Below are 47,489 nucleotides of genomic sequence, written 5' to 3' on the forward strand. Positions count from 1 at the left end.
GAGAGGACTTGAACCTCCACATCCGTAAGGATACTAGCACCTGAAGCTAGCGCGTCTACCAATTCCGCCACCTGGGCGTATCATGCCGGCCTGTATTCGCGTGGTGCCCAGGAGAGGACTTGAACCTCCACGTCCATAAGGACACTAGCACCTGAAGCTAGCGCGTCTACCAATTCCGCCACCTGGGCGAATACACAGCCATCGATCGGGGTACTGCAAATCAGGGACTTTCACCCCGACATCGCCTCAACAAGCAAGGCTTCGTCGTTTTGGTGCCCAGGAGAGGACTTGAACCTCCACATCCGTAAGGATACTAGCACCTGAAGCTAGCGCGTCTACCAATTCCGCCACCTGGGCAAGTGGCCACGAATCATACCGATTCCGTGCCCGAATGCAAGAGGCGAAAAGCGGATTTGCAAGGCGGCGTAGCGGCAATGGTTGGGTCGCATCCCGCGCGGCGCTATACTGCGCGCATGACATTATACGCACTCGTCTTTTCTCGCTTGCCGCGCTCGCTGCCGCCCGAACAATTCAATTCAAGGAAGCTCCACGTATGAATCACTGGACGTTAAGCGACGATCCTCAAGCGGCGCGGGAAGCCGACAAATACGACAAGCCGGTTCCCAGCCGCGAATATCTGCTCGCCCGACTCGAGGAGTATGGCAAGCCGATCACCGACGAAAACATGAGCCGCATGCTGGGCCTCGAGGATGACAACCAGCAGGAGGCGGTGCGCCGGCGGCTGGCCGCCATGGAGCGCGATGGTCAGATCCTGCGCAATCGTCGCGGCGCCTATGCGCTGATCGACAAGCTCGACCTGATCAAGGGCAAGGTGCTGGGTCATCGCGACGGCATCGGTTTTCTGCTCCGTGACGATGGCAAGAAGCCCGACCTGGTGATTCCGCCGCGTCAGATGCGCCGGGTATTCCATGGCGATCACGTGCTGGTGCGGGTCAGCGGCCGCGACCGCCGCGGGCGCGACGAGGCGACCATCGTCGAGGTGCTGGCGCGCAATACCCAGACGCTGGTCGGCGTCTATCGCGCGCGGTCCAACGAATTCGGCGTGCTGATCCCCGAGAACACCCGTATCGCCCAGGAGGTGATCATCCCCAATAGCGTCACCGGCGGCGCCCAGGACGGCCAGGTGGTGTCGGTACGCATCACCCAGCAGCCCGAGACGCGCATCCAGCCGGTCGGCGAAATCGTCGAGGTGCTCGGCGAGCGCATGGATCCGGGGATGGAGATCGACATCGCCATCCGCAGCTACGAGATCCCTGCCGAGTTCCCGCCCGACGTTCAGGACGAGATCGCCAGCATGTCCGCCGAAGTCGCCGAGGAGGACAAGCACCACCGCATCGACCTGCGCGACGTACCCTTGGTCACCATCGACGACGAGTCCGCCAAGGATTTCGACGACGCCGTGTGCGCCTGGAAGACCAAGTCGGGCAGTTGGAAGCTGCTGGTGGCGATCGCCGACGTCTCGCATTACGTGCGTCCCGGCAGTGCGCTGGACCAGGAGGCGATCTCGCGGGGCAACTCGGTGTATTTCCCGGGGCAGGTGGTGCCCATGCTGCCCGAGCTGCTGTCCAACGGGTTGTGCTCGCTGAACCCCGACGTCGACCGGCTGGCGCTGGTCTGCGAGATGAACATCTCGCAGAGCGGGGCGATCAGCCGCTATCGCTTCTACGAAGGGGTATTCCGTTCGCATGCGCGGCTGACCTACAACAAGGTCGCGGCGATTCTCGATGGCGAGGATGCCGAGGCCGACGCGCTGCGCGAGCAGTACAGCCAACTGGTGCCGTCGCTGAAGAACCTGCATGCGCTCTACACGCTGCTGCGCGAGGCGCGGGTGGAGCGGGGCGCGATCGACTTCGAAACCACCGAGACGGCGATCCTGTTCAACGACGAGCGCAAGATCGAGTCGATCGTGCCGCGTTCGCGCAACGACGCCCACAAGATCATCGAGGAGTGCATGCTGGCCGCCAACGTCGCCACGGCGCGCTTTCTCGACAAGCACGACCTGCCGGCGCTGTACCGCATTCACGAGAAGCCTTCACCGGAGCGCCTCGACAAGCTGCGGCTGTTTCTCAACGAGCTGGGGCTATCGCTGGGCGGGGGCGACGACCCCACTCCGCAGGATTACCGCGACCTGGCCGAGGTGATCAAGGGCCGTCCCGATACCGACGTCATCCAGACGGTGATGCTGCGTTCGATGAGTCGCGCGGTCTACTCGCCGCAGAACGATGGCCACTTCGGTCTGGCCTATCCGGCCTACGCCCATTTCACCTCGCCGATTCGCCGCTACCCGGACCTGCTGGTGCACCGCGCCATCCGCTCGGTGATCCGCGGTCCGCGCCAGACCAATACCGTGTTGCGAGCCGAGGGGGCGCCGGTCGAGCCGCCGAGCAAGTGGGCACCCTACACCTTCGAGCAGATGCTGGAGCTCGGCGAGCACTGCTCGATGACCGAGCGGCGCGCCGACGACGCCACCCGCGACGTCACCGACTGGCTCAAGTGCGAGTTCATGTCCGACAAGATCGGCGAGGTGTTCGACGGTACCATCGCCTCGGTGACCCAGTTCGGCATCTTCGTGCGCCTCGACGCGGTGTATGTCGAGGGGCTGGTGCACGTCACCTCGCTGCCGTCCGACTACTACCACTACGAGGCGGAAAAGCACCGTCTCAAGGGCGAGCGTAGCGGCATGGCCTACCGTCTCGGCGATGGCGTTACCGTGCAGGTGGCGCGGGTCGACCTCGACGATCGCAAGATCGATTTCGAACTGGTCGACGACAAGCCGCGACGCCAGCGTCCGCCGCGCAAGCCGGGAACCAGTTCCGCCGGTGGCGGCGGCGAGGGTGACAAGCCGGCCCGCAAGAAGTCGCGGCGGCGTAAGCCGCGCCCCGGCAAGCAGGAGCGCGGTGGTGGCTCGGGAGGCGGCGGCACCGACAAGCCCGCCCGGGAGCGTTCATGAGTCGTAGCGGTGGGCCGCGCAACAAACCCTCGCGCGCGCGTTATCCGCAACAGGCTAATGCGCAGCAGAAAGGCGCCGGGCGTGGGCGCGGCGCCCTGCCCACGCCCCCCGCGGGGCTGGACAGCGTGTTCGGCGTGCATGCGGTGGCCGCGTTGACCGAACGCGGCGAGGCGCCCCGCGAGCTGTGGTTTCAGGCCGGCGCCGCCGAGCAGCGCTTGAACGACTTGCTCGCCGCCGCCCGGCAGGCCGGGACGCGCCTGGTCGAGCAGCCGCGCGAAGTGCTCGACGAGCTCGCCCAGGGCGGCAGCCATCAGGGCGTGATCGCCTTCTGCCCGCCACTGGCGGCGCACAGTGAAGAGGAGCTGTGGCACCGTCTGGGCGGCTGGCCCCATGCCGAGCCGCCCCTGTTGCTGATTCTCGACGGCGTCACCGACGTGCACAACTTCGGCGCCTGCCTGCGCAGTGCCGATGCCGCCGGTGCCCACGGCATCGTCGTCGCCAAGGACAAGGCCGCGCCGCTCAACGCCACCGTGCGCAAGGTCGCCTGCGGAGCGGCTGAAGCCGTGCCGGTCTATCGCGTCACCAACCTGGCGCGCGCCATGGCCAAGCTGAAGGAGTCGGGTGTGTGGATCACCGGCACCGCCGGCGAGGCCGGCTCGAGCCTGTACGACATCGATCTTACCGGACCCTGCGCGCTGGTCATGGGCGCCGAGGGCAAGGGCCTGCGGCGTCTGACCCGCGAAGCCTGCGACGGCCTGGTCACGCTGCCCATGGCCGGTAGCGTATCGAGCCTCAACGTCTCGGTGGCCACCGGCATCTGCCTCTACGAGGCGGTTCGCCAGCGCCGGCGGACAGCGGCCGGCTGAAAGCCGGCCGCTATTGCATGCAGCGGGCGTCATCACTACAATAATGCGGTTCTTCGAACACCCACCCAGTTAATCACACTGACTCCTTGCTTCCTCATGGCCAGCGTCGTCTGTCGCCACTGGGAAGCTGTCAAACCGTAAGGAGATACCATGCGTCATTACGAAATCGTGTTCATGGTCCATCCGGACCAGAGCGAGCAGGTTCCGGCCATGGTCGAGCGCTACACCAGCCTCGTCACCGAAAATGGCGGTACCGTGCATCGTCTCGAGGATTGGGGCCGCCGTCACCTGGCCTACCCGATCAACAAGATCCACAAGGCTCACTACGTGCTGATGAACATCGAATGCCGCGGCGAGACGCTCGACGAGATCGAGAACATCTTCCGCTTCAACGATGCCATCATCCGTAGCCTGGTTGTGCGCTGCAAGGAAGCCGTTACGGAAGCCTCACCGATGATGAAATCGGCCGAGGACAAGGGTCGCCGTCGTGAAGAGAAGTCCGACAGGCCCCGCGCCGAGCGTTCCGAAACCGCTGAAGAAGCCAACTGATTCGCCCATCCAGGAGGAGTTGACCCATGGCACGCTTTTTCCGTCGCCGTAAGTTTTGCCGCTTCACCGCCGAAGGCGTGAAGTACATCGATTACAAAGATATCGATACCCTCAAGGCCTACATCACCGAAACCGGCAAGATCGTCCCCAGCCGCATCACTGGCACGCGGGCACGCTATCAGCGTCAGCTGTCCACGGCGATCAAGCGCGCACGCTACCTGGCCCTGCTGCCGTACACCGACAGCCACCAGTAAGCGATAGCAAGTGATGTTGCCCCTGGCCCGCTGGGTAATGCGTGGCACGCCGCATGCCGCTGGTGCCGCGGCGCTTGCCGCCCTGGTGCCTTGGCTGTTCTGGTTCAGTGCCGCCGTCGCCGCTCTGGTGACGCTGCGTCGCGGTCTGGCGCCGGCATTGCCGGTGATCGCCGCCGCCGCGCTGCCCACCGGTTGGTGGTGGGTGCAGGGCGATACCATCCCGCTGGCCAGCCTGTTGCTGGTGACGCTGATGGCCGTCGTGCTGCGCGCGCGAATGCGCTGGAGCGAGGCGCTGATCGTCGGCACGCTGGTGGCCGCCGTGCTGGTTCAGCTCGGGGTCTTCCTGCCGCCGGGCGGTGCCGGCCCGCTGCTCGAGCAGCTGCGCCAGAGCTCGACCGAGATTCGCGGCATGCTCGACCAACTGAGCGCCCAGGGCGTGGCCACCGAGCAGCTCGCGATACTGCTGATCGGCGGTATCACCGGGCTGATCGTCACGTTGGCCGCGGTGGTCTGCCTGGCGCTGGCGCGTAGCTGGCAGGCGGGGTTGTACAACCCCGGCGGCTTTCGCGCCGAGTTCCATGCCCTGCGGCTGCAGGGCCGCGAGCTACTGCTATTGATCGCCCTGGCGGTGATCGGCGCGCTGCTCGCGGTACCGGCGTTGCCGATGCTCGGCTGGATACCGCTGTTGGTCAGCGGTGTGGCGCTGGTACACGGCCTGGTGGGTCTCAAGGGGATGAACGGGTTATGGCTGGTGGCGTTCTACATATTGTTGCTGACCACCTGGCCCATGATTCTGATTGTGCTGCTGTTGGGTTGTCTGGATACGTTCGCGGACTTCCGCGCACGCCTGGCCCGCAGCCAATGACAAGAGGTTAACGAGATGGAAGTCATTCTGCTCGACAATATCGGTAAGCTGGGTGCTCTGGGTGATAAGGTCACCGTCAAGCCCGGCTACGGTCGTAACTACCTGGTGCCCTACGGCCTGGCCGTGCCGGCTACCAAGGACAACGTCGAAGCCTTCGAAACGCAGCGTGCGGAACTGGAAGCCCAGGCCGTCGAGCGTAAGCGTGAGGCCGAGGCGCGTGCCGAACAGCTCAACGACATCGAGCTGTCGCTGGTCGCCAAGGCCGGCGACGAAGGCAAGCTGTTCGGTTCGATCGGTCCGCGCGACCTGGCCGATGCCCTGGCCCAGGCCGGCATCGACGTCGCCAAGAGCGAAGTGCGCATGCCCGAAGGCCCGCTGCGTGCCACCGGCGAGTACGACATCCAACTGCACCTGCATGCGGAAGTCGACGCCACCGTGCGTATCGTGGTCGTCGCCGAGTAAGTCGCGGCCCCAAGGTCGCTGTGCCGGACCTTGTTGATCGAGCGCGGCAGCTTCGGCTGCCGCGCTTTTATTTTGTGGGGTCGACAGACGTACTGCACCGGGCATGTTCGGTCCTGCGATTGCTGGACCCCTGGGTTAGAATGGCCTCGTTCGGGCATTGCCCCGCCGCGCTCCTCCACTGTTGGAAGTCTCGTCCATGAGTGACGCCCTGGAACTCGATCAGGAAACCGCCGCCCTCAAGGTGCCGCCGCATTCGCTGGAAGCCGAGCAGTCGGTACTCGGTGGGCTGATGCTCGACAACTCGGCTTGGGATACCGTGTCCGAGTTGCTGGTCGCCGACGATTTCTACCGCTACGAACACCGTCTGGTGTTCAACGCCATGATCCCGCTTGCCGAGGGTGGCCATCCGCTCGACGTGGTGACGCTCTCCGAAGCCCTGGAGTCCCGCGACCAGCTCGATACCGTGGGCGGCCTGGGCTATCTCGCCGACCTGGCGCGCAACACGCCCTCGGCCAGCAACATTCGCGCCTATGCCAACATCGTTCGCGAGCGGGCCACTCTGCGCAAGCTGATCCAGGCTGCCAATCAGATCGCCGAAAGTTCGTTCGCGCCGCAGGGCCGCCCCTCCGACGAGCTGGTCAACGAAGCCGAGCGACTGGTGTTCCAGATCAGCGAGTCGCGGCCCAAGATGGGCGGCCCGATCGGCATGAGCGAGCTGCTCTCCAAGGCCGTCGACCGCATCGACGAACTGTTCAACATGCAGGGCCAGATGACCGGGTTGTCGTCGGGCTTTCGCGACCTCGATGACATGACCTCGGGCTTTCAGCCCTCGGACCTGGTGATCGTGGCCGGGCGCCCGTCGATGGGAAAGACCACCTTCGCAATGAACATCGTCGAGCATGCAGTGATCTCCAGCGACAAGCCGGTGATGGTGTTCTCGATGGAGATGCCCGCCGAGTCGCTGATGCTGCGCATGCTGTCGTCGCTGGGGCGCATCGACCAGACCCGCGTGCGGACCGGCCAGCTCGAGGACGAGGACTGGCCGCGACTGACCTCGGCGGTCAATCTGCTCAAGGACAAGAAGCTATTCATCGACGATACGGCGGCGCTGTCGCCCAACGAGATGCGCTCGCGCATCCGTCGCGTGGTCCGCGAGCACGGCAACCTGGGCATGATCATGATCGACTATCTGCAGCTGATGCAGATCCCCGGGTTCTCCGAGAACCGTACCGGCGAGATCTCGGAGATCTCGCGCTCGCTCAAGGGGCTGGCCAAGGAGTTCGACTGCCCGGTGGTGGCGCTGTCGCAGCTCAACCGCTCGCTGGAGCAACGTCCCAACAAGCGTCCGGTGATGTCGGATCTGCGTGAATCGGGGGCCATCGAGCAGGACGCCGACGTGATTACCTTCGTCTACCGCGATGAGGTCTACAATCAGGACAATCCCGATAACAAGGGGCTGGCCGAGGTGATCATCGGCAAGCAGCGTAACGGGCCGATCGGCACCGTGCATTTGGCCTTCATCGGCAAGTACACGCGCTTCGAGGACCTGGCACCCGATAGCTACGGCCAGCACTTCGGCGAATGATGCCGGCCGGCCAGCACGGTTGAGCCGCGCGTCGGGAGCCGTATAATGCCGCCCCCGTGGCAGTAGCGGTCAGGCAGTAACGGTTTCCATCCAATAGAGTCGACAAGGAGATACGCATGGCGGGTGGATTTCGTCGTGGCAATCGTAACCGGACCCCTAAGCTTGAGGCGCGTGGAACGCTTGAGAGCGTGTCGCGCGAGGGGCCGTTCAAGGAATGGCTGGGCATGCCGGACCTTTACCGCTACGCGCTGGTGGTCGACGGGGTGACCTATAGCTACCAGACCGAGGACGCCGAGTTGCCGGTCGGCGAGGGCGACTACGTGGTGTTCCGCTACAAGGAGACCAAGGCCGGCAACTGGGTGGATCGCAATTCGCTGGGCATCGCCATCGATCCCGCGACCTTCCAGCGCGACTGAACCGACGACCCGGGACAATCGTGCTCGGCGCGAGCTTCCGCGCCTTCTACCAGGCCTGACCACGCCCCCGCGTTGTCGGGTCTGGTGTTTTGCGCCCATTAAAGCGCTGAACTTCCCTCCCGATCGATGGTCTGACCGATCGATCAACTCGATGCGATGCGATGTCTTGCCTTCGTTGCCATGCGTGTCTAAAGCCCGGGCGCTCATAGCCTTTGCGCAACGAGACATCTTCATGACGCGGCATCGACAAAGGCGCGTCAGGCGCAACATCGCTGTCATCTGCTCCGGTTAGCTTGGCAGGAAGCCAACGCCCCGTACGTGCATTACTACAAAGGAGGGAGCATGGATATTCATTCGCTCGAAGAGTACGTCCGCAATCATGTCAATTTCGAAGTACGCGTCATCAGCCACGCCGGTAGTCGCTGCTATCAGGTCGAGATCGAGGATATCGAAGGCGAAAGGCACCTGCTGACCCGGCGTGGCAAGCCGATGCTGTTTCGTGCCCTGGATGACGTCTATCTGGAGCTCAAGCGGGCCGGAATTCATCGCGCCTATCTGGTGCAGTTCGTCGCCCACGATGAGGTGGTCGGGCGCGAGGCCCACTATCAGGAGCCGTTGGCGTCACGCATGCCGCTGGTCTTCTGAGGCTTTTCGGCGATTGTTGGTTACCAGACCTGGCTCAGCGCAGCGGAGGCAGCCAGCGTCCCAGCGCAAAGCGATGCCGGGCCACTGTCAGGTAGAGCCGGTCGAGCAATGGCTTGAGTCCCGGCAGGTGCGATAGCCAGACCAGCCGCCGGTAGCCGAGCAGGGCGAGCATCGCGCGTACCGCATCCATCCCCGCGAACCATTTTCCCCCGCCGTCCTGGGCAAACATCCGGCCCAGCAACTCCTCGCAGTTACGCCCCCAGGCGTTCGCGGAAAAATTCCTGGCGCGTATGTCCACGCAGCGCACCCGCTCGCGATGAGGGTGGCGCTGGATCCAGGCGACCTGACGCTGGCAGATCGGGCAGGCGCCGTCATAGAGCAGTGTCAGCGGCGCACGGGCGTGCGCCGGCGAGTTGGGTATCGTCATCGATGATCGATCTCACTTCAGTCGGTGAGGCACGCACCAGTGCGTAGAATCGGGCGAGGCTCGGCATTCCAACATCATGCACCCGTTCTGGCAGCATAGTCACAGGCGGCTGGTTATTTATACAAACCTTTTACAAATGTCGCCGATAGCATCAGTTAATTCCCGTAGCGGCCGGCCTCATTGATACAATTCCCGAATCGCACCCGCAAGGAGACCGTCATGCCCAACGCCCGTTTCGGTGTATTACTGGCCAACCTCGGCACCCCGGATGCACCGACTCCCGAGGCGGTGCGGCGTTACCTGGGGGAGTTCCTGTGGGACGAACGGGTGATCGATGTCTCGCGGCCGCTATGGTGGCTGATCTTGCATGGAGTGATCCTGCGCATCCGGCCGCGCAAGGTCGCCAAGGGTTACGCGGCGATCTGGGGGGAGGACGGGTCGCCGTTGCTGGCGATCGGCCGGCGCCAGCAGCGTGCCCTGGCCAAGCGTCTCGCCGAGCGGTTCGACGAGACGATTCCGGTCGAGCTGGCCATGACCTATGGCCAGCCGAGCATGGAGGCGGCGGGCAAGGCGCTGCGCGATGCCGGGGCCGAGCGCATTCTGGTGCTGCCGCTGTACCCGCAGTTTTCGCGCTCGACGACCGCGGCGGTGTTCGACCGTCTGGCGCGCGCCCTCAAACCCTGCCCGCACCTGCCTGAGCTGCGCTTCGTCCGCGACTACCACGATCATCCGGCGTACATCGGCGCGCTGGCGGCAAGCGTGCGCGAGCACTGGCGCAAGCACGATGGCGAGCGCGGGCGGCTGATGGTCTCCTATCACGGCATCCCCAAGCGCTATGCCGAGTCCGGCGATCCCTATCCGCAGCATTGCCAGGCCACCAGCCGCTTGCTGGCCGCCGAGCTGGGGCTCGCCGACGACGAGTGGCTGATGAGCTATCAGTCGCGCTTCGGTCGCGAGGAGTGGCTCAAGCCGTATACCGACATGACGCTCAAGGCCTGGGGCCAAGAGGGCGTCGAGCACGTCGACATCATCAGCCCGGCGTTCGCCGCGGACTGCCTGGAAACGCTCGAGGAGCTCGAGGTGGAGAACCGCGACAACTTCGCCGCGGCCGGCGGCAAGATCTATCGCTACATAGCGGCACTCAACGATCGTCGCGATCATATCGACCTGCTGGCGCAGCTCGTCGAGCAGCACAGCCGCGGCTGGTAGCTCCGGTCGATAGAGTCCCGGCTGATGGCTCGGGTGCTAGCGCTGCCGGCCCCTGCGGGCGGGGTCAGGGCTGGCGACCCGGGCTCTCGGGCTGGTCATCCTCGCCTTGCTCCCTGAGTTCGGCGATATCGTCTTTCGTATGCTCGAAACGGGCGAGCTTCTGATGCAGGGCGCTCTTGGCCAGTAGGTGTGCCGACACCGGCGCGGTAATGAACAGGAAGACGGTGATCAGCAGCTCCTGATAGCTCAGGCCCTCCTTGACCAGGCTGAAGTAGCACATCGAGGCGATCAGCACGCAGCCCACGCCCAGCGTGGTGGTCTTGGTCGGGCCGTGCAGGCGCATGTAGAAATCGCGCAGGTGGGTCAGGCCCAGCGCGCCGATGAAGGCAAAGATGCCGCCGGCCACCATAAAGAAGGCGATCACGCCCTCCATCACGGTATAGAAACCGATCATTTCTCAGCCCTCCTCATTCGATGATGTCGCCGCGTAGCAGGTACTTGCAGACCGCCACGGTGCTGATGAAGCCCAGCATGGCGATCAGCAACGCAGCCTCGAAATAGGTCTTGTCGTTGAGCCAGACGCCGAACAGCACGATCAGCGCGATGGAATTCACGTACATGGTGTCCAGCGCCAGGATGCGATCGGGCAGATCGGGGCCGATTGCCGCGCGATACAGCGTCAACAGCGTCGCCGCGGTGAACAGTGCCAGGCTGATCCAGAGCGCGATGTCTAGCATTCGAAGATCTCCTTGAGCGGGCGCTCGTAGCGACGGTGGATCTTGTCGATGGTGGCTTGCACATCCTCGGCGTCGAGCGCGTGGATCACCAGCGTGCGCCGGTCGCGACGCAGGTTGGCCGAGACCGTGCCCGGGGTCAGCGTGATCGTGCTGGCGAGGATGGTGATGGTGAAGGCCTCCTTGAGTTCCAGTGGGTACTCGATGAACACCGGATTCATGCGGCTGCGCGGGTTGAGGATCAGCTTGGAGACCTCGTAGTTGGCGACGATGATGTCGCCGAGTACGCGCAGCAGGTAGCGCAGCAACAGCCACGGACGCTTGACGGTGGGCTGGCTCTCCCAGAAGGGCTGGATGATCAGCGGAATGCCCAGCGCCAGGAAACCGCCGAGCAGCAACTGACCCACTGATACGCTCTGCTGCAGCATCAGCCACAAGGCGAGCAACAGCACCGAGAGCAGCGGCATCGGCAACCAGGGTCGTACCGGAATCATGGCTCGCCTCCTGTGGTATCGCTGGGCGTTTCGCGCTCGACGATCGAGCGTATGTACGCTTCCTGGTCGGCCAGTTGGTCGGCCGCGGCGCTGGTGAAGGCGGTCAGCGGCCCGGCGAAGATCACCAGCAAGGGCGAGGCGCCGAGCAGCAGCAGGATGCCGGCCGTGCGCATCGCCCCGGCTCGGCGCTGGCCGCGTTCGCTGTCCTTGTCGCGCTCGTGCTCCTTGTCGCGTTCACCGCTCTCGTGGCGTTCGCGGCGGCGCTCGCTCCCCGAGGTCCGCCAGAATAGCGTCGAGCCGGTGCGCGACAGGGCGACGATCGCCGCCAGGCTGCTGATTAGCAATATCGGCCACAGCCATACCTGTTGGGCGGTGGTGGCCGCCTTGAGGATCAGCGCCTTGCCGACCGCGCCGGAAAACGGCGGAACCCCGGCCACCGACAGCGCGCCGATGAAGAACAGCGTGCCCAGCAGCGCCACCTGATTGACGGCCCGGCCGCGGACGATGCGTGCGCCGGCCTTGCCGCGCTGGTGGGCGATGATATCGACCAGCAGGAACAGCCCGCCGGTCACCAGCGTGGTATGCACCATGTAGTAGAGCAGGGCGGCGTTGGCGTCGATGCTGTTCATGCCGATCCCGGCCAGCAGGGTGCCCACCGAGATGATGATCAGATAGGCGACCTGGGTGCGCAGGTCGCGTGACGAGAGCACACCCACCCCGCCCAGTGCCAGGGTCGCCAGCGACAGCCACCAGACCCAGGGCTGGGCCAGATAGGCCAGCGCCCCGGCCTGGGCGCCGAATATCAGCGTGAAGACCCGCAGGATGGCGTAGATGCCGACCTTGGTGAGGATCGCGAACAGCGCGGCGACCGGGGCCGGGGCCGAGGCATAGGCGCGCGGCAGCCAGAAGTACAGCGGCAGGATGGCCGACTTCAGGCCGAACACCACCAACAGCAGCATGGCGCCGGCCTTGGCGAGCACCAGCCGGCTGCTGTCGAGGCCCGGCACCTTCGCCGCCATGTCGGCCATGTTGAGTGTGCCGATGGTGCCGTAGAGCACCCCCAGACCGATCAGGAACAGGGCCGAGCCGGCCAGATTGAGCACCACGTAATGAAATCCCGAGTGGATGCGCGCCTTGCCGCCGCCGTGCATCAGCAGCGAATAGGAGGCGATCAGCAGCACCTCGAAGAACACGAACAGATTGAACAGGTCACCGGTCAGGAAGGCGCCATTGATACCCATCAGCTGTAGTTGGAACAGCCCATGGAAGTTGGAGCCCTCTTCGTCGCTGCCGGCGCTGGCGTAGAGCAGACTGCCGAGTGCCAGCAGCGCGGTCAGCGTGACCATCAGCGCCGACAGCCGGTCGACGACCAGGATGATGCCGAACGGTGGCTGCCAGTCGCCCAGCGCGTAATAGCGAATCGTGCCATCGGCGCTCTGGACCAGGAGTAGTGCGCAGACCACGAGCAACAGTGACGTGGCGGCGAGACCAACGATGCGCCGAGGTGTAGCCGGTCCTTCGCGATTGAGCAGCAGCCCCAGCCCGGCGATCAGTGGCAGCAGAACGGGCAGGGCGATCAAGTGATCCATCAACTGCTCTCCTCCCGCGGCTCGTCGAGACGATTGCCGTTGACGTGGTCACTGCCCAGGTCGCCCCGTGCACGCATCGCCAGGATCACCGAGAAAGCGGTCATGGCGAAGCCGATGACGATCGCCGTGAGCACCAGCGCCTGGGGCAGCGGGTCGGCGTAGTCGCTGCCATGCCCTTCGATCACCACGGCGCCGTCGGTGGTCAGGCCGCCCATCGAGAACAGGAACAGGTTGACGGCATAGGAGAGCAGCGTCAGGCCCACCACCACCGGGAAGGTCCGGCCACGCAGCGCCAGGAACAGCCCGCAGGCGGCGAGCACACCGGTGGTCATCGAGAACAGCGCTTCCATCAGGCCTTCTCCTTATCCTTTTGCTTGCTGGGACGATGCGCGGTGGTCAGCTTGCCGAGATTGGCAAGGATCATTAGCGTGGCACCGACCACGGTGAGGTAGACGCCGAGATCGAAGAGTAGCGCGGTGGCCAGCTCGATATCGCCGATCAGCGGGACGTGGAAATGGCCGAACGTCGAGGTCAGGAAGGGGTAGCCGAATGCCCAACTGCCCAGGCCGGTCAGTGCCGCCACGCCGACGCCAGCGACGGCGAGCGGCTGGTACTGGAACGACATGCGCTGCTGGCACCAGTCGACGCCATGGGCGATGTACAGCAGAATCAACGCCACCGCGGTGACCAGGCCGGCGATGAAGCCGCCGCCCGGGGCGTTGTGACCGCGCAGGAAGATGAAGATCGACACCAGCAGGGCCAGCGGCAGGATGGTCTGCGACACGCTGATCAGGATCAGCGGATGGCGATCGCGCGACCATGGGCGACCCTCGGCATCGCTCGACGGCATGAACAGCCGCAGCCGGTTGAGCAGCTTGTAGATGCCCACCGCGGCGATGCACAGCACGGTGATCTCGCCCAGGGTATCGAAACCGCGGAAGTCGACCAGGATCACGTTGACCACGTTGTGCCCGCCGCCGCCCGGCACGCTCTGGGCGATGAAGAAATGCGAGATCGATTCCAGCGGTCGAGTCAGTACCGCAAAGTTGAGGCTGGCGACGATGCCGCCGAACGCAGAGGCCAGCAGGACGTCGCGCAGGATCCGTGGGGCACTGGATTCCTTGGGAGTCCTCTGGGGCAGGAAGAACAGCGCCAGCATCAGTAGGATCATGGTCACCACCTCGACTGCCAGCTGGGTCAGCGCCAGGTCGGGTGCCGAGAAGCGGGCGAAGGCCAGCGAGGTCATCAGCCCGACGATCGACAGCATCAATAGCGAGATCAGCCGTCGCCGATGCAGTAGCGCCGTGGCCAGGCCGGCGAATATCGTCATGCCGGCACCGGCGATGATCAGCCCGTCGAGCGGCTGCAGCGGTAGCGGGCCACGCAGTTCGGTGGCGCCAAGCAGGGTGCCGCCGACCAGACACAGGATGGTGATCACCAGCCACAGCATGTAACGCTGCAGCGAGCCGTTTTCCAGGGTATCGATGAGTCGTTGGGTGCCGTGCACCAGACTCTGGACCGAGGCCTCGAACAGCCGCCGCGCGTCGCGCGCGCCAAACTGGCGCTGAAAGGCGAATAGATGCCTGCGTTGCCAATACAGCGCCACGCCGCCGATCAGCGCGACAGCGCTCATCAATAGCGGCAGGTTGAGACCATGCCACACCGTCAGGTGCAGTTCGGGCGTCTCGGCTGCCAGCGCCGCATTGCCCGCCGCGGTGAGTAGCGCCGTCACGCTCAGCGCCGGCATGATGCCGATGACCAGGCACAGCGCGGCGAGCAACAGCCCGGGGGCGATCATCAGCTTGGGCGGTGCATGCGCTGTCTTGGGCAACTCTGGCAGGGGCCCGTGGAAGAACACGTTATAGACCAGGCGCACCGCATAGGCCGCCGACAGCAGGCTGCCCAGCGTCGCCAGCGTCGGAATCAGCCATGCCAACCCGCCCAGCAGGTGTGTGTCGAGAGTCTCCTTGAGCAGCATCTCCTTGGACAGGAAGCCGTTGAAGTAGGGCACTCCGGCCATTGCCGCCCCGGCGATGACCGCCACGGCGGCGGTCAGCGGCATCACCCGCCATAGCCCCTGCAACTTGCGGATGTCGCGGGTCCCGGTCTCATGATCGAGAATCCCCGCGGTCATGAACAGCGCCGCCTTGAAGATGGCGTGGTTGAGGATGTGGAACAGCGCGGCGATCGTGGCCATGTCGCTGTCCAGCCCCAGCAACAGCGTGATCAGCCCCAGGTGACTGATCGTCGAGTTGGCCAGCACGCCCTTGAGATCGTATTTGAGCAGCGCGAAATAGGCGCCGTAGAGCAGCGTAACCAGACCGGTCAGACCGACCAGGTAGAGCCATTCGGGGCTGCCGGCCAGGGCCGGATGCATGCGCGCCAGCAGGAACACGCCGGCCTTGACCATGGTCGCCGAATGCAGGAAGGCCGATACCGGCGTCGGTGCGGCCATCGCGTGAGGCAGCCAGAACTGGAAGGGAAACTGTGCCGACTTGGTGAAGGCGCCGGCAAGCACCAGCAGCAGCGCCGGCAGGTAGCGCGGGTCGGCCTGGATCATGTCGCGGCTGTCGAGCACCACCTGCAGGTCGTAGCTGCCGACGATATGACCCAGCAACAGAAAGCCGGCGAGTAGCGCCAACCCGCCCGCCCCGGTCACGGTGAGCGCCATGCGGGCGCCCTTGCGAGCCTCGCTCTGGTGATACCAATAGCCGATCAGCAGGAACGACGACAGGCTGGTGAGCTCCCAGAAGAACCACAGCAGGAGCAGGTTGTCGGCCATGACGATGCCCAGCATCGCCGCCATGAAAAGCAGCAGGAAGGCGTAGAAGCGCGGCGCGTTATCGCTGGCTAACAGGTAGTAGCGGGCATAGACGATGATCAGCAGGCCTATCCCTAAGATCAGCAGCACGAACAGCAACGACAGGCCATCCAGACGCACGGCGAGGCTCAGGTCCAGCGCCGGAATCCAGCTGTAGGCCTGACGGAATACCTCGCCGTCGAGGACCGCGCCGGTATGGTAGAGCGCCACTGCCAGAGCGATGAGTACTGGTGCGGCCGCTAAGGCGGTGCAGGCGCTACGGCGCTCGTTGGAACTCATGATGGGCAGCAGGCTACCCACCAGGGGCAGCAGCACAATCAATAACAGCGGCATGAACGACTCGCTCTCGTCGTTGGCGTTCTGGCGGATTCGGCGCGTGGCGCGCGGTTGCGATTAGGTCACAGTTCAGCCGTTGCGTGAACGACCATCAAGCGAAACCGAGAGGCGGGTCGGTGAGAAACGGAAGGCGTACGGCACGGGGTGCCAACATCCAGGCGGGAGTGCGATCGACCGGACGCGTGATGGTCAGAGTATCGGCACCGGTATGGCGGCGCGCGCGGGCAGGTCCGCGCGGGGGGTGGCCCGTCATGGTGTCTTTCTCCCTCGTGGCTTCCCGGCATGAAAGAAAAAATTCGCTCTGAATCAAGCTAAATCACTGTTTTTATTGGAATAAAACGCCGGTTGGCTGACGCCTTCGTGGAGTCAGTCCTCGACTCTACCATGCCCCCCGACGTCGATCTAGCGCAACCCGGCGAAGGCCGCTGCAGCCGGACGGGATTCATCGGATGTAAGCGCTAGCCGCACGGTCTCACGTGCGAGAAGATAGGCGCGCATTTTCGTACGTCACTCGCTCATTGCCTGACAAGGAAGTTTCATGATTCGTCGCCTACCGGTTTCGCTGCTCCTGACACTGTTGATGCCCCTGGCCGGCTGCCAGGTCAGCGCCAGTACCACCGATATAGCGGGCCGCGATGCCACGCTGGCACCCGAGGCCGGCCAGGCAACGGGCGCCGCGGACCACGAAGCTGGAGAACCCGTTGCGCGTTCGGTACGCCAGGACTTCGCCGCCTGGGTCGCCGACTTTCGTCGCCAGGCGCTGGGCGAGGGCATCAACGCGGTGACGCTGGCAGCGGCGTTCGATGACGTCCGCTACCTGCCGCGTATCATCGAGCTCGACCGCGCCCAGCCGGAATTCACCCGCCAGGTCTGGGACTATCTCGACACCGCGGTTTCGGCGGCCCGGGTCGAGCAGGGCCGTGCGCAACTCGCCGAGCATCAAGCCTCGATCCAGGCCGCCAGCCGGCGTTATGGCGTACCGGCCGAGATCCTGGTGGCGATCTGGGGCATCGAGAGCAATTACGGCAGCAACTTCGGCAACTTCTCGACCATCGACGCGCTGGCCACGCTGGGCTACGACGGTCGCCGTCCCGACTTCGCGCGCAGCGAGCTGCTCGCGGCGCTGCGCATCCTGCAGCGTGGCGACATCGATCGCGAGCACATGCGCGGCTCTTGGGCCGGGGCCATGGGCCACACTCAGTTCCTGCCGTCGAGCTTCGAGGATCACGCCCGCGACGCCGATGGCGATGGCCGGCGTGACATCTGGGGCAGCATCGCCGATGTCATGGCCTCGACCGCCAATTACCTGGCCGACGCCGGCTGGCGCCAGGGCGAGCCGTGGGGCAGCGAGGTGCGACTGCCCGAGGGGTTCGATTACGCCCAGACCGAGCTCGACGTGCGCCGCTCGTCTCAGGCGTGGCTGGAGCAAGGCGTGCGTGGCGTTCGCGGCGCGCAGCTGCCAGCGCTCGATCAGGCCTCGGTCATCGCCCCGGCCGGTGCCCACGGACCGGCCTTCCTGGTGGGGCACAACTTTCGGGTGATCATGCGTTATAACGCCTCGACCAGCTATGCGCTGGCGGTCGCCCTATTGTCCGAGCGGCTGGCCGGCGAGCCGGGACTGGTCGGTGACTGGCCGCGTCAGGAACCGGCGCTGTCGCGCAGCCAGGTCAAGCGCCTCCAGCAACTGCTCAACGCGCATGGCTTCGATGTCGGTGCGCCGGATGGGGTGATCGGGCCGAATACCCGGCGCGGGCTGCGCGAATACCAGCGCAGCCTGGGGCAAACGCCGGACGGCTTCGCCACCGTGGAGTTGCTCGAGCGGCTCGCCGCCGACTGAGGCCGACAATGCGCTAAGCCGCTAAACTCAAGACTCACAAGGAAGGCGTGAGGAGACGAAGATGAAGGGACGCTATCGCTGGCCGCTGGTCATCGTCGTCGTGCTGGTCGTCGGCCTGGTCGCGCTGCGCATGGCCCTGCCCGGGCTGGTGCGCGACTACCTCAACGAGCAACTCGCCGACATGGGTGCCTACCGCGGGCATATCGAGGACGTCGACCTGGCCCTGTGGCGTGGCGCCTATACGATCAACGGCCTGACCATCGTCAAGGCGGAGGAGGAGACGCAGGTGCCGTTCTTCCGCGCCGATGCGCTCGACCTTTCGGTCAGCTGGCGAGCGCTGTGGAAGGGCGCGATCGTCGCCGAGGCGGTGTTCATGAGCCCCGAGCTGAACTTCGTCGATACCCCCGGCGAAGGGGGCGGCCAATCCGGCGAGGGCACCGACTGGCGGATGGCGATGCAGGAGTTGCTGCCGATCGAGCTCAACCTGTTGCGGGTGGTCAACGGCCGGGTTCACTTCCGCAACTTCAGCTCGCAGCCGCCGGTGGACCTGGAGATTTCCGAACTCGACGCCACGGCCACCAACCTGAGCAATGCCGACCGCCGCGAAGGCGCGCAGGTGGCCGACATCGACGCCACGGGGCTGATGCTCAATCAGGCGTCTACCGAATTCCACGCCAGTATCGATCCGCTCGGCGACATGCAGGATTTCACCATGCAATTGCGGGTGACCGGCATCGATCTGACCCGGCTCAACGAGCTGACCGAGGCCTACGGCAACTTCAACTTCGAGTCGGGCTCGGGGGATTTCGTGATGGAACTCGAGGCCAACGATGGCCAGTTGCAGGGCTTCGCCAAGCCACTGCTCGATAACGTCGACATCCTTGATCTCGAGGAGGACGCCGAGGAGGGTGTGCTCAACGCCGCCTGGGAGGCCCTGGTCGGCGGGGTCGGCTGGCTGTTCCGCAATCACCCCGAGGATCGCCTGGCCTCGCAGATAGAGATCCGCGGCAACCTCGACCAGCAGGACATCAGCGCCTGGCAGGCATTCGTCTCGGTACTGCACAACGCCTTCGTCGACGCCTACCAGGCCAACTTCAAGAAGGAATAGCCGTCACCGGTCTTGGCGGACCGGCCCTTTGGCCAGGGGGCAGCGGCACTGCTCAGAAAAGCCGCGCCAGCAAGGCGGTGACCGCCGTCTCGACGCGCAGGATGCGCTCGCCGAGGTGGATGCCCCGGCAGCCCGCGGCGAGCAAACACTCCACCTCGTAGGGAATGAAGCCACCCTCGGGGCCGATCAGCAGCACGCTGGCTTGGTCGATGCCGCGCGGGCAGGGTTCGTCCATTCCCGGGTGGGCGAGCAGCCCCTGCCGGCCGGCCAGCAGCCCGGGCAGCCGGTCCTCGATGAACGGCTTGAAGCGCGGCTCGCAGGTGACCGTCGGCAGAACGGTATCGCGCGCCTGCTCGAGCCCCAGCACCAGATGGTCGTGGATCTTCGTCGGTGCCAGTTCGGGCGACTGCCAATAGCTCTTCTCGACGCGTCGCGTGTGCAGCAGGGTGATCCGCTTGACCCCCAGCGCGGTGACGTGCTCCAGCGTCCGGGCCAGCATGCGCGGGCGCGGCAGGGCCAGCACCAGGTGCACCGGCAGCGGCGGCGGGGGCGGCTGGTCGAGAGCGAGCTCGGCGAACAGCGCCGCATGCGCGTCCAGCGTCGCCAGTCGCGCCGTGCCCCAGCGGCCATCGCGGACACCCACCGTCAGGCTGTCGCCGGGTGTGGCGCGATGCACCTCGCGCAGATGGCGCAGGCGGCGCGGGTCGCTGACGCGAGCCTGGCCGTCGGCGTCCAGGTCGGCGGGGTCGAGCAGGATCAGATTCATGGGCACTCCGGGCACGCGGACGGCCATGATAGCCGAGGGCGCTGCGACTGACAGTGGTTTGCAGCTATGGTTTGCAAGAAAAGGGGTGCGGTGCACAATGCATCGTTACCGACTAACGATGAGGAACAGCGCCGTGCGAGTGATACGTAAATATGCCAATCGCCGACTCTACGATACCCAGCAGAGTCGTTACGTGACGCTCGAGGATCTGCGGCGACTGATTCTCGACGACGAGCCGTTCCGTGTCGAGGACGCCAAGAGCGGCGAGGACCTGACGCGGACCATCCTGCTGTCGATCATCATCGAGCAGGAGCAGGCCGACAGCGACGCCGAGGTGTTCTCCAACGACCTGCTGACCCAGATGATCCGGATCTACGCCATGTCGCAGCCATTGCCGCTGGCGCGTTACCTGGAGCAGGGCACCCAGCTGATGCTCGAGCAGCAGAAGCACTTCAAGGACCAGTGGCAGCAGGCCATGCGCCACACGCCGATGGAATTGATGCGCGAGATGGCCGAGGAGAACATGCGCTTCTGGCAGCAGACGATGAACCGCACCCAGCAAAAGCGCGAAGACGGCGAGGACGACTGAGCCCGTCGCGGCCGGGCAGCGCGTCACGCTTTCTGACATAATGCCGCGGATCGATTCCCCACTCGCGAGCAAGGTTAGTCAATGAAGGTTCTGATCATCGGCGGCGGTGGCCGCGAGCACGCCCTGGCCTGGAAAGCCGCTCAGTCTCCCTACGTGGATTGCGTGTATGTCGCGCCCGGCAACGCCGGCACGGCGCGCGAGCCCAAGCTGACCAACGTGGCGATCGCCGCCGACGATCTGGCCGGGCTCGAAGCCTTCGCCCGCGAGCAGGCGATCGGGCTGACCATCGTCGGCCCCGAGGCGCCGTTGGTCGCCGGCGTGGTCGATCGCTTCCGCGCCGCCGGCCTGGCGATCTTCGGGCCGACCCAGGCGGCGGCCCAGCTCGAAGGCTCCAAGGCGTTCACCAAGGACTTCCTGGCCCGCCACGCGATCCCCAGCGCCGAATACGCGACCTTCACCGCCGTCGAGCCGGCGCTGGCCTACCTGGCCGAGCGCGGCGCGCCGATCGTCATCAAGGCCGACGGCCTGGCCGCCGGCAAGGGCGTGATCGTGGCCATGAGCGACGCCGAGGCCGAGGCGGCGATCCGCGACATGCTCGAGGCCAACGCTTTCGGCGACGCTGGCGCGCGGGTGGTGATCGAGGAGTTCCTCGACGGCGAGGAGGCCAGCTTCATCGTCATGGTCGACGGCGAGCATGTGTTGCCGATGGCCACCAGCCAGGACCACAAGCGCGCCGGCGACGGCGATAGCGGTCCCAACACCGGCGGCATGGGCGCCTACTCGCCGGCGCCGGTGGTGACCGAGGCGGTCTACCAGCGCGTCATCGACGAAGTGATCCTGCCGACGGTGCGTGGCATGGCCGCCGAGGGGCATCCCTACTCAGGCTTTCTGTACGCCGGGCTGATGATCGATGCCCAGGGCGCGCCCAAGGTGATCGAGTACAACTGCCGCTTCGGCGATCCCGAGACCCAGCCGATCCTGATGCGCCTCAAGAGCGACCTGGTCAAGCTGTGCCTGGCCGGCGCCGAAGGCCGGCTTAACGGCGAGACCTGTGAGTGGGACACGCGTGCCGCGGTGGGCGTGGTGATGGCCGCCGGCGGCTATCCGGGCAGCTACCGCAAGGGCGATGCGATCGAGGGGCTGGAAGCCGCCGAAGCCGCCGGCTGCAAGGTCTTCCATGCCGGGACGGCGGAAAACGACCAAGGTCGGATCGTCACCAGCGGTGGCCGCGTGCTATGCGTAACCGCCTTGGGCGAGCGGGTCTCGCGCGCCCGCGATCGCGCCTACGACGGGGTCGCCGCGATCCACTGGGACGAAGCCCTCTATCGTCGCGACATCGCCTATCGGGCGGTGGCCCGGGAGTCCTGACGGCTACCGTCACGCACGCGCCTACTGACAGGGAGTTGACCATGCAACGACTCGACATCGAGTTTCCGCAGGCCCAGTGCCTGCATCGGTACGCCCTGGCGGTGCGCATCAGCGATATCAACTACGGTCGCCACCTCGGCCACGACGCCATCGTCGGCCTGCTGCACGAAGCCCGTGCGCAGGCCTTCGAGGCGCTGGGTCATCACGAATGGGACGTCGCCGGCCATCCCAGCGTGGTCGCCGAGCTGGCCATCCAGTACCGCAGCGAGTCGCGCTGGGGCGACGCGCTGACCGCGGAGACCGCCATCCCGCCGGTCGAGGGCAAGGCGCTGACCGTGTACCAGCGGCTGGTGCGGCCCGCCGATGAGCGCACGGTGGCCGTGGCACGCATCGGGCTGGTGCTGCTCGACCCCGAGCAGGGCCGTCCGGTCGACGTGCCGGCGAGCTTCAACGACGCCCTGGCCGCCGCCCAGCGCGTGGGAGCCCGCTGAGATGTCCCGCGAGTATCCGATCGTCGCGGTGACCGGCTCGTCGGCCGCCGGCACCACCACCGTGCGCCGCACCTTCGAGCGCATGTTCACCCGCGAGGACGTCCACGCCGCCTTCGTCGACGGCGACGCCTTCCATCGCTACACCAAGGAAGAGCTGACGCGAATCTTCCGCGAGGAGCCCGAGCGCACCGACGAACTCTCGCATTTCGCGGTGGGCGCCAACCTGCTCGACCGCCTCGAGGCGCTGTTCAATGAGTACGGCGAACAAGGCTCCGGCACCTACCGGCATTACATTCATGCCGAAGACAAGCGCATGATCGAGGCCGGCTACAAGGTCGGCACCTTCACCGAATGGCAGGACCTGCCGTGCGGGACCGACCTGCTGTTCTACGAGGGATTGCACGGCGGGCTGGTCACCGGCGACTGCGACATCGCCCGGCACGTCGACCTGCTGGTCGGCGTGGCGCCGACCATGAACCTCGAGTGGATCCAGAAGATCGATCGCGACACCAAGCTGCGCGGCTATACCCAGGAGGCGGTGATCGACACCATCCTGGGGCGCATGCACGACTACGTGCGCTACATCCAGCCGCAGTTCTCGCGCACCCACATCAATTTCCAGCGCGTGCCCACGGTGGATACCTCCAACCCCTTCGAGATCCAGGACATCCCCACCGACGCCGAGTCGTTCGTGGTGATCCGCTTCCGCGATCCGTCGACGGTGGACTTCCCCTATCTGCTGGCGATGATCCAGGATGCCTTCATGAGTCGTCCGCACACCCTGGTGGTGCCCGGCGCGCGGCTGTCGCTGGCGATGGAACTGATTCTCGGGCCGCTGGTGCGTCATCTGCTGGCCCAGCGCCGCTTTCGTTGACGACTGTTATCACTGGCGAGGAGAGAGCCATGGATTGCCTGTTCTGCAAGATGATCGACCGCGAGATCGAGCCCGACGTGGTCTACGAGGACGACCACGTGCTGGCCTTCAACGACATCAACCCGCAGGCGCCGCGCCACGTGTTGATCGTGCCCAAGAAGCACATCGCCACCTTGAACGACATCGAGGAGGGCGATCTCGCAGTGGTCGGCCGGCTGCAGTTCACCGCCGCCAACCTGGCCCGTGAGTTCGGCTTCGCCGACGACGGTTATCGGGTGGTGATGAACTGCAATGAAGACGGCGGCCAGTCGGTCTATCATATACACATGCACCTGCTGGGCGGCCGCCGCTTTACCTGGCCGGCTGGGTAGCCGGCGATCGGCGCACGAGTCGCGATCCCCCAGAGCGCGCGTCTCCAACGGGGCATACCGGGCCGTTCACGACCGTCGTCGCGCGCGGCCCGTCTCGTTAGACGCTGCATTGACGCACGCTGCCTCACATAGCCTTATCGATCGAGGAAACCGCCATGCTTCGCAAGCTGACTCGCAGCGATCAGCTGATCCACCAGTTCGATACCATCCTGCGGACCCTGGTGCCGCACGCCGCGCAGCCATCGCGGCCGTCGCCCGCCGGCGCTACCCGTGACGAGTCGCTCGATGAGCTCGAGCGGCGCCACGCCATCGGGCTCATGCGCATCAACCATACCGGCGAGGTATGCGCCCAGGCGCTCTATCAGGGGCAGGGAATGACCGCCAAGCTCGCCGATACCCGTGTGCAGATGGAGCAGGCCGCGCAGGAGGAGATCGACCACCTGGCCTGGTGCGATGCGCGATTGGTCGAACTCAACGGGCGCACCAGCTATCTCAATCCGCTGTTCTACGCCGCCTCGTTCGGCATGGGCGCGCTGGCCGGTGCCGTCGGCGACCGACTCAGCCTGGGCTTCGTCAACGCCACCGAGGAGCAGGTCGGCAAGCATCTCGATGCGCACCTCGAGCAGTTGCCGCGCGGCGACCGGCGCTCGCGCGAAGTGCTCGAGCAGATGCGCGAGGACGAGGCCCATCATGCACGCTGGGCGCTCGAAGCCGGCGGCACGCGTTTCCCGGCGCCGGTCAAGTGGGGCATGTCGTTGATGTCGAAGGTGATGACTCGCAGCGTGTATCGCTTCTGAGCGGCCAGCGATGAGCGAAGCGATCCACACCCGCTTTCTGGCTATCGCCGAGGCGCTCAGCCCAGCGCTTCACGATGCCATGGTTCGTGGCGGCCCGGTCGCGTTGCAAGGCGACGCCGGAGCGCCGCTGGCCGAGCGGCTATGTCGCTCGGTGGCCGGCCAGCAACTCTCGGTCAAGGCGGCGCGCTCGATCTGGACCCGGGTCGAAGTTGCGTGCGGAGAAATGGCGTTGACCGAGTTCTTCCACGACGGCAACTTTGAGGCGATCCGCGCCTGCGGCTTGTCGTCCGCCAAGGTTCGGTCGATCTGCGCCATCGCCGCCGAGGCTCGCGCCGGCGGGCTGGAGGCCGAGACGCTACGCCCGCTCGACCCCGTCGAGCGGGCGAGCCGGCTGACCGCGCTGTGGGGCGTCGGTCAGTGGACGGCGGACATGATCTCGATCTTCTATTTCGGCGACGAGGACGTCTGGCCCGATGGCGACGTCGCCGCCCGCAAGACCCTGACCCGGCTGACCAGCCCGCGGCGCAAGACCGTGCGCACCGCCGCGCGCTTCGCCCCGCACCGCTCTTATCTCGCCCTGTATATGTGGCGCCACGTCGACGCACCTCCGCTCTAGCCGCGCAGCGTTCCCGCCATCACCGCCCCAGTAGCGGACGCCGCACCCTGCGGCTCCCCAGCAGGACGCCGAGCAGCACCGTGGCGCCCACGGCGAGGCCGATTTCGCGACGGTGGGTGGTTGCCCACAGCTGCATGCTTTGGGGGTGGGCTTCATTGTTGAAGCGCCCACGGGCGCCCCGGTCGCCGGTGACCGGCTGCCACAGATTGTCGGCGCGACTCGAATCTTCCGGCTCGCCGGTCTGCTGGCCGCTGACGGCGTTATGAGCCAGATAGCGGTCCATCAGCCCCGGCGCGAGCTTGTTGCCCCAGATGGTCAGCAGCGAAGAGATACCGACGTAGAGCTGGCGACGACGATGATGGGCCGCCCAGTAGATCGCGCGTGCACCGACCTCGGGCTGGTAGACCGGGGCGACAGGCCGCGCGCGTTTGGGCAGATGGCTGCGGCACCAGTCGAACTGCGGCGTATTGAGCCCCGGCATTTCGACGAGCGTGACATGCACGTGGCTGCCCTCGTTCATCAGCTCGCAGCGTAGCCCCTCGGTATAACCCTTGATGGCGTGCTTGGCGCCGCAATAGGCGGTCTGCAGCGGAATCGGCCGGTAGGCGAGCGCCGAGCCGACCTGCACGATGGTTCCGTGGTCGCGTGGACGCATGCGCTTGAGCGCCGCCAGGGTGCCGTTGACGTTGCCCAGGTAGGTGACTTCGGTGACCCGCTTGAATTCCTCGGCGCTCATCTCGTGCAGCGGCGAGAACACCGTGGTCATGGCGCCGTTTATCCAGATGTCGATGGGGCCGAGTTCGGCCTCGATGCGCTCGGCGGCGGCCTCGACCTGCCGGGCGTCGGCGACGTCGGCGCTGACCACGACCGACCGGGCGCCGAGCGCCTCGACCTCGCTGCGCACCGCCTCGAGCCGCCTCGGGTCGCGTCCGATCAATCCGAGATGGGCGCCGTGGCGGGCAAATTCGCGGGCCGTGGCGCGGCCCAGGCCGGCGCTGGCGCCGGTGATCACGACGATTTCATGCCGCTCGCTATGTGCGTTCATTCCACCTCCTTGTTTCCGGAATGATGAATCAGTGTCCATGCTCGTCGTCGGGCATCAGCGCCGACGACTCAGTTTCCACAGCGCCAACCCGGCCGCAGCCATGGCGCCGGCGGTCACCGCGGCGCGCTGGTTGGCGCGCCGCTGGGCATGTCGACGGCGCTCGACGATAGCGGCTTCCGGCGGGTGCTGGCTGACGGGCGCCTGGTCGAGCGCCATCTGCAGCACCTCGGCGATATGCAGCGCCTGGCGTGGCGTGGTCTGGCCTATTTGCTCGCGGCAGCTGAAGCCGTTGGCGATGATCAACGTGTCTTCGTCGGCATCGCGGACCTTGGGCAGCAGCACGCGTTCGCCGGCACCGATCGAGACGTTGTACTTCTCGCGCTCGAAACCGAACGAACCGGACATGCCGCAGCAACCGGAGTCGAGTACTTCGTAGTCGAGCCCCATCTTCTCGAGCAGTTGCTTTTCGGCGTCGAGATGCACGATCGCCTTGTGGTGGCAGTGGCCGTGCACCAGCGCCTTGCGCCTGAGCTGCGGCGGTTCGTAGCCGTCGGTGTGGTGGATCAGGAACTCGCTGAGCATGACGCTGTTTTCCCTGAGCCGGTTGGCGCGGTCATCGTCGGGAAACAGATTGGTGAGCTCGTCGCGGAACACCGACACGCACGACGGCTCAAGACCGATGATCGGCATGTCGTTGTCGATCTGCTCGCTCAGCGTGTCCATGACGTTGTGCAGGTACTCCTTGGCATTGTCGAGCATGCCGAAGTCATAGAACGGGCGTCCGCAGCACATCCCTTCGGGGGGCGGTACCACACGGTAGCCCGCTGCTTCGAGTACCCTGGTCGCCGCCTGTGCGGTATCGGGGTAGAAGTGGTTGTTGAAGGTGTCCGCCCACAGCATCACCGGCGTGCCGTGCTCGTTGACGATCGGGCGCTTGGCGAACCAGGCCTTGAAGGTCTCGGGCGCGTACACCGGAACCTGGCGCTGCTCGGGCATCGACACGACGCGCTTGGCGATGGTGCGCAACACCGGCGCCTGGGTGACGAAGTTGGTCAGTACCGGTAGCTTCGAGGCCAGCCGCGACCAGCGATCGATGAAGCCGAAGGCATAATGCGGAATCGGCCGCAGCCGCCCCTCATAGTAGTGCGAGAGGAATTCGGCCTTGTAGGTCGCCATGTCGACGCTGACCGGACAATCACCCTTGCAGCCTTTGCAGGCTAGGCATAGATCGAGCGACTCCTTGACCTCTTCCGAGCGCCAGCCCTCCTTGATCACGCCGCCATCCATCATTTCGAACAAGAGCCGCGCGCGTCCGCGGGTAGTGTGCTTCTCCTCGCGGGTGACCATGTAGCTGGGACACATGGTGCCGCTTTCGTCGCTGCGGCACTTGCCGACGCCAACGCAACGGATCGCGGCTTCCGAGAAACGCCGCGAGTCGTCGGGGTAGGCGAACTGGGTTTCGGGCTCGTCCGGATGGTAGTTGAGCAGGCGTAGGTTCTCGTCGAGCCGGTAGGCATCGACGACCTTGCCGGGATTCATCTTCCACTGCGGGTCCCAGATGCGCTTGAATTCGCGGAAGGCCTCGACCAGCTCCTTGCCGTACATCCTATCGAGCAACTCGGCGCGCGCCTGGCCGTCGCCGTGCTCGCCGGATAGCGATCCGCCGTAGGAGGTGACCAACTCGGCGGCTTCTTCCATGAAATCGCGAAATTTATCGACGCCTTCCTCGGAGCGCAGGTCGAAGTCGATGCGCGAATGGATGCAGCCCTGACCGAAGTGACCGTACAGCGCGCCGACGTAGCCGTATTTGTCGTAGAGCTTGTGCAAATCGCGCACGTAGTTGCCGACGTCCTTGGGCGCGACAGCGGAATCCTCCCAGCCCGGCCAGTGTGGTTGCTTATCCGGCGGTGGAAAGGCGGTCGCGCCGAGCCCCGCCTCGCGCACGGTCCACAGCTGGGCGGCATGTTCCTTGTCGTCGATGATCTGGTAGCCGGTGGGCGCGCTTTTGGTCTTTTTGAGTTCTTCGATGAGATCCTTGGCCTTCTTGTCGGTCTCCTCGGCGTTGTCGCCGCCGAATTCGACCAGCAGATAGGCGCATCCTTCGGGCAGCTTCTTGAGCACGCCTTCATGCATGTGCTGCTTGATCTCGTCGCTGAACAGGCGATGGTCGATGCCTTCCACCGCGATCGGCTGGGCCTTCATGATCGTGTCGGCGTGGTCGCCGGCGGCAGCGATGTCTTCGAAGCCGATCACCGTCAGCGTGCGGTGCTTGACGTTCCGGGTCAGCTTGAGGGTGGCGTGGAGCACCGTCATGCAGGTGCCTTCGGTGCCGCACATCGCGCTTGCCAGGTTGAAGTTGTTCTCGGGCAACAGATCGTCGAGGTTGTAGCCCGACACGCGCCGCGGCATGTTCTCGATCTGCGGGTAGTACTTGCGAATCTGATCGGCGTACTTGTCGCGCAGAGCCTTGAGCCTGGCGAATATCTCGCCCTTGCGCCCGCCCTCGCTGATGATCGCGTCGATTTCCTCTTCGCTGTAACGATCCTTGAGCGTCATGCGTACGCCGTCGTAGGTCAGGATGTCCAGCGAATGCACGTTGTCGCTCGAACGTGGGCCATGGCCGTAGAACTGCGCCTGCACCGAGTGGATGCCGCAGGAGTTGTTGCCGATGTTGCCGCCCACGGTACACCACTTGTGGGTGGACGGATCGGGGGGGAAGACAAGGTTGTAGGGACCGAGCGCCTGGTTGACCTTGTCGTTGATGGCCCCGGGTTGCACCGTGATCCGCTGCTTGTCGGCATCGATGTCGACGATCTTGTCGAGGTATTTCGAGTGATCCATCACCACCGCATGATTGACCGTCTCCCCTGACAGGCTGGTTCCCGCCCCGCGTGACAGCAGGGGCACGTCGAAGGCGTGACACAAGCGGTGCGTGGCGACGATATCCTCGATGGTTCTGGGGATCACGACGCCGATCGGCGGCTGGCGATAGTTCGAGGCGTCGTTGGCGTAGAGCGCCCGGCTACCGGCATCGAAGCGGACTTCCCCGTCGATGACGGCGCTCAGTTCCTCGGCGAGATCCCGGAAGTCGCCGCGCGAGTCGCTACTCGAGGGTTCGGATAATGGATGGTTCACCGTGGCCTCCTTGCGTCGTGGTGATGGATTGTTCAAACGAGCATGTACCTCAGACCCGGTAGCGCGCGGCCGCCTCCCGGTCGAGACTCAGGCCCAGGCCGGGACGCGCGAGATTGGGCTGCAGATGGCCTTCGACCGGGCCGACATTGCCCTCGAACAGCAAGGCTTCGATGCGCGCGTGGTCGTGAAAGTATTCGAGATGGCGTACCGGCTTGGCGCAGCAGCCCGGATGCAGGTGGATCGCCGGCGCGGTGTGCGACGACAGGGGGATCTTCCACGCATCGCATAGCGCCGCGACATCGAGAAAGCCGGTGATCCCGGCGCAGCGGGTGGCATCGGCCTGCATCACGTCGACCGTCTGGGCTTCGAGCATGCGGCGAAAGTAGGGCAGATCGTAGCCGTACTCGCCGGCGGAGATCTCGACGCCGCCGGGCACTCGGTCGCGCAGCAGGCGCAGCCCCTCGGGATCGTCGGAAGACACCGGCTCCTCGTACCAGCTCACCCCCAGCGCCGGAAACAGCTCGGCCATGGCCAATGCCTGCTTGCGCGCATAGGCGCCGTTGGCGTCGACATAGAGCTCCGCCTCGGGACCGATGGCGTCGCGCGCCAGGCGGATGCGCTGGGGGTCCGCCGCCGGCTCGCGGCCGATCTTCATCTTGACCCGCGGGATGCCGGCCTCGACCCAGCCGGCGAGTTGGCGACACAGTTGATCCTGCGAATAGGCGGTAAAGCCACCGCTGCCGTAGACCGCCACCGACTCGCGCACGGGGCCCAGCAGCGTCGCCAGCGGCACCTCGAACAGGCGCGCCTTGAGATCCCAAAGCGCGATGTCCACCGCGGCAATCGCCATCGAGCAGATTCCCGGCCTGCCGAGATTGCGGATCGCCTCGACCATGGCCAGCCAACACTCGCGGGTCGCCATGGCGTTACGCCCATGGATCACCCCGGCCAGCTTGTCGTCGATCAGCCTGGCACAGGCCGGGTCACCGTAGGTGTAACCCAGCCCGGTGCAGCCGCCGGCGCTGATCTCGACCAGCACCAGCGTGGTCGAATCCCAGGCCAGGGTGCCGTCGGATTCGGGCTGGTCGGTGGGTATGGTATAGACCGAAGTCTCTACCGCTTCGACCGGCACGTGGCTCGTCACCATTTGTCGCGTCTCCCGATTGGCTCAGTGCTTGCGTACCTTGGGCACGATCTCCCGGGCGAACTGCTTGAACGAGGCCTTGATGATGCCCAGCGAATCGGGATCGCCATGGATCAGCGCCGACATGTAGGCCTTGGCCTGTTCGCGCTTGATATGCGGCGGAATCGGCGGCACGTCGGGGTCGGTCTTGACCTCGAGCACCACCGGGCGGTCGGCGTTGAGCGCACGGTCCCAGGCGCCGGCCAGCGCTTCGGGCTCGTCGACCTTGATGCCCTTGAGACCGATCAGCTCGGCGTACTCGGCATAGGGGAAATCGGGCAGATCCTGCGAGCCGGTATACTTGGGGTCGCCCACCTGGACGCGCATCTCCCAGGTCACCTGGTTGAGATCCTGGTTGTTGAGCACCAACACCACCAGCCGCGGATCGCTCCAGCGTTGCCAGTACTTGGCGATGGTCACCAGTTCCGAATTGCCGTTCATCTGCATCGCGCCATCGCCGACCATTGCGATCACGGCGCGCTCGGGATGCGCCAGCTTGGCGGAAATCGCGTAGGGCACCCCGCAGCCCATGGTCGCCAGCCCACCCGATACCGTGGCCTGCATGCCGCGGCGCAACTTGAGATCGCGCGCGAACCAGTTGGCCGACGAGCCGGAGTCGGCGATCAGGATGCTGTTGTCGGGCAGTTTCGGCGAGAGCTCCCAGAACACCCGCTGCGGGTTGACCGGGTTGGCGCTGGCCATGGCACGCTCTTCGAGCATCTCCCACCACTGCGCGACGCTCTTCTCGAGTTCCTCGCGCCAGCTGCGGTCGGTCTTGTACTCCAGGTAGGGAAGCAACGCCCTGAGCGTGGCGGCGCTGTCACCGATCAGGTTGACCTCCATGGGATAACGCATGCTCAACATGCGCCCGTCGATGTCGATCTGCACGCCGCGGGCCTGGCCCTCCTCGGGGAGGAATTCCGAGTAAGGGAACGCCGAGCCGATCATCAGCAGGGTGTCGCAGTTCGACATCATCTCCCAGCTGGGATTGGTGCCTAACAGGCCGATCGAACCGGTCACGTAGGGCAGGTCGTCGGGCAGCGCGGCACGCCCCAGCAGCGCCTTGGCGACCCCCGCGCCCAGCTTGTCGGCGACCTCCATCACCTCGTCGGTGGCGTTAAGCGCGCCGGCACCGACCAGGATGCCGACGCGCTTGCCCTCGTTGAGCACCGCGGCGGCGCGTTTGAGATCGTCCTCGTACGGCTGGGTCAGCGGGCGCGGATAGCCGACTCCGGAATGCACCGTGCCGTGGGCATGAGGAGGGGTCTCGACGGCGGGCTGGGTCTGCAGGTCATTGGGAATGATCAGTGCGGTGACCGTGCGATCGGCGATGGCGATCCGCATGCAACGGTCGATCAGATGGCGCACCTGGGCGGGGGTGGTCGCCATGTGTACGTATTCGTTGGCGACATCCTTGTACAACGCCGCCAGGTCGACTTCCTGCTGATAGTCGCCACCCAGCGAACCGCGTGCCTGCTGGCCGACGATCGCCACCACGGGGCGGTGGTCCTTCTTGGCGTCGTAGAGGCCATTGAGCAGGTGGATCGCCCCCGGGCCGGAAGTGGCCAGGCAGACGCCGACTTCGCCAGTGAACTTGGCGTGACCGCAGGCCATGAAGGCGGCCATCTCTTCGTGACGCGTCTGGATGAAATCGAAGCGGTCACCGGCTCGATCCAGCGCGCCCATGATGTCGTTGATGCCATCACCGGCATAGCCGAAGATGCGCCGGACGTTCCATTCGGATAATCGTTTTAGCAGAAAATCACTGACCGTCTCAGTACTCATGTCGAGCTGCCTCCATGCAAGTCATAACGTTAGCAAAGCCGAGCGATAATCCCGATTATATAATCGGGACGCTAACGGTCGATTTCGTTTATTCAGGCTAGAAGCTAGTCAAAGCGATTGGCAGGTTTCAAGGGATGAAAAAAATTCATTAATAAAACGTTAAGGAAATAGGGAGTTTTATGAATTGTTAAACTCATGAAGTGAAGGCCGATTGCTCGCTTAATGCATTTGCAGCACTGATTATTAAGCGTGAAACACCGCTGCTATGCTGGCATCAAGCAAGGTCAAAGGCCTTGCTTGCCGTGGTGTGTCGCGCGAGAGGAGTATCGGTTGATCTCTGTCGCGGTAACGCTAAGTCGGAAGGCTTTTTAGAGATAAGCGCTTTGGAAACATGCCTGCTATTGATGGCACACTGTAAGCTGGCTTGGTAAATTATCTCGTCGTGTAGAAAAACCAATAATTAAAATTATTAGCATTGCGCCGAAAAGGTCGGGTTTTGAAAGCCGTTTCAGGAAGGAGGCGAAGTAAGCGCGACCGCCAAGTACATGTCGACAATTACATTCGAAGGAGCCTCAGCATGGAAGCTGCAGCTAAACGGATCGAAGATTACGGTTTCATCGGCAACATGCGAACGGCGGCCCTGATCAATCGTGATGCGGTCATCGAATGGCTGTGCCTGCCCCGTTTTGATGCCGATGCCTGCTGCGCCGCCCTGCTTGGCGAACGTGATAACGGTTACTGGCAGCTGATGCCGACCGGCTCGGTCGTCTCGCAGACACGGCGTTACCGAGGGGAAACGCTGGTACTGGAAACGGAATTCGAAACCGACACCGGGCGGGTGGCGGTGATCGACTTCATGCCGCTGTGCCAAAAGGGCGATGCCTCGGTCGATGTGATGCGTATCGTCGAAGGTCGCGCGGGACAGGTTGAAATGCGCAGCGATGCGCTGTTTCGCTTCGGTTATGGTGATGTGACGCCGCTGGTGCGTCATGACAAGGGCGTCATGTCGGCGGTTGCCGGCCCGGATGGGTTGCGGCTGGAAGCCGGGGTGCCGCTGAGCGATGGTGCGAGCCGTACGCAAGCCATCTTTAGCGTGGCAGACGGCGAGCGGGTGCCCTTTGTGCTGACATGGTACCAGTCCTATGGGGAAGTGCCGCCGTCCCGCGATGCGGAGCAGGCCCTTGAATCAGTCGAGCAGTGGTGGCGCGACTGGAGTGCGCGCTGTGACGTCGACGATGAGTTTCGTGAGCCGGTAGTGCGCTCGCTGATCACTCTGAAGGCGCTGACCGATGCCGAAACCGGGGGGATCGTCGGGGCGGCCAGCTGTTCGCTGCCCGAGCGGATCGGCGGTGAGGCGAACTGGGACTATCGCTACACCTGGCTGCGCGACGCCACTTTCACCCTCTATGCGCTGCTCTCCTCGGGTTACCAGCAGGAAGCGTATACCTGGCGTCAGTGGCTGTTGCGAGTGGCTGCCGGCGAGCCCGGCAAGCTGCAGCCGATCTATGGCATCGCCGGGGAGCGTCGACTGTTCGAGCACCAGTTGGACTGGCTGTCCGGCTTCAACGGCTGTCGTCCGGTACGTATCGGCAACGGCGCCTTCCAGCAGGTCCAGCTCGATATCTACGGCGAGGTGATGGATGGACTGCACTTCGGGCGTATTCACGACCTCGAACCCAACGAGGCTCTGTGGAGCATCCAATGCCAACTGGTGGATTATCTTGAAGACCACTGGCATCAGAAAGGCTCCAGCCTATGGGAGCTGCGCGGACCCGAAGAGCATTACACCTATTCCAAGGTGATGGCCTGGGTGGCGATCGATCGTGCCATCAAGGGCGCCGAGAAATTCGCTCTCGAAGGCGATGTCGAGCGCTGGAAGCAACTGCGTCAGCAGATTCATGATGAGGTCTGCGACAAAGGCTTTAATCGAGAGCGCAACAGTTTCGTGCAGTATTATGGCAGCGACGCGCTGGATGCCTCCTTGCTGCTGCTGCCGCTGGTGGGCTTCCTGCCCGCCGATGATCCCCGCATCATCGCCACCATCGAGGCAATTCAGCGCGAGCTGACCCATGACGGTTTTGTCTATCGTTTTGTGACCGAGCCCAAGGAGCAGCACCTGACCGACGGGGAGGGTTCCTTCATGGTCTGCGGCTTCTGGCTGGTGGATGATCTACTGCTGCTGGGGCGCCACGACGAGGCGCGCGCGTTATTCGATCAACTGCTGGGCGTGCGCAACGACCTGGGGCTGCTGTCGGAGGAGTATCACCCGATCGAGCAGTGCTTGCTGGGCAATTTCCCCCAGGCCTTCTCGCATGTCGGCCTAATCAACAGTGCGCATAACCTCAGCCGCAGCCGCCATCAACGAAAGCAGCCGGCGCGATCGCGGCAACAGCACTGATCGTGGCAGCCGCGTGGGTCGCGACCGCCTATCGGGTCCCGGTGGCGAGAATGCCGGACCCGTTCAGGCCTCGACGATCTCGTAGGAGTGGGTCATTTCGACGCCGCCCTGGGCGAGCATGATCGACGCGCTGCAATATTTTTCCGCCGACAGTTCGATGGCACGCTGGACCTGCTTCTCCTTGAGTCCGCTGCCGCTCACCGTGAAGTGCACGTGGATCTTGGTGAACACGCTGGGCACGCCGTCGGCGCGCTCGGCCTCGACCGCCGCGACGCAGTCGCTGACCGGCGCCCGCGACTTCTCGAGGATTTCCAGAACGTCGAACGAGGTGCAGGCGCCGAGCCCCATCAGCAGCATCTCCATGGGCCGCGGGCCGGTGTTGCGACCGCCGTGATCCGGCGGGCCATCGATGACCACGCTGTGCCCACTGCCCGACTCGGCGACGAACTGGCGACCGTCGGTCCACTTGACGCTGGCTTTCATGATTGGCGAATCCTCGCTAACGGATGGCTATGAACGGCTGTGAATAATAAGCGCAATGACGCGCGACGACACAGCATACCAGCAAGCCGGTACGGACTCAGCGATCCGCGTCGGACGGGCGCAGCCAGCGATCCAGCTCGGCCAGCCGCGCCGGGGTGCCGACGTCGACCCAATGGCCGCGATGATGGCTGCCGGCGACACGCCCGGCGGCCATGGCCTCGCGCAGTAGCGGGGCGAGCTTGAAGGCGCCAGGCGGCTGGCCGGCGACCAGCGCGGGGTCGATCAGGGCGATGCCGGCGTAGGTCAGGCGCGGTTCGCCGGTCGCCTGCACGCGGCCGGCGGCGTCGAGGTGAAAGTCGCCGATGGCGTGATGCGCGGGGTTGTCGACCAGCACCAGGCGCGCCAGATCGTCGCCCAGCGGTGCCAGCCAATCGCTTTCCAGTGCGCACCAGACGTCGCCGTTGACCAGCAGGAAGGGCGCCTCGCCGAGCAGCGCCAGCGCCTGGCGAATGCCGCCGCCGGTCTCCAGCGGCTCGGCCTCGTGGCTGAAACGGATCGTCAGGCCGTAGTCGCGACCGTCCCCCAGCGCCTCGACGATCTGCGCGGCGCGATAGCTGACGTTGATCACCACCTCGTCGATGCCCAGCGCCGCGAGGCGCTCGAGATGATGGCCGATCAACGGCTTGCCGGCGACGTCGAGCAGTGGCTTGGGACAATGGTCGGTCAGCGGACGCATGCGCGTGCCGAGCCCGGCGGCGAGGATCATCGCCTTCATCGCGGTAGTTCCCTTCTCTATAGTGCTCTGCGCGCCAGCTCGCGGTTCAGCGCCGGTGCGAAATCGTTGTCCAGCCAGGCGCTCAACTCGCCGAAGGCCGGCCAGGGGGCCAGGCTGTCGCGAAGGTGATCGAGAAACAGCGGCAGACGCTCGAGATAGCCGGATTTGGCGTCGCGCAGGGTCAGCCGACAGAAGATCCCCAGCACCTTGAGCGAGCGTTGCGCCGCCATCAGGTCGGCGTGGTAGCGGAACGTCGTGGTGCCGACGCCCTCGGCGAGCCGCCCGTCGGCGATCGCCTCGCGGCGGAATGCCTCGATGCGCGCGGCGTAGTCGAGCTCGTCGAAACGCCGGTAGCGTCCGCGCAGCAGCGAGACCAGGTCGTAGCTGAGCGGCCCGTCGACGGCATCCTGGAAATCGATCAGCCACAGCCGATCTGCGTGGCGCATCAGGTTCATGGCATCGAAGTCGCGGTGCACGGCGACCCGCGGCTGGTCCAGCGCGCTCTCGATCAGCCGGGCGCGGGTGCTCTGCCAGCAGGGCGGCGGAGCGATGCCCAGCAGCCGCTCGAGGCACCAGTCGGGGAACAGGTCGAGTTCGCGGCCGAGCAGTGCGGCGTCGTAGGCCGGCAGCCCCGCCCGCGGCGCCCGGCGTTGTAGCGTGGCGAGCAGCGTCAGCGCCTCACGATAGGCTTCGTCGCTAGAGGCAGCGTCGACCAGGCATAGATGAAGCGGGGTATCGCCGAGATCCTCGAGTTCGAGAAAGCCGCTGTCGAGATCGGCGTGATGCAGCGCCGGCACCGGCAGGCCGGCCTCGCGCCAGGCCTCGGCGACGGCCACGAACGGCCGGCTGTCCTCCTTGTCGGGCGGCGCGTCCATGACGATCCGCGTGGGCTCGTCGTCCAGCCACAGCCGGTAATAGCGTCGGAAGCTGGCGTCGCCGGCGGCCAGTTCGATTCGCAGCCGTTCGCCATCCGCGGCGTGGCGTGCGCCGGCCCAGCGGCGCAGGGCGGCGAGGCGGTCGGTTTGTCGCGCGTCGGCCATGCGGCCTCCTTGGTTGACGGGGTCGGTTCGCCACCGCATGCTGATCTCCTCCCAGCCTCTCGTTATCGATCCGGCGTTATCGATCCGGCCTCGCCGATCGGGCGCCCTGGCGTCGAAGGAGGACGTGCGGCACCGGGGCTGTATAATACCGATTCCAACCGCCAAGGACAGAGGACCCATGGGCAAGCGATTGTTGTGGACTGCCCTCGCCGGACTGGTCACCAGCGGCGCCCAAGCGGCCCCGCCGCAAACGCTACCGGCCTCGCAACTCGACTGGCAGCCGTGGGGCGACGATGCCCCGGCCGATGCCGTGTGCCGGGGCCGCTATGTCATTCCCGAGTATCGCCTGGCGCCCGGCGACACGCCGCGCGAGGTGCGTTCGGCCTCCGACCAGGCCGAGTACGGCGATCAGGGCGCCACCATCCTGCGCGGTGAGGTGCTGCTGCGTCGCGGTAACAGTCAGCTCGAGGCGCCCCGGGTACGGGTCAACGCGGCCCGCGACACGGCCTTCGCCGAAGGCCCGCTGACCCTGCGTGACCAGGGCCTGCTGGTGCGTGGCGGCGACGGCCAGCTCGCGCTCGACAGCGATGCCGCCCAGGTCGAAGACGCCCATTACGTGTTGCACGATCAGCATCTGCGCGGCGATGCCGTGCAACTGGCGCGCCTCGAGGACGGTCGCTATCGCCTGCGCGAGGCCAGCTTCACCACCTGTGCCCCCGACAGCCGCCTGTGGCGGGTGGTCGGCAACGATGTGATCATCGACCGCGAGGCCGGCTACGGCACCGCCAAGCATGCCCGGCTCGAGATCGGCCGGGTCCCGGTATTCTATTGGCCATGGGTGCGCTTTCCCATCGACGACCGCCGCCAGTCGGGCTTCCTATGGCCGACGATCGGCGTGTCCAGTGACGGGATCGATTATGCCCAACCGTACTACTTCAACCTGGCGCCGAACTACGACGCCACGCTGACGCCGCGCTGGTTGAGCAACCACGGCCTGTTGCTGGGCGGCGAATTCCGCTACCTGTTCGGCGAGGACCAGGGCCAGGTCGAGGGTGCCTACCTGAGCAGCGACCGCGGCGGGGAGAGTGCCAATCCCAATGACGACGACGATGCCTTCGAGGGCGAGGACCGCTGGTACATCGATTACCGTCACCGGGGGCGCTTCGATCCCCGGCTGCGTTACAACCTGCGCTACGGCGCCGCCAGCGACGGTCGCTATTTCGACGACTTCGGACGCAACTTCACCGAGAACGAGACCAGCTACCTGGCGCGCCTCGCCGAGCTCGACTACAGCGGTCAGACCTGGCAGCTCGAGGCCAAGGCCCAGGGCTACCAGAAGCTCGACTACCCGCTGGACGAGGACGACAAGCCGTTCTACCGCCTGCCCAGCCTGACCGCCAATGCCCGCTGGTCGCAGGACAGCGGCTTCTACCAGCAGTGGCGCTCCAACGCCACCTACTTCTGGCGCGACGTCGACGCAGACGAGCAGGGTGTCTGGCTCGATGAAAATGACCGCGCGCGCCGGATCCCCATACGCGAAGCGGCTAACGGCACCCGGGTACACCTGGCGCCGGCGGTCGGCTGGCGTTACGACCCGGGCTGGGGCTACCTCGAGCCGCGCTTCGAGCTGCTGCATACTCAATATCAGCTCGACTACGGCAACCGCGATACCGACCGCGCAGAGAGCCTGTCGCGCACCGTGCCGGTTAGCTCGGTGGACAGCGGGCTGATCTTCGAGCGCGATGTCTCGCTGTTCGACGAGGCCTGGCGCCAGACGCTGGAACCGCGGCTTTATTACGCCTATGCGCCGGCACGCGATCAGAGCGAGTTCCCCGACTTCGATACCAGCGAGCGGTCGTTCTCCTACGGCCAGCTGTGGACGCCGTATCGCTTCTCCGGCAGCGACCGGGTGGGCGACGTCAACAAGATCTCCTATGGCGTGTCGACGCGCTTTCTCGAGGACGACAGCGGTCGCCAGCGGCTGTCGCTGGCAGTGGGTCAGAGTGCCTACCTCGAGAACCGGGTGATCGGCATGGAGGGCGACCTGGCGCTGCCCGATCGCGACCGCAACTACCAGGACTGGTACGATGCCACCCGCGACCGCTCGCCGATCGCCACCCAGCTCGACTGGCAGATCACCGATCGCTGGAGCACGCGCTACGTGTGGCTCTACGACGAGCATCGCGAGATCACCGAGCGTACCGCGACCTACCTGCGTTATCGTCACCCCGAGGGCCACGTGCTCAATCTCGGTTACCGCTGGGAGCTCGAGGGCTTCGATCCCTCCGACGACGCCGAGGACCGGGTGGGCTACAACCGCGAGGAGTTCGACGCCTCGTTCGCCTACAAGGTCGGCGCGCGCTGGGACCTGATCGGCCGCTACACCTACGACAATACCAACGACCGGGCGCTCGACCAGCTTGCCGGCATCCAGTGGAACGATTGCTGCTACGGCGTCCAGCTGGCCTGGCGCGAGTGGATCGAGGACAACGATACCGCCAACACGGTCGAGGACGATTACACCGATCGCGGGCTGTTCCTGCGCTTCGTCTTCAAGGGCCTGGGCGGCGTCGGTCAGGGAACCGACGAAGTCTTCGCCGAGTCTATTCCCGGCTATCAACCGACCCCGTTCTGAAAGAAGAGGTTTTCATGCGCAGACGTCTGTTTGCATCGCTGAGCCTGGCGCTGGTGCTGGCTTTTCCCGCGCTGGCGCCGGCCGCCGAGCAACCGCTCGACCGTATCGTCGCCGTGGTCAACGACGATGCCATCATGGCCAGCGAATTGCGCGACCGGGTCGCTCAGGCCCGTAGCCAGCTGGCCAGCAGCAACATCGCCATGCCCTCCGATCAGGCGCTTCGCCAGCAGGTGCTCGATCGCATGATCGTCGAGCAGATCCAGCTGCAGATGGCCGAGGAGGCCAACCTGACGGTCGACGACACCGAGCTCAACCGGGCGGTGCGTTCGGTGGCCGAGAACAACGGCATGAGCCTCGATCAATTCGCCGACACCCTCGAGAGTCAGGGGCTGTCGCTGGCGGCGGTGCGCGAGCAGATCCGCCGCGAGATGCTGATTCGTCAGCTCCAGCAGCGCCGCGTCGCCAGCCGGGTCAACGTCGCCGACCAGGAGGTCGATCGTTACCTGGCCCAGCAGGGCGGCGCACGAGACGCGCGTTATCAGTTGGGCCATATCCTGGTCGCGTTGCCGCAGTCGCCCTCGCCGGATCAGGTGCGCAGCGCCCAGCAGCGCATCCAGGCCATTCAGCGCCAGCTCCAGAACGGCGCCGATTTCGCCGCTGTGGCGGCCGCCGAATCCGATGGCTCCAACGCCCTCGAGGGTGGCAACCTGGGCTGGCGCAGCGGCGCCGAGCTGCCCACCATCTTTGCCGATGTGGTGCCGCAGCTCAGCGTCGGCGAGGTCAGCGAGCCACTGCGCAGCCCCAGCGGCTTCCATCTGGTCAAGTTGCTGGATCGTCAGGGCGCCGGCCAGTCGCAGCAGGCGGTGGTCGAGGAACAGAAGATCCGCCATATCCTGATCGAGACCACCCCCAACCGCGATGCCGAACAGGCCCGGGCGCTCGCCGAGCGCACCCGTCAGCGCATCGTCGCCGGCGAGGATTTCGCCAGCGTCGCCCAGCAGGTCAGCGACGACCGCGGCAGCGCGCTCAACGGCGGCGACCTGGGCTGGGTGCGTCCCGGTCAGATGGTGCCGTCGTTCGAGGACGCCGCCAACCAGCTGGCGGTGGGCGAGATAAGCCAGCCGGTACAGACCCGTTACGGCTATCACCTGATCAAGGTCGAGGATCGCCGCCAGCGCGATGTGACCGGCGAGGCGCAGCGCAGCCGGATTCGCGACACGCTGTTCCAGCGCAAGGTCAACGAGGAGCTGGAAGCCTGGATGCAGCAGATCCGCGCCGAGGCCTACGTCGACGAGCGGCTGACCCCCTCCGGCGATGAGTGAGCCGCTACTCGCGCTGACCACCGGCGAGCCGGCCGGCATCGGCCCCGATCTGGCGCTGTTGCTGGCGGCCGATGGCCAACTGCCCGCCTGCCGGCTGGTAGCGATCGGTGATCCCGACCTGCTCGCGGCGCGGGCTCGCCAGCTCGGCCTGACGGTCGGGATCGAACCACTCGATCCCCACGCCGGCGTTCCCGCGCCGCGGCCCGGCGTGTTGCCGGTCTGGCCGGTCGCGTTGCGCGCGCCGGTCACGCCCGGCGTGCTGGATCCCGCCAACGGCGCTTACGTACTCGAGCTGCTCGACCGGGCGATCGCCGCCTGCCGCGACGGACGGGCCCAGGCGATGGTCACCGCGCCGCTGCACAAGGGCGTAATCATCGAGGCCGGCCACGGCGGCTTTACCGGGCATACCGAGTACCTGCGCGATGCCTGCGGCGTCGACGAGGTGGTGATGATGCTGGCCACGCAACTGCCCGCGGCGATGGGGGGCCGGGCGTTGCGGGTCGCGCTGGCGACGACCCACCTGCCGCTGCGCGCGGTGGCCGACGCCATTAGCGAATCTGGCCTGCGCCGGGTGCTGGGCATCCTCGATACCGACCTGCGCCGCCACTTCGGCATCGCCAGGCCGCGCATCGCGGTGTGCGGCCTGAACCCGCACGCCGGCGAGGGCGGCCACCTGGGGCGCGAGGAGCTCGAGGTCATCATTCCCACCCTTGAACGCCTGCGTGACGAGGGGCTCGACCTCGAGGGGCCGTGGCCCGCCGATACGCTGTTCACCCCGCATCGGCTCGAGGGTATCGACGCGGTGCTGGCGATGTATCATGACCAGGGCCTGCCGGTGCTCAAGTTCGCCGGCTTCGGTCAGGCCGCCAACATCACCCTGGGGCTGCCGATCGTGCGCACCTCGGTGGACCACGGCACGGCGCTGGATCTGGCCGGCAGCGGTCGCATCGATGCCGGTAGCCTGCACGTGGCGCTGAAAGTCGCCACCGAGATGGCGCTGGCCGATCCGCACCCGCGATGAGAATTGCAACCCAAGGAACTCCCCGCCGCATGTCTTCAGGTACCCGCGATCAGCGTCCAGAGCCGCCGCAACACCGGGCGCGCAAGCGCTTCGGCCAGAACTTCCTGCGCGATCCGGGGGTGATCATGCGCATCGTGCGCAGCATCGCGCCGCGCCCCGGCGAGCGGCTGGTCGAGATCGGTCCGGGCCAGGGCGCGCTGACCGAACCGCTGATCGAGGCCGCCGACGGCGTCCTGGAGGTCGTCGAGCTCGATCGCGACTTGATTCCCGGGCTGCGTGTGCAATTCTTCAATTACCCGGACTTCGTGATTCACGAAGGCGATGCGCTGGCTCTCGATTTCGCCGCCTTGAAGGGCGACGGCGCGCCGCTGAGGGTGGTCGGCAATCTGCCGTACAATATCTCCACGCCGCTGATCTTCCATCTGCTCGGTGCCCGCGAAGCGATCGCCGACATGCATTTCATGCTGCAGAAGGAGGTCGTCGAGCGCCTCGCCGCCGAACCGGGCGGCGCCGATTGGGGGCGGTTGTCGGTAATGGCCCAGTACTACTGTCGCATCGATGCGCTGTTCACGGTACCGCCCGAGGCCTTCGTGCCGCGGCCCAAGGTCGACTCGGCGATCGTTCGCCTGGTGCCGCATGGTGAATTGCCGTCGCCGGCCATCGACGAGTCGCTGTTCGCCGACGTCGTACGCCAGGCCTTCGCCCAGCGCCGCAAGACGCTGCGCAACAATCTCAAGACGCGGCTGTCCGGCGAGGCGCTCGAGGCGCTGGGTATCGATCCGGCGCGGCGCCCGCAGACCCTGAGTGTGGCCGAGCTGGTCACCATCGCCAATCACCTGGCCGGAGAATCGCCTTGATCGACGAACTGAGCGAGGCCATCCGCGTCGACGTCGAGCCCCACTATCGGGTCGAGGAGTCGTCGCCGGCCGAACAGCGTTACGTGTTCAGCTATACCATCACCGTGCACAACCATTCGCCGCAGGCGGTCCAGTTGCTGGCCCGCTACTGGAAGATCACCCAGGGCAGCGGCAAGGTCCAGGAAGTGCGCGGCAAGGGCGTGGTCGGCAAGCAGCCGATGATCGGCCCCGGCCAGAGCTTTCGCTATACCAGCCGCGCGGTGCTCGATGGCCCGGTCGGCGTGATGGAGGGCACCTATACCTGCGTCGAGAGCGCGGCGCAGCGTCCTTTCGAGGTCAACATCGCGCCGTTCCGCCTGGCCGGACCCAACCAGGTGCACTGACGCCGCCTGGTCCGCCCGTCAGACCGACCATCCACTTAGCGTTACCCTGGCCAAACCAGAGTCAGGCAGGAGGCCCATGACTACCTACGCCATCGGAGATCTGCAGGGCTGCCACGCCGAATTCGTGGCGCTGCTCGAGCGCCTGGACTTCGATCCGCGCCGCGACCGCCTGTGGCTCGCCGGCGACCTGGTCAATCGCGGCCCGGGCTCGCTGGCCTGCCTGCGCGAGGTCAAGGCGCTGGGCGACGCCGCGCGGGTGGTGCTGGGCAATCACGACCTGCACCTGCTCGGCGTGGCGCGCGGTGGTGGCTCCTTGAAGCGCTCCGATACCCTCGCGGCGATCCTCGAAGCCCCCGACCGCGAGGCGCTGCTCGACTGGCTGCAGCGCCAGCCGCTGCTGGTCGACGATGGCAGCGCTAGCCCGGCGCGTACGCTGATGGTGCACGCCGGGTTGTTGCCGCAGTGGTCGCTGGACGGGGCCCGCGCGCTCGCCGGCGAGGTCGAGACCTGCCTGGCCGGCGAGCGCGCCGGGGCATTCTTCGAGCGGATGTACGGCAATACGCCGGCGCGCTGGGACGACTCGCTCGAGGGTATCGACCGGCTGCGAGCGATCGTCAACGTGTTCACCCGGATGCGTTTCATCGCCGCCGACGGTACCCTCGACTTCGCCGCCAAGGAGGGCCTGGACAGCGCTCCCGAGGGGGTCGAACCGTGGTTTTGCTACCCTCGCGAGGACGACCCGCGGGTGCTGTTCGGCCACTGGGCCGCGCTCGAAGGCCGCACGCCCGGCGCCGCGTTGCGTGCCGAAGCGCTGGATACCGGCTGCGTGTGGGGCAATAGCCTGACCGCGCTCGATCTCGACAGCGGTCGCCGGGTCAGCGAGCCCTGCCGCCCGCGCGAGTGAGCTACGTTGCCGGTAGATCATCGCGAAGAACCCCAGCGCGAACGCGCCAATCATTGCACCGAGGCCCCAGGAGGGCGCATGAGCCAGACCCCCTTCGATCATCTCGACCACGCCACCCTCGAACGCTGGCTGGATAGCGACCAGCCGCTGACGCTGGTGGATATCCGCGACCCGTTGAGCTTCTCGCGCGGGCACATTCCCGGCAGTCGCCATGTCGACAACGCCACGGTCGGCGACCTGGTCGATCAGGCCCCCGGCGATCAGACCATGGTGGTGGTCTGCTATCACGGCCATTCCAGCCAGCAGGCCGCCGAGTGGCTGGTCGGCCAGGGCTTCACGCGGGTCTACAGCCTGGACGGCGGCTTCGTCGGCTGGGAAGCCAACCACCCGCACCGCGTCGAGCGATGAACGCCGATCGTCATACCGCCGGACTGAACGTGTATCGAGTGGGCGGCGCGGTCCGCGATGCGCGGCTGGGCTGGCCGGTGGTCGATCGGGACTGGGTGGTGGTCGGGACGACCCCCGAAGTCATGCTCGAGCGTGGCTTCAAGCCGGTGGGGCGCGATTTCCCGGTTTTTTTGCATCCCCTGAGTCACGAGGAGTACGCCCTGGCGCGCACCGAGCGCAAGGCCGGGCATGGCTATACCGGGTTCGTCGTCCACGCCAGCCCCGAGGTGACCCTCGAGGAGGATCTCGAGCGGCGCGATTTGACCATCAACGCCATGGCCGAGGCCCCCGATGGCACGCTGGTCGATCCCTTTCACGGCCGGCGCGATCTGGAGGCGCGGCTATTGCGCCACGTCTCGCCGGCCTTCGTCGAGGATCCGCTGCGGGTGCTGCGGACCGCGCGTTTCCTGGCGCGCTATCGCGGCCTGGGGTTTGCCGTCGCCGACGAGACTCGACTACTCATGCGCCGACTGGCCGAGAGCGGCGAGCTGGAGCATCTGGCCGCCGAGCGCATCTGGCAGGAAACCGAGAAGGCGCTCGGCGAACCGCAGCCGCAGGCCTATTTCGGCTGTCTTGAGGATTGCGCGGCGCTGACGCTCCTGATGCCCGAGCTGGCTGCCGACCGGACGGCCCTGCACGAAGCCCTGGAACGCCTGATGGCGGTGCCCGATGCGCCGCCGTGGACGCTGACCCAATGGCGCTGGGCGCGGCTGGTCGAGCACCTCGACGAGGCCACGCGCGAGGCGCTGCACGACCGGCTAAAGGTGCCCAACGCCTACCGCGACCTGGCCCGCCAGGTGGCGCTGAGCCGGACGCTGTGGTTGACCGGCGCGCCGCTCGACGCGACACGCACGCTGGACTGGCTCAACGCCATCGATGGCTGGCGACGCAGCGAGCGGGTACCGGCCCTGCTGGCGCTGTTCGGGGGCGAGGCACCGGCGTTGGCCGAGCGCCTGGAGCGCGCCTGGCGCGCCGCCGCAAGGATCGAACCGCGGAATCTGCTCGACGAGGGCTTTCGCGGTGGCGAACTGGGTGCCGAACTGGCCCGGCGCCGCCAGGCGGCGATCGCCGAAGCGCTTTCTTGAGCGAGATTGCCGTCCTCAATCAGCCCGCGAGATTAGTTGTCCTTGCCAGATGAAATCCACCGGCCATAGGCGTTGCACGCCAAGCTCGAAGGCGGCCCAGAGATCGGCGTAGCGCTGGTTGTTTAGCGGATGGTGGTCGTCGGGCAAGAGCTCGGCGAGCGGCTGCAGGACGAAGGCATTGGCGGTGATCTCGTCGCGTGGCAGGGCGACGCCGTCGATGCATCCGGTCAGCGCGCCGACCGTGAGCAGGTCGATGTCGAGCCGCCGTGGGCTGAACTTGGGGCTGTTGGCGCGCCGCCCGTGGGCGAACTCGAGACGCTTGCACCAGGCCTGCAACTCGCCCACCGAGGCGTGGCTATCGAAGGCGGCGACCAGGTTGTAGAAGTTGCGGCCATCCTCGAAGCCTACCGGCTCGCTCTCGAAGACCCGCGAAACGCGCAGCGCCGTGAAGTCGGCAGCGAGCGCGTCGAGGCAGTGGCGCACATGATGCTCGCGCTCGATGTTGCTGCCGATGCTGACCACCACCCGGGTCATGTGATCTCCCCGCGCTCGATGCGCACGCCGACCGCGTGGGCCTCGGCCACCGCGCCCGGCTTGCGCACGGTCAGGCGCAACCAGGCGATGGCAAACTCCTCGCGCAGCAACGCGGCGAGGCGCTCGGCGAAGGTTTCCACCAGCTCGAAGCGACTGTGGGTGGCGAAGTCGCCGATGCGCGCGCTGATCGCGGCGTAATCCAGCGTATGCGCCAAGTCATCGTCGGCCGCGGCCGGGCGGATATCGGTAGCCAGTTCCAGGTCGAGCACCAGCCGCTGGCGAATGCTGCGCTCCCAGGCGTAGACGCCGATCACCGTCTCCACGGCCAAGCCTTCGATCAACACGCGATCCACGGTCAAAAAGTCCTTCACTGGTAGTCGGGCTTCGATTGTACGACAGCAAAGTGGCAGAATCCCGGGATTGCCGCGAGCGATTTTACGGAAGCCGCCATGCCCCCCATCGATGTCGTCGAACTCGTCATGCTGGTCGTGCTCGGTTACCTGTGCGGCGGCCTGCTGGGCGCGGTCTGGGTGTGTCGCCTGGCTGGGGTGACCGACCCGCGCTGGCGGGGTTCGCGCAACCCCGGTTTCTCCAACGTGTTGCGTCTCTATGGTCCGCGCCTGGCGCTGGTGACCCTGAGCGTCGACGCCGCCAAGGGCATGCCGGTGCTATGGCTGGCCCGCGCCGGCGAGCTGTCGCCCTGGGCCCAGGGCCTGGTCGGGCTCGGTGTGCTGCTGGGTCACAGCTATCCGCTGTGGTATCGCCTGCAGGGTGGCAGGGCGGTGGCCAGCGCCTTCGGCGTGCTGCTGGTGCTGACGCCCTACGTGGCGCTGTTGTGCGCGCTGTGCTGGGCGCTGCTCGCCTGGCGGGTGCGCACCGCGGCGGTGGCCTCGCTGGGCGCGGCGCTGCTGGCGCCGTTGGCGAGCGTGTGGCTGGCGCGCGAGTACGTGGCGGTGGTGATCGTCTTTGCCCTGTTGGTGCTGGTGCGCCATGTCTGGTACATCCGGCGTCTCACCGGCGACTCGACCGGGGAATAAGCGCGCCAGGGCTAGGGCGCTGTCACATAAGAGCGCGATCATCGCGCGGTGTTATTTCACGCTGAAGTGGCAGGCGGTGTCAGTTCAGCCAACGGCCAGCGCGGAACGGCAAGCTTGGCATCGCCGTCGCGCTCGCCAGCCAACAGGCGCTGGGCGCTGTCACATAAGAGCGCGATCATTGCGCGGGGTTATTTCACTTTGAAGTGGCAGGCGGCGTCAATTCGGCCAGCGGCCAGCGCGGAACGGCAAGCATGGCATCGCCGTCGCGCTCACCGACCAACAAGCGCTGGGCGCTGTCACGTAAAGAGCGCGATCATTGCGCGGGGTTATTTCACTTTGAAGTGGCAGGCGGCGTCAATTCGGCCAGCGGCCAGCGCGGA

Annotated in this window: 46 protein-coding genes, 2 tRNA genes and 1 pseudogene; 29 read left to right on the top strand and 20 right to left on the bottom strand. The window is 65.8% G+C overall.

The genetic code is table 11. The annotated features are described in order from the left end of the window. Positions 1-101: 101 nt before the first annotated feature. Together R6258_RS17530 and R6258_RS17535 are read right to left on the bottom strand one after the other, a co-directional pair. Positions 102-188 (bottom strand) — tRNA-Leu (locus tag R6258_RS17530). An 82-nt stretch (positions 189-270) separates the two neighbouring features. Beyond that, positions 271-357, bottom strand: a tRNA-Leu gene (locus R6258_RS17535). Positions 358-553: 196 nt separating this feature from the next. Between R6258_RS17535 and rnr the strand changes: the two genes are divergently transcribed. The 9 genes from rnr (at position 554) to R6258_RS17580 (ending at position 8,613) form a co-directional block, all read left to right on the top strand. Next, on the top strand, positions 554-2,971 hold the full coding sequence (rnr, locus tag R6258_RS17540; RefSeq protein WP_318453054.1) for a ribonuclease R: 2,418 nt from the start codon (positions 554-556) through the stop codon (positions 2,969-2,971). Further along, positions 2,968-3,837: a 23S rRNA (guanosine(2251)-2'-O)-methyltransferase RlmB gene (gene rlmB / locus R6258_RS17545; protein WP_318453055.1), complete on the top strand. Its 870-nt coding sequence runs from the start codon at positions 2,968-2,970 to the stop codon at positions 3,835-3,837. Before rnr ends, rlmB begins: the two co-directional genes overlap by 4 nt. Before the next feature lie 150 nt (positions 3,838-3,987). Further along, positions 3,988-4,386, top strand: coding sequence for a 30S ribosomal protein S6 (gene rpsF, locus R6258_RS17550; RefSeq protein ID WP_318453057.1), 399 nt, complete (start codon positions 3,988-3,990; stop codon positions 4,384-4,386). Between the two features lie 26 nt (positions 4,387-4,412). Continuing rightward, positions 4,413-4,640, top strand: coding sequence for a 30S ribosomal protein S18 (rpsR, locus tag R6258_RS17555; protein ID WP_031382360.1), 228 nt, complete (start codon positions 4,413-4,415; stop codon positions 4,638-4,640). Between the two features lie 13 nt (positions 4,641-4,653). Continuing rightward, complete coding sequence (locus R6258_RS17560; RefSeq protein ID WP_318453062.1) at positions 4,654-5,505, top strand: hypothetical protein; 852 nt, start codon at positions 4,654-4,656, stop codon at positions 5,503-5,505. Between the two features lie 15 nt (positions 5,506-5,520). Then, positions 5,521-5,967, top strand: coding sequence for a 50S ribosomal protein L9 (gene rplI / locus R6258_RS17565; protein WP_318453064.1), 447 nt, complete (start codon positions 5,521-5,523; stop codon positions 5,965-5,967). Positions 5,968-6,163: 196 nt separating this feature from the next. Further along, entirely contained in the window at positions 6,164-7,552 is a 1,389-nt protein-coding gene (dnaB, locus tag R6258_RS17570) for a replicative DNA helicase (RefSeq protein WP_318453066.1), read from the top strand. A 116-nt stretch (positions 7,553-7,668) separates the two neighbouring features. Then, the gene (locus R6258_RS17575; protein WP_136066213.1) at positions 7,669-7,968 is read left to right on the top strand and encodes a hypothetical protein; all 300 of its coding nucleotides are present in this window, start codon (positions 7,669-7,671) and stop codon (positions 7,966-7,968) included. Between the two features lie 342 nt (positions 7,969-8,310). Continuing rightward, positions 8,311-8,613, top strand: coding sequence for a DUF6482 family protein (locus tag R6258_RS17580; protein WP_318453068.1), 303 nt, complete (start codon positions 8,311-8,313; stop codon positions 8,611-8,613). Positions 8,614-8,647: 34 nt separating this feature from the next. Here R6258_RS17580 and R6258_RS17585 read toward each other — a convergent pair whose 3' ends face one another. Further along, entirely contained in the window at positions 8,648-9,040 is a 393-nt protein-coding gene (locus tag R6258_RS17585; RefSeq protein ID WP_318453070.1) for a DUF393 domain-containing protein, read from the bottom strand. Between the two features lie 219 nt (positions 9,041-9,259). Here R6258_RS17585 and hemH point away from each other — a divergent pair, with 219 nt between their 5' ends. After that, positions 9,260-10,249, top strand: coding sequence for a ferrochelatase (gene hemH / locus R6258_RS17590; RefSeq protein ID WP_318453072.1), 990 nt, complete (start codon positions 9,260-9,262; stop codon positions 10,247-10,249). A 64-nt stretch (positions 10,250-10,313) separates the two neighbouring features. On the opposite strand, the gene R6258_RS17595 is transcribed toward hemH, so the two are convergent. From R6258_RS17595 to R6258_RS17620, 6 genes are read right to left on the bottom strand one after another with little or no spacing between them, the layout of a single operon-like run. After that, a complete protein-coding gene (locus R6258_RS17595) occupies positions 10,314-10,703 on the bottom strand; it encodes a Na+/H+ antiporter subunit G (RefSeq protein ID WP_318453074.1) in 390 nt (129 codons plus the stop codon). 13 nt (positions 10,704-10,716) lie between these two features. Beyond that, positions 10,717-10,986, bottom strand: coding sequence for a K+/H+ antiporter subunit F (locus tag R6258_RS17600; protein WP_318453076.1), 270 nt, complete (start codon positions 10,984-10,986; stop codon positions 10,717-10,719). Further along, complete coding sequence (locus R6258_RS17605) at positions 10,980-11,477, bottom strand: Na+/H+ antiporter subunit E (protein ID WP_318453078.1); 498 nt, start codon at positions 11,475-11,477, stop codon at positions 10,980-10,982. Before R6258_RS17605 ends, R6258_RS17600 begins: the two co-directional genes overlap by 7 nt. Beyond that, a complete protein-coding gene (locus R6258_RS17610; protein ID WP_318453080.1) occupies positions 11,474-13,069 on the bottom strand; it encodes a monovalent cation/H+ antiporter subunit D in 1,596 nt (531 codons plus the stop codon). The genes R6258_RS17605 and R6258_RS17610 overlap by 4 nt, the downstream gene beginning before the upstream one ends. Then, on the bottom strand, positions 13,066-13,416 hold the full coding sequence (locus R6258_RS17615) for a Na+/H+ antiporter subunit C (protein ID WP_318453082.1): 351 nt from the start codon (positions 13,414-13,416) through the stop codon (positions 13,066-13,068). Before R6258_RS17615 ends, R6258_RS17610 begins: the two co-directional genes overlap by 4 nt. Next, a complete protein-coding gene (locus R6258_RS17620; RefSeq protein ID WP_318453084.1) occupies positions 13,416-16,220 on the bottom strand; it encodes a monovalent cation/H+ antiporter subunit A in 2,805 nt (934 codons plus the stop codon). The genes R6258_RS17615 and R6258_RS17620 overlap by 1 nt, the downstream gene beginning before the upstream one ends. 541 nt (positions 16,221-16,761) lie before the next feature. Between R6258_RS17620 and R6258_RS17625 the strand changes: the two genes are divergently transcribed. Both R6258_RS17625 and R6258_RS17630 read left to right on the top strand, forming a co-directional pair. After that, positions 16,762-18,060 (top strand): lytic murein transglycosylase, encoded by a 1,299-nt coding sequence (locus R6258_RS17625; RefSeq protein ID WP_318453086.1) that lies wholly within the window; start codon positions 16,762-16,764, stop codon positions 18,058-18,060. Positions 18,061-18,121: 61 nt separating this feature from the next. Next, positions 18,122-19,168, top strand: a complete 1,047-nt coding sequence (locus R6258_RS17630) for a DUF748 domain-containing protein (RefSeq protein WP_318453088.1) — start codon at positions 18,122-18,124, stop codon at positions 19,166-19,168. 52 nt (positions 19,169-19,220) lie between these two features. On the opposite strand, the gene R6258_RS17635 is transcribed toward R6258_RS17630, so the two are convergent. Next, positions 19,221-19,934 carry a 16S rRNA (uracil(1498)-N(3))-methyltransferase gene (locus R6258_RS17635; RefSeq protein WP_318453090.1) on the bottom strand — a complete coding sequence of 238 codons (714 nt, stop codon included), beginning with the start codon at positions 19,932-19,934 and terminating at the stop codon, positions 19,221-19,223. A 133-nt stretch (positions 19,935-20,067) separates the two neighbouring features. Between R6258_RS17635 and phaR the strand changes: the two genes are divergently transcribed. The 7 genes from phaR (at position 20,068) to R6258_RS17670 (ending at position 25,040) form a co-directional block, all read left to right on the top strand. Then, on the top strand, positions 20,068-20,523 hold the full coding sequence (gene phaR, locus R6258_RS17640; protein WP_318453091.1) for a polyhydroxyalkanoate synthesis repressor PhaR: 456 nt from the start codon (positions 20,068-20,070) through the stop codon (positions 20,521-20,523). Between the two features lie 81 nt (positions 20,524-20,604). Continuing rightward, complete coding sequence (gene purD, locus R6258_RS17645) at positions 20,605-21,891, top strand: phosphoribosylamine--glycine ligase (protein WP_318453093.1); 1,287 nt, start codon at positions 20,605-20,607, stop codon at positions 21,889-21,891. Between the two features lie 41 nt (positions 21,892-21,932). Next, positions 21,933-22,382: a thioesterase family protein gene (locus R6258_RS17650; protein ID WP_318453095.1), complete on the top strand. Its 450-nt coding sequence runs from the start codon at positions 21,933-21,935 to the stop codon at positions 22,380-22,382. 1 nt (position 22,383) lies between these two features. Then, complete coding sequence (locus tag R6258_RS17655) at positions 22,384-23,256, top strand: phosphoribulokinase (RefSeq protein WP_318453097.1); 873 nt, start codon at positions 22,384-22,386, stop codon at positions 23,254-23,256. Between the two features lie 29 nt (positions 23,257-23,285). Further along, positions 23,286-23,627, top strand: a complete 342-nt coding sequence (locus R6258_RS17660; RefSeq protein ID WP_318453099.1) for a histidine triad nucleotide-binding protein — start codon at positions 23,286-23,288, stop codon at positions 23,625-23,627. A gap of 155 nt (positions 23,628-23,782) precedes the next feature. Further along, on the top strand, positions 23,783-24,424 hold the full coding sequence (gene coq7 / locus R6258_RS17665) for a 2-polyprenyl-3-methyl-6-methoxy-1,4-benzoquinone monooxygenase (protein WP_318453101.1): 642 nt from the start codon (positions 23,783-23,785) through the stop codon (positions 24,422-24,424). A 10-nt stretch (positions 24,425-24,434) separates the two neighbouring features. After that, positions 24,435-25,040, top strand: coding sequence for a DNA-3-methyladenine glycosylase 2 family protein (locus R6258_RS17670; RefSeq protein WP_318453103.1), 606 nt, complete (start codon positions 24,435-24,437; stop codon positions 25,038-25,040). Positions 25,041-25,059: 19 nt separating this feature from the next. Here R6258_RS17670 and R6258_RS17675 read toward each other — a convergent pair whose 3' ends face one another. Genes R6258_RS17675 through R6258_RS17690 form a run of 4 tightly spaced genes read right to left on the bottom strand, consistent with a single transcriptional unit; the run spans position 25,060 to position 32,188 of the window. Further along, the gene (locus R6258_RS17675; RefSeq protein WP_318453105.1) at positions 25,060-26,085 is read right to left on the bottom strand and encodes an SDR family oxidoreductase; all 1,026 of its coding nucleotides are present in this window, start codon (positions 26,083-26,085) and stop codon (positions 25,060-25,062) included. A gap of 54 nt (positions 26,086-26,139) precedes the next feature. After that, a complete protein-coding gene (locus tag R6258_RS17680; protein ID WP_318453107.1) occupies positions 26,140-29,220 on the bottom strand; it encodes an FAD-binding and (Fe-S)-binding domain-containing protein in 3,081 nt (1,026 codons plus the stop codon). 49 nt (positions 29,221-29,269) lie between these two features. Next, positions 29,270-30,367 (bottom strand): enolase C-terminal domain-like protein, encoded by a 1,098-nt coding sequence (locus tag R6258_RS17685; RefSeq protein ID WP_318453109.1) that lies wholly within the window; start codon positions 30,365-30,367, stop codon positions 29,270-29,272. A gap of 21 nt (positions 30,368-30,388) precedes the next feature. Continuing rightward, positions 30,389-32,188 carry a thiamine pyrophosphate-requiring protein gene (locus tag R6258_RS17690; protein WP_318453111.1) on the bottom strand — a complete coding sequence of 600 codons (1,800 nt, stop codon included), beginning with the start codon at positions 32,186-32,188 and terminating at the stop codon, positions 30,389-30,391. 496 nt (positions 32,189-32,684) lie between these two features. Between R6258_RS17690 and R6258_RS17695 the strand changes: the two genes are divergently transcribed. Beyond that, entirely contained in the window at positions 32,685-34,586 is a 1,902-nt protein-coding gene (locus tag R6258_RS17695; protein WP_318453113.1) for a glycoside hydrolase family 15 protein, read from the top strand. A gap of 63 nt (positions 34,587-34,649) precedes the next feature. Here the strand turns inward: R6258_RS17695 and R6258_RS17700 are convergent, their stop codons facing one another. The 3 genes from R6258_RS17700 to R6258_RS17710 form a co-directional block, all read right to left on the bottom strand. Further along, complete coding sequence (locus tag R6258_RS17700; protein WP_318453115.1) at positions 34,650-35,069, bottom strand: OsmC family protein; 420 nt, start codon at positions 35,067-35,069, stop codon at positions 34,650-34,652. A 97-nt stretch (positions 35,070-35,166) separates the two neighbouring features. After that, positions 35,167-35,844: an N-acetylmuramate alpha-1-phosphate uridylyltransferase MurU gene (gene murU / locus R6258_RS17705; protein WP_318453116.1), complete on the bottom strand. Its 678-nt coding sequence runs from the start codon at positions 35,842-35,844 to the stop codon at positions 35,167-35,169. A gap of 17 nt (positions 35,845-35,861) precedes the next feature. Further along, positions 35,862-36,884, bottom strand: a complete 1,023-nt coding sequence (locus R6258_RS17710; RefSeq protein WP_318453118.1) for an aminoglycoside phosphotransferase family protein — start codon at positions 36,882-36,884, stop codon at positions 35,862-35,864. Positions 36,885-37,062: 178 nt separating this feature from the next. Here R6258_RS17710 and R6258_RS17715 point away from each other — a divergent pair, with 178 nt between their 5' ends. The 8 genes from R6258_RS17715 to R6258_RS17750 all read left to right on the top strand — a co-directional run bounded on the left by R6258_RS17715 (position 37,063) and on the right by R6258_RS17750 (position 45,538). Continuing rightward, entirely contained in the window at positions 37,063-39,519 is a 2,457-nt protein-coding gene (locus R6258_RS17715) for an LPS-assembly protein LptD (RefSeq protein ID WP_318453120.1), read from the top strand. Positions 39,520-39,533: 14 nt separating this feature from the next. Next, the gene (locus tag R6258_RS17720) at positions 39,534-40,841 is read left to right on the top strand and encodes a peptidylprolyl isomerase (protein ID WP_318453122.1); all 1,308 of its coding nucleotides are present in this window, start codon (positions 39,534-39,536) and stop codon (positions 40,839-40,841) included. After that, positions 40,834-41,862 carry a 4-hydroxythreonine-4-phosphate dehydrogenase PdxA gene (gene pdxA, locus R6258_RS17725; RefSeq protein ID WP_318453124.1) on the top strand — a complete coding sequence of 343 codons (1,029 nt, stop codon included), beginning with the start codon at positions 40,834-40,836 and terminating at the stop codon, positions 41,860-41,862. Before R6258_RS17720 ends, pdxA begins: the two co-directional genes overlap by 8 nt. 29 nt (positions 41,863-41,891) lie before the next feature. Next, entirely contained in the window at positions 41,892-42,719 is an 828-nt protein-coding gene (gene rsmA, locus R6258_RS17730; protein WP_318453126.1) for a 16S rRNA (adenine(1518)-N(6)/adenine(1519)-N(6))-dimethyltransferase RsmA, read from the top strand. Next, positions 42,719-43,102, top strand: coding sequence for a Co2+/Mg2+ efflux protein ApaG (apaG, locus tag R6258_RS17735; protein WP_318453140.1), 384 nt, complete (start codon positions 42,719-42,721; stop codon positions 43,100-43,102). The genes rsmA and apaG overlap by 1 nt, the downstream gene beginning before the upstream one ends. Positions 43,103-43,178: 76 nt before the next feature. Beyond that, positions 43,179-44,006, top strand: a complete 828-nt coding sequence (locus R6258_RS17740; protein WP_318453128.1) for a symmetrical bis(5'-nucleosyl)-tetraphosphatase — start codon at positions 43,179-43,181, stop codon at positions 44,004-44,006. 78 nt (positions 44,007-44,084) lie between these two features. Continuing rightward, complete coding sequence (gene glpE, locus R6258_RS17745; protein WP_318453130.1) at positions 44,085-44,414, top strand: thiosulfate sulfurtransferase GlpE; 330 nt, start codon at positions 44,085-44,087, stop codon at positions 44,412-44,414. Continuing rightward, positions 44,411-45,538, top strand: a complete 1,128-nt coding sequence (locus tag R6258_RS17750; protein WP_318453133.1) for a polynucleotide adenylyltransferase — start codon at positions 44,411-44,413, stop codon at positions 45,536-45,538. The genes glpE and R6258_RS17750 overlap by 4 nt, the downstream gene beginning before the upstream one ends. Positions 45,539-45,553: 15 nt before the next feature. On the opposite strand, the gene folK is transcribed toward R6258_RS17750, so the two are convergent. Both folK and folB read right to left on the bottom strand, forming a co-directional pair. Next, positions 45,554-46,072: a 2-amino-4-hydroxy-6-hydroxymethyldihydropteridine diphosphokinase gene (folK, locus tag R6258_RS17755; protein ID WP_318453135.1), complete on the bottom strand. Its 519-nt coding sequence runs from the start codon at positions 46,070-46,072 to the stop codon at positions 45,554-45,556. After that, positions 46,069-46,425, bottom strand: coding sequence for a dihydroneopterin aldolase (folB, locus tag R6258_RS17760; protein ID WP_318453136.1), 357 nt, complete (start codon positions 46,423-46,425; stop codon positions 46,069-46,071). The genes folK and folB overlap by 4 nt, the downstream gene beginning before the upstream one ends. Before the next feature lie 96 nt (positions 46,426-46,521). Between folB and R6258_RS17765 the strand changes: the two genes are divergently transcribed. After that, positions 46,522-47,109, top strand: coding sequence for a glycerol-3-phosphate acyltransferase (locus R6258_RS17765; RefSeq protein ID WP_318453138.1), 588 nt, complete (start codon positions 46,522-46,524; stop codon positions 47,107-47,109). 56 nt (positions 47,110-47,165) lie between these two features. On the opposite strand, the pseudogene R6258_RS17770 reads toward R6258_RS17765, so the two are convergent. Beyond that, a pseudogene (locus R6258_RS17770) lies at positions 47,166-47,291 on the bottom strand (tRNA (adenosine(37)-N6)-threonylcarbamoyltransferase complex transferase subunit TsaD); the annotation flags it as partial. Between the last annotated feature and the right edge of the window lie 198 nt (positions 47,292-47,489).

Origin of the sequence: Halomonas sp. HP20-15 (assembly GCF_033446685.1) — a bacterium.
GTDB lineage: Bacteria > Pseudomonadota > Gammaproteobacteria > Pseudomonadales > Halomonadaceae > Modicisalibacter.

What these genes read in the sequence shown, in the direction of transcription:
- rnr (WP_318453054.1), top strand. Translation starts at nt 554, where the DNA reads ATGAATCACTGGACGTTAAGCGACGATCCTCAAGCGGCGCGGGAAGCC.
- rlmB (WP_318453055.1), top strand. Translation starts at nt 2,968, where the DNA reads ATGAGTCGTAGCGGTGGGCCGCGCAACAAACCCTCGCGCGCGCGTTAT.
- rpsF (WP_318453057.1), top strand. Translation starts at nt 3,988, where the DNA reads ATGCGTCATTACGAAATCGTGTTCATGGTCCATCCGGACCAGAGCGAG.
- rpsR (WP_031382360.1), top strand. Translation starts at nt 4,413, where the DNA reads ATGGCACGCTTTTTCCGTCGCCGTAAGTTTTGCCGCTTCACCGCCGAA.
- R6258_RS17560 (WP_318453062.1), top strand. Translation starts at nt 4,654, where the DNA reads ATGTTGCCCCTGGCCCGCTGGGTAATGCGTGGCACGCCGCATGCCGCT.
- rplI (WP_318453064.1), top strand. Translation starts at nt 5,521, where the DNA reads ATGGAAGTCATTCTGCTCGACAATATCGGTAAGCTGGGTGCTCTGGGT.
- dnaB (WP_318453066.1), top strand. Translation starts at nt 6,164, where the DNA reads ATGAGTGACGCCCTGGAACTCGATCAGGAAACCGCCGCCCTCAAGGTG.
- R6258_RS17575 (WP_136066213.1), top strand. Translation starts at nt 7,669, where the DNA reads ATGGCGGGTGGATTTCGTCGTGGCAATCGTAACCGGACCCCTAAGCTT.
- R6258_RS17580 (WP_318453068.1), top strand. Translation starts at nt 8,311, where the DNA reads ATGGATATTCATTCGCTCGAAGAGTACGTCCGCAATCATGTCAATTTC.
- R6258_RS17585 (WP_318453070.1), bottom strand. Translation starts at nt 9,040, where the DNA reads ATGACGATACCCAACTCGCCGGCGCACGCCCGTGCGCCGCTGACACTG.
- hemH (WP_318453072.1), top strand. Translation starts at nt 9,260, where the DNA reads ATGCCCAACGCCCGTTTCGGTGTATTACTGGCCAACCTCGGCACCCCG.
- R6258_RS17595 (WP_318453074.1), bottom strand. Translation starts at nt 10,703, where the DNA reads ATGATCGGTTTCTATACCGTGATGGAGGGCGTGATCGCCTTCTTTATG.
- R6258_RS17600 (WP_318453076.1), bottom strand. Translation starts at nt 10,986, where the DNA reads ATGCTAGACATCGCGCTCTGGATCAGCCTGGCACTGTTCACCGCGGCG.
- R6258_RS17605 (WP_318453078.1), bottom strand. Translation starts at nt 11,477, where the DNA reads ATGATTCCGGTACGACCCTGGTTGCCGATGCCGCTGCTCTCGGTGCTG.
- R6258_RS17615 (WP_318453082.1), bottom strand. Translation starts at nt 13,416, where the DNA reads ATGGAAGCGCTGTTCTCGATGACCACCGGTGTGCTCGCCGCCTGCGGG.
- R6258_RS17620 (WP_318453084.1), bottom strand. Translation starts at nt 16,220, where the DNA reads ATGCCGCTGTTATTGATTGTGCTGCTGCCCCTGGTGGGTAGCCTGCTG.
- R6258_RS17625 (WP_318453086.1), top strand. Translation starts at nt 16,762, where the DNA reads ATGATTCGTCGCCTACCGGTTTCGCTGCTCCTGACACTGTTGATGCCC.
- R6258_RS17630 (WP_318453088.1), top strand. Translation starts at nt 18,122, where the DNA reads ATGAAGGGACGCTATCGCTGGCCGCTGGTCATCGTCGTCGTGCTGGTC.
- R6258_RS17635 (WP_318453090.1), bottom strand. Translation starts at nt 19,934, where the DNA reads ATGAATCTGATCCTGCTCGACCCCGCCGACCTGGACGCCGACGGCCAG.
- purD (WP_318453093.1), top strand. Translation starts at nt 20,605, where the DNA reads ATGAAGGTTCTGATCATCGGCGGCGGTGGCCGCGAGCACGCCCTGGCC.
- R6258_RS17650 (WP_318453095.1), top strand. Translation starts at nt 21,933, where the DNA reads ATGCAACGACTCGACATCGAGTTTCCGCAGGCCCAGTGCCTGCATCGG.
- R6258_RS17655 (WP_318453097.1), top strand. Translation starts at nt 22,384, where the DNA reads ATGTCCCGCGAGTATCCGATCGTCGCGGTGACCGGCTCGTCGGCCGCC.
- R6258_RS17660 (WP_318453099.1), top strand. Translation starts at nt 23,286, where the DNA reads ATGGATTGCCTGTTCTGCAAGATGATCGACCGCGAGATCGAGCCCGAC.
- coq7 (WP_318453101.1), top strand. Translation starts at nt 23,783, where the DNA reads ATGCTTCGCAAGCTGACTCGCAGCGATCAGCTGATCCACCAGTTCGAT.
- R6258_RS17670 (WP_318453103.1), top strand. Translation starts at nt 24,435, where the DNA reads ATGAGCGAAGCGATCCACACCCGCTTTCTGGCTATCGCCGAGGCGCTC.
- R6258_RS17675 (WP_318453105.1), bottom strand. Translation starts at nt 26,085, where the DNA reads ATGAACGCACATAGCGAGCGGCATGAAATCGTCGTGATCACCGGCGCC.
- R6258_RS17685 (WP_318453109.1), bottom strand. Translation starts at nt 30,367, where the DNA reads ATGGTGACGAGCCACGTGCCGGTCGAAGCGGTAGAGACTTCGGTCTAT.
- R6258_RS17690 (WP_318453111.1), bottom strand. Translation starts at nt 32,188, where the DNA reads ATGAGTACTGAGACGGTCAGTGATTTTCTGCTAAAACGATTATCCGAA.
- R6258_RS17700 (WP_318453115.1), bottom strand. Translation starts at nt 35,069, where the DNA reads ATGAAAGCCAGCGTCAAGTGGACCGACGGTCGCCAGTTCGTCGCCGAG.
- murU (WP_318453116.1), bottom strand. Translation starts at nt 35,844, where the DNA reads ATGAAGGCGATGATCCTCGCCGCCGGGCTCGGCACGCGCATGCGTCCG.
- R6258_RS17710 (WP_318453118.1), bottom strand. Translation starts at nt 36,884, where the DNA reads ATGGCCGACGCGCGACAAACCGACCGCCTCGCCGCCCTGCGCCGCTGG.
- R6258_RS17715 (WP_318453120.1), top strand. Translation starts at nt 37,063, where the DNA reads ATGGGCAAGCGATTGTTGTGGACTGCCCTCGCCGGACTGGTCACCAGC.
- R6258_RS17720 (WP_318453122.1), top strand. Translation starts at nt 39,534, where the DNA reads ATGCGCAGACGTCTGTTTGCATCGCTGAGCCTGGCGCTGGTGCTGGCT.
- pdxA (WP_318453124.1), top strand. Translation starts at nt 40,834, where the DNA reads ATGAGTGAGCCGCTACTCGCGCTGACCACCGGCGAGCCGGCCGGCATC.
- rsmA (WP_318453126.1), top strand. Translation starts at nt 41,892, where the DNA reads ATGTCTTCAGGTACCCGCGATCAGCGTCCAGAGCCGCCGCAACACCGG.
- R6258_RS17740 (WP_318453128.1), top strand. Translation starts at nt 43,179, where the DNA reads ATGACTACCTACGCCATCGGAGATCTGCAGGGCTGCCACGCCGAATTC.
- glpE (WP_318453130.1), top strand. Translation starts at nt 44,085, where the DNA reads ATGAGCCAGACCCCCTTCGATCATCTCGACCACGCCACCCTCGAACGC.
- R6258_RS17750 (WP_318453133.1), top strand. Translation starts at nt 44,411, where the DNA reads ATGAACGCCGATCGTCATACCGCCGGACTGAACGTGTATCGAGTGGGC.
- folK (WP_318453135.1), bottom strand. Translation starts at nt 46,072, where the DNA reads ATGACCCGGGTGGTGGTCAGCATCGGCAGCAACATCGAGCGCGAGCAT.
- R6258_RS17765 (WP_318453138.1), top strand. Translation starts at nt 46,522, where the DNA reads ATGCCCCCCATCGATGTCGTCGAACTCGTCATGCTGGTCGTGCTCGGT.